Source organism: Stenotrophomonas sp. TWI273 (assembly GCF_039674765.1).
Taxonomy (GTDB): Bacteria; Pseudomonadota; Gammaproteobacteria; order Xanthomonadales; family Xanthomonadaceae; genus Stenotrophomonas.
In genome coordinates this window covers 342113-398904 of the sequence record NZ_JBDJOA010000002.1, presented here as the reverse complement: position 1 = coordinate 398904, position 56792 = coordinate 342113, and the positions used below count along the sequence as shown (strand labels likewise).

The window sequence follows — 56792 nt, the reverse complement described above, 5'->3', positions numbered from 1 at the left end:
ATGAGGTCGAGGAACTGCAGGCCGCGGTTGGTGTACTTCTTGGCGATCGAGATGACCAGGCGCAGGTTGGCTTCGACCATTTCCTTCTTGGCCTTGCGCGCACGCGCTTCACCGTAGGCCATGGCGCGGCTGATTTCCTTCAGCTCGTCCAGTTCCAGCCAGGTGGTCTTCTCGATGTCGATCGTCGCCTGCTGTTCGGCGATGATCTGATCCTTCACGTCACGCAGGGCCGAGGACCACTTCTGCTTGCGCTTCAGTGCGTCTTCCACCCACTCCAGGTTGGTCTGGTTGCCTTCCCACGAGCGGATGAAGTCCTTGCGCGGCATGCGCGCGGTCACGGTCGCCAGGTTCAGCACGCGGCGTTCGTGGGACTTGATCGAGGCCATGACGTCGCGCAGCTGCTTGACCAGCACATCGGTCAGCGGCAACGGCAGCTTCAGGGTCACGAACACGGCGGCCATGTCGTCGCGCAGCTTGGCCAGCGGCTTGCGGTCGCCCTTGGCAGCGGCCTTCTTGAACGCGGTGTACGCGTCGCTCAGGGCCTGCATGCGGCGTGCGACTTCTTCCGGATCCGGACCGGTCGGGCCGGCCTCTTCCTCGACGTCGTCGCCGTCATCTTCTTCATCGGCGTCATCGTCAGCGTCGTCGCTGGTGTCTTCGGCCACGGCCGGGGCCGGGACTTCTTCGACGAGGTCGTTGAAGCCGACGATCACTTCGGCCAGGCGCTTCTTGCCTTCCTTGTGCGCGTCGTAGTCGGCCAGCAGCGATTCCACCGACACCGGGAAGGTGCCGAGTGCGGCCTGGACCTGGCCCAGACCTTCTTCGATGCGCTTGGCGATGGCGATTTCGCCTTCGCGGGTCAGCAGCTCGACGGTACCCATTTCGCGCATATACATGCGCACCGGGTCGGTGGTGCGACCACCTTCGGTGTCGAGCGCGCTCAGCGCGGCGGCAGCTTCTTCGGCCGCGGTGTCATCGACTTCGCGGTTGCCGGTGTTGCCATCGTTGAGCAACAGGGTTTCTGCATCGGGAGCAACTTCATGGACATCGATGCCCATGCCGTTGATCATGCCGATGATGTCTTCAATCTGCTCCGGATCGACGATGTCGTCGGGCAGGTGATCATTGACTTCGGCGTAGGTCAGGTAGCCCTGTTCCAGGCCCTTGCTGATCAGAAGCTTGATGTCGTTTTGCTGGGCAGGACGTTCGTTGGCCATGTAGTGCTCGCGCCACCGGCTGGGAGAGGGAATAGAACCTAGCATTATACCAGCCCGGCGCCCCGCGTTCCCGGGCGGTGGTCCCGGGGCTAGGGTCTGAGCAGGAAGGTCACTGGACCATCGTTGACCAGGCTGACAACCATATGGGCACCAAACTGGCCGGTTTCCACCCCCGGGGCGTGTTTTTGTCTGCAGATCTCGACCAGTCGGTTGAATCCGCGTTCAGCCTCCGCCGGCGGCGCGGCGGTACTGAAGCCCGGCCGCATCCCGCTGGATGTGTCGGCCGCCAGGGTGAATTGGCTGACCAGCAGCAATCCGCCGCCGGTATCACGCAGCGACCGGTTCATTTTTCCGGCCTCATCGCCAAACACACGGTAACCAAGCAGGCGATCGGCCATGCGCCCGATCTGGGCCTCGGTGTCGCCCGGTTCCATGCCCACCAGGGCCAGCAGACCGTGCCCGATCTGGCCGATCACGGCCCCCTCGACACGGACGCTGGCCTCGCTGACGCGCTGGATCAGAACAAGCATGGGCAGGGCTCCGCAACTGAAGGCGGACTACCTTAACGCGCCCGCGCGCCGACAGGCTGGCCGCCAGCGGCTAGACTTTGCAGTGATGAAACCGCACACCACTGCCCGCCTGGCCTACCGCGCCGCTGCCCTGTTCACCCGCCTGCCCTGGTCCTGGCTGCGTGCCTTCGCCTCCCTGCTGGCCTGGCTGTGGATACGTCTCAATGCCCGTGAGAGCCGCGTCACCCGTCGCAACCTCGAGCTGGCCTACCCCGAGATGGGCGAGGCCGAGCGCACCGTGCTCCACCGCGAGGTGCTGCGCTCGACCGCGCTGCAGGCCATCGAGACCCTGCGCCTGTGGACCCAGCCACGTGATCGCAACCTGGCCCGCCTGACCGAGCGCCACGGCGAGGCGCTGTACGACGCAGCCCTGGCCGCCGGCAAGGGCGTGATCGTGGCGGCCCCGCATTACGGCAACTGGGAGCTGCTCAACCAGTGGCTGGCCTCGCGCGGGCCGATCGCGATCGTCTACAAGGCGCCGGATGAGGAAGTGGGCGATGCCTTCCTGCAGCTGGTCCGCGGCGGCGACAACGTGCAGCAGGTGCGCGCCGAAGGCCCGGCCGTGCGCCAGTTGTTCAAGGTGCTCAAGGACGGCGGCGCCACCGGCATCCTGCCCGACCAGCAGCCCAAGGCCGGCGACGGCGTGTTCGCGCCGTTCTTCGGGGTAGAGGCGCTGACCATGACCCTGGTCAACCGGCTGGCCGAGCGCACCGGGGCGACCGTGCTGTACGGCTGGTGCGAGCGGATCGGCCCGGGCATGGAGTTCGCCCTGCATATTGAAGCCACCTCGCCTGCCGTGGCCGATCCCGACCCGCGCACCGCCGCCACCGCCCTCAATGCCGGCATCGAGCGCATCGCCCGGCGCGATCCGGCGCAGTATCAGTGGACCTACAAGCGCTATACGCTGCGCCCACCGCAGAGCGGCGAGGACGATCCCTATGCCACCGAGGACCATCCGCACTGACTGCGACGCAGCGTCGCGCCCTTGGAGCGATTGAATCGCCGCGATCCGTCCCCACTGTGGAAACCACGATGTCCCCCACGGCCCCTGACATGTCCCCTGCTTCTTCCCTGTTCGGCGACCCGGCCGCGATCCGCTGCGAGCGCGCGGTGGCCGAACTGCGTGCCGGCCGCCCGGTGGTGATCGACGATGGCCACGGCCAGCGCCTGGCGTTCATCGCACTGGACAGCAGCACCCGCACCAGCTTCAGCGCCTTTGCGGCGGCCGCGGAAGATCGCCACTACCTGTTCCTCACCGCCACCCGCGCCCGCGTGCTCGGGGTAAGTGCCGAACGTGGCGCGCGCGTGCCGCTGGCCGGCATCGACTTCGATGCCCTGCCCTCGCTCAGCTACCTGCGCGACCCGGGTGCGATGCCGCCGGGCTGGACCGGTGGCGAAGCGCTGGACGATGGCGCGGTGGAGATCGCCCGCCTCGGCCTGCTGTTGCCGGCGATGGTCGGCGTGCTGCTGACCGCCGATGACCGCCGCTTCGACGACTGTGCGCAGGTCTCGCTGTGCGACCTGAGCCAGGGCGCCGAACAGGCCGCGCATGCGTATGAACTGGTGGCCCGCTCGCCGGTGCCGCTGCGCGAGGTCGGGATGACCGAATTCGCGGTGTTCCGCGGCGGCGTGGCCCAGCGTGACCAGGTCGCGATCATCGTGGGCACCCCGGATCTGTCCGCCGTGGTGCCGGTGCGCGTGCATTCCTCCTGCCTGACCGGCGATCTGTTCGGCTCGCTCAAGTGCGACTGCGGCGACCAGCTGCGGCGCGGCCTGCGCAAGCTCAAAGAGCTTGGCGGCGGCGTGCTGCTGTACCTGGACCAGGAAGGCCGTGGTACCGGCATCGCCGCGAAGATGCGCGCCTACGGGTACCAGCACGACGGCCTGGACACGATCGACGCCGATGCCCAGCTCGGCTTCGGTGCCGATGAGCGCCGCTACGGCAGTGCCGTGGCGATGCTGCAGGGCCTGGGCGTGAGCCGCGTGCAGCTGCTCAGCAACAACCCGACCAAGGCCCAGCGCCTGCGCAATGCCGGCATCGACGTCGTCGACTGCGTGCCGGTCACCGGCGACATCACCGCCGAGAACGAGCAGTACCTGCGCACCAAGGCCGAACGCGCTGGCCATCTGCTCGATGTCGACGCGCTGATCCAGGCCGCGCAATAGCCCACGGCAACCTGCTACCGTCTGCGCCACGGGCGGTTGCACCTGTATGCATGCGCCCGGCCCGTTCCCCAGCCGAGCGCCTTGCCTTGTCCGATCTCCTCGACACTCCCGTGCCGCCGCCCCTGCCGCCGTTGCCGCCTGCCCCCGACTGGCAGGCGATGCCGCTGCGTTCGGCCTCGCTGGCCGCGTTCGGTGGTGCGATCGCTGGCGCACTGATGCTCGGCGGCGTGCTCGGCACGCTCTGGGTGGTCTTTGATCTGCCGGGCCGCTGGTGGGGTGCGGCCGGCATGGTCGTACTCGGCGCGTTGATCGGTGCGGCCCTCGCGTTCCGCCGCCAGCGCCGCACGTATTGGCGGCTGGATGCCCAAGGCCTCGGCCTGCGCCGCGACCTGCTCTGGCAGAACGAAACCCGTGTACCGACCTCGCGCGTGCAGCACCTGGATCTGCGCCGTGGGCCGATCGAACGCAGCGCCGGGTTGAGCACGCTGGTCGTGCATACCGCCGGCAGCCGCTTCAGTGCGGTCACGCTCAGTGGGCTGGACAGCGCCGATGCCGAGCGCCTGCGCGACACCCTGGCGCACCAGCTGGACCAGGACGACGACGCGCTGTGAGTACCCCGCCGCCGCTTGATGCCGCGCCGGAGCAGCGGCTGCATCCCTGGTCGTGGCTGTTCGTGCTGCTGATGCAGTTGCGCCAGGGCTTGGTACCGCTGATCGCGCTGGTGGTGTTCGGCCAGCGTGGCGACCGCGATGAGCTGTGGCTGTCACTCGGCCCGGTGATCGCCGTGGTGGCGCTGGTCGCGTACTCGGTGCTGCAGTACCTCACCTATCGCTATCGGATCGGCGCGTCGGCCATCACCGTGCGCAGCGGGGTGTTCGCGCGCAATCGGCGCGAGATTCCCTTCGCCCGCATCCACAACGTGGTTGTCCACCAGAACCCGTTGCACCGCCTGTTCGGCGTGGCCGAGCTGAAGCTGGAATCGGCCGGTGGCCATCGCCCCGAAGCGGAAATGCGGGTGCTCAAACTCGATCAGGCGCTCGCACTGGAACGCCTGGTACGCCAGCGTGGCCAGGCAGTGCCGGCCACGGCCGAGGGCGAAGCCGCTGCGGCCGAACCGGCCGAGGATGTGCTGCTCGCCTTGAGCCCGGGCGAGGTGGTCCGTATCGGCCTGCTCTCCAACCGCGGCTGGGTCGTGGTGGTGGCAGTGCTGGGCGCGATGGTGCAGTTGTTCCCGCGTGGCAGCGTTTCCGATGTGATCGAAGCCGGCGGCCGCCAGGCCTTCGGGTATGCCAGCCACCTGCATCCCGGAATGTGGCTGTGGACCATGGCCGCGGTAGTCGCCGTGGTGGGCTTCTGGGTGATGCTGCGGGTGTTGTCGGTGGGGCTCGCGCTGCTGCGCTATTACGGCTTCCGGCTCAGTGAGCACGAGCGCCGGCTGACCGTGGCCAGTGGGCTTCTAACCCGCATGCGCACCAGCGTGGCGCGGCGCCGGATCCAGGCGTGGACATTGCGCGAGAGCGCGCTGCAGCGCTGGTTCCAGCGCCGGCAACTGCGTATCGATATTGCTGCAGGCAACCCCGGCGAAGGCGAGCGCCGCGACCTGCGTGAGCTGGCGCCGCTGGCGACGCCGGCCGTCTGCGATGGGCTGGTCCAGCATCTGCTGCCACACCTGCAGTGGCCGCCGGCGCGCTGGCAGCCGGTGCAGAGGCGCGGCTGGTGGCGGCTGTGCCTGGGCGCGCTGTGCCTGGTTCCGCTGCTGACGGCGGCGGCGATCTGGTACGGCGGGCCGTGGGGGGCGCTGGTGCTGCTATGGCTGCCGTGGTCGGCGTTCCGCGCGCACCGGCAGATGGCGCGCATCGGCTATCACCTGGATGACGACTACGTCGCCGTGCGCGGTGGCTGGTGGCAGCGCTGGTGGCGCTTTGCCGAACTGGACAAGCTGCAGGCGCTGCGCCTGACCCGCTCGCCGCTGGACCGCCGGCTGGGCACCGCCAGCGTATGGCTGGATACCGCGGGTGCAGGCATGGGCACGCCGCTGGTGCTGCAGTACCTGCCGGAAGCGGAGGCGCGTGCGGTGTACGAACAGTTGGGCCGCGCGTTGGCGAAGCGTCGCCTGCGCTGGTAGGAGCGCATCCACGCATGGCGTGGATCTACCTGGTGACGCTACCGCTTCGCCGGCCCCCAGTACCCGAGATCCTTGCGGATCTGCAGGCCGCGCGTCCACGCACCGAACGGTTTGCGCTTGAGCGTGCCGAGTTCACCGGACAGGAAATCCTCGGTGGCAGCGATCACCCGCTCGGAGGAATACCCATCGCGGAACGGATGGATGGTGTCCGCGTACCGGCGGATCTCGGCCATCAGGGCGGGCGCTGGATCCAACGCCTGGGCCAGCATCGCCGGCAGCTGGGTGGCGTCGTCGAAATCGATCATGTGCGGCTGCGGGACCCGGTTGCGGAAGGTCACCACCGGTTTGTGCTGCACGATGAACTCGGAGACGATCGAGGAGGTATCCGAGACCAGCACATCGGCGGCGCGCTGCGCGGCCATCACCTGTTCCGGCTCGATGAAGCGCGCATGTGCACCGGCCAGCGCGCGGAAGCGCTCAAACAGCTCCGGGGCGCACTTGGGGTGCAGGGTCAGCAGCCAGTAGTGCTCGCCGCGGCCGATATCGGCCGCGATCTGCTCGTACAGATGCGGCGCGGCGCTCAGCCGCTCGGTGAAGGTCGAGCCGAACAGGATCACCGGGCGGCCCTGTGCCGGCACGCGCAATCCGGCGCTCAAGCCACCGTCATCGCGGAACAGCGGATCGAGCTTGGGCCAGCCGGTCTCGGCCACGGCGAAGTGGCCCTCGCGCGCGGCCAGCTCGCGGAACGGGGTGGTCGTGGCCGGGCCCTGGGTGCAGTACAGATCGAACAGACCGCGCACCCGGAAGTGGCCGCGGGCACTGTCGCGCTTCTGCACGTTGAAGCCGTGGAAGACCTGCACCTTGGCCCCGGCGATGAACGGCGGCACCCAGTTGGCGGCGCTGAACACCGCGCGCGGGCGCAGTGTCAGCGCCTCGTTCAGGGCCACATTGGGCACGCCGGGCAGCGAGGCCCCGGCGGCGCCATCGGCGAACCAGGCCGACACCGATTGACCGGATGCGTGCAACGCCTGCGCCAGAGGGGCGAGAATGGGCAGCGCATAACGCTCCGTCGCAAACAGCAGGTACTCGGCCATCATGTCCTCCTCGACCGCTCCCACTGAACGGCCTCGCATTTCGGCCTGCATTATCGCGTTCAATGAAGCCGACCGCATCGGCGATTGCCTGGCCTCGCTGGCCTTCTGCGACGAGATCGTCGTCGTGGACTCGCAATCCACCGATGCCACCGTGGCGATCGCGACGGCCGCCGGGGCGCGGGTGCTGCAACGCCGGTTCGATGGCTTCCGCAGCCAGAAGGCGTTCTGCGTCGAGCAGGCCGCGCATGACTGGGTGCTGTGTCTGGACGCCGACGAGCGCATCAGCGACACCCTGCGCGAGGCGATCCTGTCCGCCCAGGCCAACGGCTTCGCCGGCCACCATGGCTACCGGTTCGCACGGCTCTCCGCGTACTTCGGCAAGTTCCTGAAGCATGGCAATGCCTACCCGGACCGGGTCCTGCGCCTGTTCGACCGCCGCCATGGCGGCTGGCGCGGCAAGCGTGAGATCCATGAGGCGGCCAGCGTCGATGGTTCGGTGGGTACCCTGCGCGGCGACCTGATCCATTACCCCTACCGCTCGCTGGAGCAGCAGCTGCTCAAGACCCAGCGCTACGCGCGGATGATGGCCGAGCACGAGTTCGCGCGCGGCAAGCGCGCCACCCTGCCCAAACTGATCCTGGCGCCGGCGTGGCGGTTCTGGCGCGGGCTGCTGCTGCGTGGCGGCTTCCGCGATGGCTGGCACGGCCTGGTCTACGCCTACGTACGCGCCAATTACGTGCGCCAGAAGACCATCATGCTGTGGATGCTGCAGAACGGGCAGCCAGTCACCGACCCGCCGCGGGATCAGCCCGGCGCCTGAGCCCCGGCCGACGCCAGCGCCAGGCGCCGCGTGTACCCCTGGACGATCGACAGCCCGGCCAGCAGGCCGACAATGGTGACGTAGAAGCTGGCCGTGATCTGATGCGCGAACATCGACTGGGTGATCCCGCACAGCACATAGGTCACCACCACCATGATCCCGGCGGCCGCCGGACCACGGAAGGTCTGCTCGCCGCTGCGCCGGTGCAGGCCGGTGAACACCCATAGCGGCACGCCGTAGATGGCCAGCAGCAACAGCAGGCCCGGCGCGCCCTGGGTCGCGGCCCACTCGGCCAGATCGTTGTGCGCGTGACCCAGATGGCAACGCTGCTCACTCGGATCATCCCGGCACACCGGCAGGCGCTGCATGGCGCTGTCGAAATGGCCGATCCCCACGCCGGTCAGCGGGTGATCGAGGAAGGTTTCATAGGCCACCTGCAGCCGCTCCACGCGCGCGCCGGCGGAGGAGTCGCTGTCACCGCGCTCCATCCGCACCACGTCGTGCTTGAGCTCGGTCAGGCGGACCTGCTCGCGCAGGCTCGGGATGGTGAGGGTCAAGGTGCCGGCGATCGCCACCAGCGCCAACAGCACGCCCAGGCGCGCACGACCGGTGCGCCAGCGCAGGCTCATCGCCATCACCACCAGCAGTGCCAACAGCGCCAGCCAGACGCCGCGGCTGCCGCTGAGCACGATGGTCACGCAACCGGCGACCATGCCCACGATCACCCAGGTCCAGCGCTGGTGCGGCCGGCAGAACACCAGCAGCACCATCAGCACCAGCACGATGTCGGCCAGCACGATCGCGTTGGTGCTCAGATCAGCGCGTGGTGCGCCGCCGGCCACCTGCAGGATCGACAGCACCATGGTGCCGAGCAGGCCGGCCAGCGCCCCGCCCCACAGCCAGCGGATGTCCGGCCGCAGTGCACACACCCACAGGGCGATCCACGGGATCACCACGAACCGCGAGCGGTTGTCGATGTCGCGCAGGCCCTGCTCGAACAGATAGATCGAGAGCAGCGCAAAGGCAATCGCGGCCACCACCAGCCAGGTCAGGGCCTTCACCGGCTGCCCGGCCAGGCCACGCGCGCGCCACAGGTAATCCGGCGCCAGCAGCGTGCTCAGCAGCAACAGGATGCCGTAGGGCAACAGGTTCTGGGGCAGGGTCAGCACCAGCGCGGGCATGCAGAACAGGCCCACGGTGGCGATCCAATGGGCCACACCGGCACGCCCCTGCAGCGGCGGCAGGGAAACGGGCGTGGCCGGCTCGGATGCAGCGGAGAACGTCATTGCCAACCTCGATTGCCACACGCAGGCATGCACGCCCGTGATTGCACTGGACGCGACCGGCGCCCACGGACCTGCGGTATCCGCCCGAGGAGGCGGCCAGCATTACAGAATTCACTCATCGCCGTCGATCCGGTGCAGCGCGCGTTCGCGCGCCTGTTCTTCGGCACTGGCCACACACGGGCCGTGGATGTCGCCCGGCCTTACCAACCACCAACGGCGACGGTTGGCGACCCCGGCCAGTTCGGCGCTGGTGCGGTCCACGCAGGCCAGCAGCGCGTCCTCCTGGACCAGCAGCCAACGCTGCTGCGGCTGTGCGGCCTGCCAGGCGACTCCGTCGGCGAGTTGCCGGTCCCAACGCCGGTTGAACCCGAAGGTGGCGGCCTCACGGTCGGCCATCAGCAGGTTCTGTTCTTTCCAGGCGACCAGACCCAGTTCGGCCTCCGGGCCGATGCGTTGACCGACCTGCAGCATCAGGCCGCGGGCGGAACTGGAGTCATTGAACAGCGGGTAGCCGATCAGCCCGAACGCTACCCAGGCCATGGTCAGCGTCGCCACCACGGCCAGATGGAAGCGGCGCACGCCGGCGATGCACAGGGTGAGCACCGCCCAGCAGCCCAACGCGACCGCGACCCAGCCCAGGCCGGAGGTCACCGCGGTGTCGATGCCGCGATCCAGAATCAGTTTGCGCTCGAAGCCCGGCTGCCCCAGCAGCATCGAGATGCCGATGCCGAGCAGGCCGGCAGCCAGCAGCGCCACGAAGCCGCCCAGCAGCCACTGGAAGGTGCGCTTGCGCAGCAGCCCCGGCAGCAGGGGTGCCAACGCCAGGCAGAACATGGGCAGCGCCGGCAGGATGTAGACGTCACGCTTGCCGTTGGGGATCGAGAAGAACAGCACGATCAACAACCACCACACCAGCGGCAGCAGGTAGCGCGCATCGCGGCGCTGCAGGCGTCGGCGCCAGGCGGGGATGGCCCAGGGAATCGCCAGGAAGGCCGGGATCCACATCGACGGCATCGTGCCCAGGAAATACCACCATGGCTGATGATGATCCCAGGATTGCGCGTAGCGCTTGGCGGTCTGCCGGAACAGGATGTCGTCCAGATAGGCGCGGTACTCGGCCGACCCACTGCCCAGTGCGGTCACCACCATCGGCACCAGCCACAGCGCGATCGCCAGCACGAAGGCCAGCGGCCCGACCCAGAACCGCCAGTCGCGGACATGCAGCTTGACCCGCGGCCAACCCAGCACGGAGGCCACGGCGGCCGGCACGATCATCAGCAATGCGATGACGCCCACGCCCTTGGTGATCACCCCCAGCCCGGCGGCGAACCAGCCCAGCCACCACCAGCGCCACGCAGGGCCACTGAGCAGATGCCGCAGCAGGCCGTAGTTGGCCAGGGTGATGAAGACCACCACCAGCGGATCGATCTGGGCTTTCTTGGACTGGAAGGTGAAGTGCAGCGCGAACAGCAGCGCCCAGGCGGCGTACAGCCCGACCCGCCGCGTCCACAGGCGGCGGCCCAGGTCATAGACGCAGGCCAGTGTGCCCAGCGCGGCCAGCAGCGAGGGCAGCAGGAAGGCCACCCGCCAGTCGCCGATCAGCGAGTACAGCGCGGCCTGCGACCACATCAGCATCGGCGGCTTGTCCGAGTACAACTCGGTGCCCCGATGCGGGAACAGCCAGTCCCCGCTCTCCACCATCTGCTTGGCGACCAGCGCGAACCGGGGCTCGTCGGAGGGCCACGGATCACGCATGCCCAGGCCGGCCCCCAGAACGAGCAGGGCCATCAGGGCAAGCAGCCAGAACTCTCGGGATGCGCGGTTTTTAAGCATGGGGCGGGATTCTAGCCGGGTTCGGTTCAACCCTTCTTTAGCAGACGTGCATAGAAGAAGCCGTCAGCACCGTCCTCACCGGGCAGGCGCTGGCGCCCGGCCCAGGAATCGTGGCCATACGCCTCTCCCAGCGGCAGGAAGCCCGCATCCCGGGTGCGCTGCAGGAAGGCTTCGACCTGGAACTGGTTTTCATCGCGCAGGATCGAGCATGTCGCATACAGCAGGGTTCCGCCCGGGGTAAGCATCGTCCAGCAGGCATCCAGCAGGCGCGCCTGCAAGGCCATCAGCGCCTCGATGTCGGTCGCGCGGCGATGCGCCAGCACATCCGGCTGGCGGCGGATGATGCCGGTGGCCGAACAGGGCGCATCCAGCAGGATGGTGTCGAACAGCTGCCCGTCCCACCAGCTGGCCGGATCGGTTGCATCGCCCGCCAGCACCTTCGCGTTCTGGCCCACGCCGGTGCGTGCGAACGTTTCGCTGATGCGCTTGAGCCGGCGCGCATCGATGTCCAACGCCAGCAGTTGCAGGGTCGGATCGCGCTCCAGCAGATGGGCAGCCTTGCCGCCCGGCGCGGCGCAGGCATCGAGCACCCGCGAACCCGGGCGCGGCGCCAGCGCATCGGCCACCTGCTGGGCAGACAGATCCTGCACCGACAGCGCGCCATCGGCGAACCCGGGCAGCGCGGAGACCGCGATCGGCACTGGCAGGCGGATCGCATCGGCACCCACGCGCGATGCTTCAGCCTCGATACCGGCTGCCGCCAACTGCTGCAGCATCGCCTCACGAGTGCTGTGCTGGCGGTTGACCCGCAGCCACAGCGGCGCGGCCTGCAGGCTCGCGGTGAACACCGCGTCGGCCTCGTCCGGCCAATCCTGTTCGATCTTCTCGGCCATCCACAGCGGGAAGGCATCGCGCGCCGGCAGCGGCGGAATGCCTTCGCGCTGGGCGCGGCGCAGCAGCGCATTGACCATGCCGGCCTGGCGATCACGGCCCATCGCACGCGCAGCGTCGACCGTGGCCGAGAGCGCGGCGTGCGCCGGCAGCTCCAGTGCGTCCAGCTGGGCGAAGCCGACCAGCAGCAGCGCGCGCAGTTCGTCTTCGCGCACGCCCAGCGGCCGCGGCATCCATTGCGCCAGTGCGGCGTCATACGCGGCACGGCGACGCAGCACGGCAAAGCACAGCGCCTCCAGCAGCGCGCGGTCGCGGCTGTCGTCCAGGGTCGGCAAGGCGGTGGCCAGTTCGGCCTTGAGCGAACGGCCGCGGCCGATCACCTGGGCCAGCACGCGCGCGGCCAGCACGCGGGTGGGCACGCCGGGGGCGGTATGGGCGGTGTAGGGGCCTGCAGGCTTGCCGGAACGCGCGTTGGTCATGTCAGGCACCCATGCCGAGATCGCGACGGGCATTGAGGTAGTCGGCGGCGGTGATCGCCTTGCCGCCCTCACGCTGCAGCACACGAAGGCGCAGCGCACCCTGGCCACAGGCGATGTCGATGCCGTCGCGCGAGGCGGCCAGCAGCGTGCCCGGGGCCTTGCCCTGGTTGTCATCCAGCGCGATCGCGCCATGGATGCGGACGCGTTCGCCGGCCAGCATCGCCTCGGCGATCGGCCACGGATTGAACGCACGTACGGTGCGTGCCAGCGCGTGGGCGTCCTGCGCCCAGTCCAGACGGGCTTCGGCCTTGTCCAGCTTGTGCGCATAGGTCACGCCGGCCTCGGGCTGCGGCTGCGCGATCGGCTTGATGCCGGCCCGCAGCAGGCCCAGGCCATCGGACAGCACCTGCTCACCCAAGGCGGCCAAACGATCGTGCAGCTGACCGCCGGTGTCGTTGGCGCCGATCGCGATGTGCTGCTTGAGCAGCACCGGGCCGGTATCCAGCCCGGCGTCCATCTGCATCAGGCAGACACCGGTTTCGGTATCGCCGGCCTGGATCGCACGCTGGATCGGCGCGGCACCGCGCCAACGCGGCAGCAGCGAGGCGTGCACGTTCCAGCAGCCGTGGGTTGGAATGGTCAGCACCGCCTTGGGCAGGATCAGCCCATAGGCCACTACCACCATCAGGTCCGGCGCCAGGTCGCGCAGCTGCTGCTGGGCTTCGGGGGTCTTGAGGCTCTCCGGCTGGAACACCGGGATGCCACGTGCGATCGCTTCCAGCTTGACCGGCGACGGGGCCAGGCCACGACCACGGCCAGCGGGGCGATCGGGCTGCGTGTACACCGCGACCACTTCATGGTGGCGGGCTGCGGCACGCAGCGAGGACACGGCGAACGCCGGCGTACCGGCAAAGACAATCTTCATGGCGACCCCACTAACAGAACGTAAAACGGCGCCGATGTGCGGCGCCGCGCGACAGGACACGTCGCGCGGTCATCCCGCGCGGCGGTCGCTGCAATCACCTCAGGCAACGTGCTTGCGCTGCTTGGCCAGCTTCTTGCGCACCATCTCGCGCTTGAGCGGCGAGAGGTAATCAATGAACAGCTTGCCGTCCAGGTGGTCCATCTCGTGCTGCACGCAGACAGCGAGCACGCCGTCGGTGGTCAGTTCCTGGGCCACGCCGTGGCGATCCAGGTAACGCACGGTGATCTGGTTGGCGCGGGTGACGTCGGCAAAGATGCCCGGCACCGACAGGCAGCCTTCCTGATAGACCTGGCCGCCTTCGTTGGCGACGATCTCAGGATTGATGAACACCATCGGGGTGTCTTTCTCTTCACTGACGTCGATCACCATGAAACGCTTGTGCACGTCCACCTGGCTGGCGGCCAGGCCGATGCCCGGGGCGTCGTACATGGTGTGGAACATGTCATCGATCAGGGTCTGGAACGCCGGCGTGGTCACGTCGGCAGCATCGATCAACGCAGCCTTGGTACGCAGGCGCGGATCGGGAAATTCGAGAATGGGCAGGAGGGCCATGGCAAATACCGGTAGGGGGCGCCGGTCGAAGCGGCGTACAGCGAGATTCTATCGCCAACGCTTGCCCCGCGCCCCGGTTTCTGGACTATAGTGCGCGAACCTGTTGGGGAATCAGGCACCACATCTATGTTTGAACGAACTCGTACGGTCGTCGCCGTGGCGATGCTGACCGTCGCTACCTATGCTACCGCCGTGGAAATGAATGGCGGGCACCCGGATACCTATGTCGTGCGCAAAGGGGACACGCTATGGGACATCTCGGCGCGTTTCCTGCAGAAGCCCTGGCTGTGGCCGGAGATCTGGCAGGCCAACCCGCAGGTCAAGAATCCGCACCTGATCTACCCGGGTGACGTGCTCAGCCTGGCCTATCTGGACCGCGTCGTGGCCCAGCCCGGCCCGCGCCAGGAGGCCCCGATCAACGGCGTCCCGCTGGAGCAGGTCGAGCCCTTCCTGAAGCAGCTGAGCGTGGTCGACGAGGTCAAGTCGCTGCCCTACGTGGTCAATCTGGAAGAAAACCGCCTGCGCGCCACCACCGGCCAGACTGCCTATGTGCGCGGCCTGGAGAACGCCCAGGTCGGCCAGCGCTACGCGGTGGTCCGCCCGACGGTGCAGTACGCCCTGCCCAAGCCGACCGAAGACCTCAATGCCCGCGGCGATACCACGCCCGGCAGCGGCAACCTCTGGAAGACGTTCATCGTGCCGAGCAAGCGGCACCAGACGCTGGGCTACGAACTGGCCCAGATCAACGTCGGCACGGTGAGCCGGGTACAGAACGGCAGTGTCGAGGTGACCTCGCTGGTGCTGCAGGGCCAGGTGGACGGCCGTGAAGTCCGCGCCGGTGACCGCCTGGTTCCGGTCGAGGCCCGCCCGTACGACCTGCAGTTCGTACCGCATGTGCCCGCGCCGCAGGCCGTCGATCTGGACGTGCGCGTGCTGGCCGTCGCCGACACCTTCACCTCCGGCGGCCCGCGCGATGTGATCGCGATCTCCGCCGGCAGTGCCAACGGGGTCGACAACGGCACCGTGTTCTCGCTGTGGCGCCAGGGCCGCCATGTGGCCCACCGCATGGATTACCCGAACTCGTCGCGGATGGACGATTCGCTGACCAGCGGTGCCGGCCGGGTCACCCTGCCGGACGAGTACGCCGCCCATGCGATGGTCTTCCGCACGTTCGAGAACGTCAGCTACGCGCTGGTGATGGAAGGCGTGAAGCCGGTCAGGGTCGGCTATTCGGCACTGCATCCGGATAAGCAGTAAGCGCGGCGGAGTCCTACCCTGCGATCCGACGGCGCCCTAGGGCGCCGTCGTCATTTCCGGGCCAGGGTATCGGGATGCCCATTCCCTGCCTTGCCGCCTCCACCGCCCTGCTCACCCTGGTCCTGGCCGGGGGCGCGCTGCCGCCTCGCCTGCGCCTGCTGCGCCAGTTCTCCGATGCGGCGGCCGCCCTGCGGGCCGGCCCGACCGCCTGGCGGGCCGCCGGCTGTACTCCAGCGCAACGCGCCCGGCTCGCGTTGCCGGACGAACGCTACCTGGCACAGGCCCTGGCATGGCTGGCCGAGGAGCACCATCACCTGCTCGGCGTGACCGATCCGGACTACCCGGCGCTGCTCAACCAGATCGAGGAACCGCCCGTGGCGTTGTTCGTGGACGGTGACCCGGCGCGGCTCTGGCACCCGGCGGTGGCGGTGGTCGGCAGCCGCTCGCCCACTGCCGGCGGCCGCGAGCACGCGCATGCCTTCGCCACCGCGCTGGCCGGCGAGGGCTGGTCGGTCATCAGTGGGCTGGCGGCCGGGGTCGATGCCCACGCCCATGACGGCGCATTGCAGGTGACCGGGGGCATGACCGTGGCCGTGGTCGCCACCGGCCTGGACCAGACCTATCCGCCCCGGCATGCCGCGCTGCATGAACGGATTGCCGCCACCGGCGCGGTGGTCAGCGAGTACGCCCCAGGCATGCCGGCAACCCAGGCGCACTTCCCCGCACGCAACCGGATCATCGCCGGGCTCAGCCTGGGCACCCTGGTGATCGAGGCCGCCGAGCGCTCCGGCGCCCTGATCACCGCGCGCTGCGCGGCCGAGGCGGGCCGCGAGGTGTTCGCCCTGCCCGGCTCGATCCGCAATCCCCGCGCCCGCGGCTGCCATCGGCTGATCCGGCAGGGCGCAGCGCTGGTGGAGACGCCGGCCGAGGTGACCGCCGGGTTGGCCGCGCTCGCCCAGACCCTGGCCGGGGCCTTGCGAACCCGCTTGGACGCCCCCACTGAACAGGCACGACCGGCGCCCGAGCGCGCCCCTTCCTACACCGACCCGGACTACCAGTGCTTGTGGAAAGCCCTGGATCATGACCCAACGGGTATGGATTCATTGATCCAGCGCAGCGGATTGACGGCGGCCCAGCTGTCGGCCATGCTGCTGGTCATGGAACTGGATGGAAAGGTAATGGCCGCCTATGGTCGCTACTGTCGAAAACCCTAGTTTCTTCACCTCCACAGCGTCGTTGACGCAGGCCGAGGGGCAATGAAAGAGAGCATTCTGGATGTCCTGCTGTACCTGTTCGAACACTATTTCAGCGAAGACGCGGACCTCATCCGCGACCGCGACTCCCTCCAGAACGGCCTGATCCAGGCCGGCTTCAGCCCCACCGAGATCAACAAAGCCTTTGACTGGCTGGACGCGCTCGCCGAGCAGCGCCCGGCCGTGGTGCTGGGCCGCGTCAATGGCCCGGTGCGCATTTTCCATGGGCCCGAGCTGGACAAGCTCGACGTGGAAGGCCGTGGCTTTTTGATGTTCCTGGAGCAGCACGGCATCCTCGATGCCAGCCAGCGTGAGCTGGTGCTCGACCGTGCGATGGCGCTGGACCAGGACGAACTGGACCTGGACGACCTCAAGTGGGTCGTGCTGATGGTGCTGTTCAACCAGCCCGGGGCCGAGGCCGCGTACGCCTGGATGGAAACCCAGATGTTCGTGGACGAGCCGGAACCGCTTCACTGACCTTACACTGAGCGCCTTGCGCATTCAGGAGCGGGCCGGTGGACCAGTGGTTCTTTGCAGAAGGAAACAGTCAGCAGCGCGGTCCGCTGCCTGCTGACGAGTTGATCGCGCTCTACCATTCCAGCCGCATCGCACTGGATACGCTGGTCTGGCGCGACGGCATGGCCCAGTGGCAGCCGCTGGAAACCGTGGCGGCCGAGATCGGCCTGGACATCGCCCCCGCCGTCGAGGTGGTGGCAGAGCCGGTTCCCGGCCCCGCCGTGCCACCGGCGCTGCCCGCCGCGCCCGGCGTTCCCGTCACCCCTGTCTCCCCCGCCAACCCCGCCGCCGTTCCCCCACCCCGCAAGGGATTGAGCGGGTGCGCGATCGTGGGCATCGTTGCGGCCGTGATCGTGGTGCTGGTGCTGATCGTCGGCGCGGTCCTCGCCTCGTTCGCGCTGCCCGCCTATCGGGACTATGTGGCGCGGGCCAAAACCAGTGAAGCACTGGTGACGCTGGCCCCGGTCAAGCTCGCGGTGGCCGGGTTCCACAGCACACATGGCCGCTGCCCGGTCAACGATGACGAGGGCTTCCAGCCGGCCGAAGCCTACGCCGACGGCGCGATCAACGCCGTGCGGATCGGCCGCTTCAACAATGGCCACTGCGGCGTGGAAGCCGAGCTCACCGTGCCCGGCAATGCCGCGCTGGACGGCAAGCTGTTGTGGCTGGACTACAACGGTGCCGGGCAGTGGGAATGCAGCGGCGAGCCCGACGATACGTACCTGCCGCTGGAATGCCGCGGCTGATAACGGACACATGTCCATGGATGCACCCAACAGGGGATTGAAGCAATGACTGAGTGGTATTTCGCCGATGGCCAGGAACGTCAGGGGCCGCTGAGCGCAGAGGAGATGCGCCAGCGCTTCCAGCGCGGTGACATCACCCTGGCCACGCTGGTGTGGCGCGAAGGGTTCGCGCAGTGGGCGCCACTGTCCGAGGCCGTCGATGAGCTGCAGCTGCAGCATCTCGCCGCGGCCGCCAGCAATCTCGGCAGCGGCATCGACCTGCGCGGGGATTACACCGCCATCGACAATGGCACCGCGCCACTGCCGGGCACCGGTGGCGGCACCTACTCGCCGTACACCGCGCCTGCCGCGGCCACCGGCTACGCCAACACGGCCGTGGTCCATGGCCAGGACGTGGTCTATGCCGGTTTCTGGAAGCGCTACGCCGCCTACTTCATCGATTACATCCTGCTCACCGTGGTCACCCTGCCGCTGAGCATGATCATCAACGTGATGGGCGCCGGCTCGGGCAACGAAGGCGTACAGGTCGCGCTGACGCTGGTGGTGATGCTGCTCAGCATGGTGATCAGCATCGGCTACTACGCCGGCTTCCACGCCTCGCGCGGTGGCGCCACGCTGGGCAAGATGGCCGTCGGCATCAAGGTCGTGCGCGGCAATGGCGAGCGGATCAGCTTCCTGCGGGCCTTCTGCCGCTACCTAGCAACCATCGTCAGCAGCCTGATCCTGATGATCGGCTTCATCATGGCCGCCTTCACCGAGCGCAAGCAGGCATTGCACGACATGATGTGCGACACCCTGGTGGTGGACAAGTGGGCCTTCACCGAGCACCCCGAGCTGCAGCAGCGCGGCCTGGGTACGGTCACCATCGTGATCCTGGTGATCGCCGCACTGGCCGTGGTCGCCCTGTTCGGCGTGATGATCGCGATGATCGGCGTGATCGCCTCGATGTCCTGATCCGAGCCATCCTCACACCGGGCCGCTTGACATGAGCGGGCCCGGCGTGATTCCACTAATAGGCAGAAAGCTGAACGCCCGGCCCACCCCCGGGCGTTCGGTTTATGTATATCGCCCGCGCCGCTTCACTAATGCGGCCATTTGCTCCACCCTAGCGGCCCTCCCCGGGGCCCTGCCCATAGAATCCTGACGCCATGCCCAAGCACCTGCTCATCGTCGAATCGCCCGCCAAGGCCAAGACGATCAACAAATACCTCGGCAAGGACTTCACTGTCCTGGCCTCGTATGGGCATGTGCGTGACCTGGTGCCCAAGGAAGGCGCGGTCGACCCCGACAACAACTTCGCGATGCGGTACGACCTCATCGAGAAGAACGAAAAGCACGTCGATGCCATCGTCAAGGCCGCCAAGGGCGCCGACGACATCTTCCTGGCGACCGATCCGGATCGCGAGGGTGAAGCGATCAGCTGGCACATCGCCGAGATCCTGAAGGAGCGCGGGCTGGTCAAGGACAAGCCGATGCAGCGCGTGGTCTTCACCGAGATCACCCCGCGCGCCATCAAGGAAGCGATGGGCCACCCGCGCGAAATCGCCGGTGACCTGGTCGATGCCCAGCAGGCGCGCCGCGCGCTGGATTACCTGGTCGGCTTCAACCTGTCCCCGGTGCTGTGGCGCAAGGTGCAGCGCGGCCTGTCCGCCGGCCGTGTGCAGAGCCCGGCACTGCGCATGATCGTCGAGCGCGAAGAAGAGATCGAAGCCTTCATCGCCCGCGAGTACTGGAGCATCGATGCGCTGTGCGCGCATCCCTCGCAGCACTTCAATGCGCGCCTGATCAAGCTGGACGGGCAGAAGTTCGAACAGTTCACCGTGACCGACGGCGATACCGCCGAGGCCGCGCGCCTGCGCATCCAGCAGGCCGCCCAGGGCGCCCTGCACGTCACCGACGTGGTCAGCAAGGAGCGCAAGCGCCGCCCGGCGCCGCCGTTCACCACCTCCACGCTGCAGCAGGAAGCCTCGCGCAAGCTCGGTTTCACCACGCGCAAGACCATGCAGGTCGCGCAGAAGCTGTATGAAGGCATGGCGATCGGTGAGGAAGAAGGCACTGTCGGCCTGATCTCGTACATGCGTACCGACTCGGTGAACCTCTCGCAGGACGCGCTGGCCGAAATCCGCGATGTGATCGCACGCGATTACGGCATCGGCTCGCTGCCGGACCAGCCCAACACCTACCAGACCAAATCCAAGAACGCCCAGGAAGCGCACGAAGCCGTGCGTCCGACCTCGGCGCTGCGCACCCCGGCCCAGGTGGCGCGCTTCCTCACCGATGACGAGCGCAAGCTGTACGAGCTGATCTGGAAGCGCGCCGTCGCCTGCCAGATGATCCCGGCCACGCTCAACACCGTCAGCGTGGACCTGTCGGCCGGCAGCGAGCATGTGTTCCGCGCCAGCGGCACCACCGTGGTCGTGCCCGGCTTCCTGGCCGTGTACGAGGAAGGCAAGGACAACAAGAGTGCCGACGATGACGATGAAGGCCGCAAGCTGCCGGCGATGAAGCCCGGCGACCGCGTGCCGCTCGATCGCATCCTGGCCGAACAGCACTTCACCCAGCCGCCGCCGCGCTTCACCGAAGCGGCGCTGGTCAAGGCGCTCGAGGAGTACGGCATCGGCCGCCCCTCGACCTATGCCTCGATCATCCAGACCCTGCTGTTCCGCAAGTACGTGGAGATGGAAGGCCGCAGCTTCCGCCCGTCCGACGTCGGCCGCGCGGTCTCCAAGTTCCTGTCCAGCCACTTCACCCAGTACGTGGATTACGACTTCACCGCCAAGCTCGAAGACGAGCTCGATGCGGTGTCGCGTGGCGAGGAAGACTGGATTCCGCTGATGGCGCGGTTCTGGGAACCGTTCCACAAGCTGGTCGGCGAAAAGAACGAATCGGTCGATCGCGCCGAGGCCAGTGGCGCGCGCGAGCTCGGCACCGACCCCAAGACCGGCAAGCCGGTCAGCGTGCGCCTGGGCCGCTTCGGGCCGTACGCGGCAATCGGCAGCACCGCCGAGGACGCCGAGGACAAGCCCAAGTTCGCCTCGCTGCGCCCCGGCCAGTCGATGCACACCATCTCCCTGGAAGACGCGCTGGAGCTGTTCCTGATGCCGCGTGCACTCGGCCAGGACAAGGACGAGGACGTCAGCGTCGGCATCGGCCGGTTCGGTCCGTTCGCCAAGCGTGGCAGCACCTATGCCTCGCTGAAGAAGGAAGACGACCCCTATACCATCGACCTGGCCCGCGCCGTGTTCCTGATCGAAGAGAAGGAAGAGATCGCGCGCAACCGGATCATCAAGGAGTTCGAGGGCAGCGAGATCCAGGTCCTCAATGGTCGCTTCGGCCCGTACATCAGCGATGGCAAGATGAACGGCAAGATCCCGAAGGATCGCGAGCCCGCCTCGCTGACCCTGGCCGAAGTGCAGACGCTGATGGAAGAAACCGGCAAGCCGGTGCGCAAGGGCTTCGGCAAGAAGGCCGCCAAGAAGGTGGTGGCCAAGAAGGCACCGGCCAAGAAAGCCGCCGCTGGCGAAGCGACCAAGAAGACCGCCACCAAGAAGGCTGCGGTGAAGAAGGTTGCCAAGAAGGCCACGGCGAAGAAGGCCACCAAGAAGGTGGCCAAGAAAGCCGTGAAGAAGGCCGTCAAAAAGGCCTCCTGACCGCCCTGGTTGACCCCTCCCGCCACGGCGGGAGGATAATGCGGGCCATGCACCCGGGTCGCCTGTCATGAACGAACTCACTGTGGACACTGCCCTGCCTGCGCTGCGCGCCGGCAGGGTGATCGCCTATCCCACCGAAGCGGTCTGGGGGCTGGGCTGCGATCCCGCGCACGAAGCGGCGGTGATGAAGCTGCTGCAGCTCAAGCAGCGCCCGGTCGAGAAGGGGATGATCCTGGTCGCCGCCGATCCGGCCCAACTGGATGGCTGGGTGCGGATGGATGCCCTGCCGCTGGATCGCCAAGGCGCGGTCCTGGCCAGCTGGCCCGGTGCCAACACCTGGATCCTGCCCGCTGGCGAACGTGCGCCGCGCTGGATCACCGGCGAACACAGCGGCATCGCGGTGCGCATCAGTGCGCACCCCCTGGTCGCCGCGCTGTGCCGCGCCTGGGGCGGCCCACTGGTCTCCACCAGTGCCAACCTCGCCGGCGAGCCGCCAGCACGCACACGCGCCGAACTGGACCCGCGCCTGCTGGCGTTGCTGGATGGCCTGATCGATGGCCAGACCGGTGGCCTTGCGCAGCCCACGCCGATCCGCGATGCGCTCAGCGGCCAGGTATTGCGCAGCTGAGCCGCCTTTTGCGCGCGGGCGGGCAAAGCCGCACACTGGCCGCATGACCCTGCGCCCTGCTCTGTGGTTGTCCCTGCTCACGTTGCTGAGCCCTGCCGTGCCCGCCGCCGCGCAGAGCGACAACGTGCGCGTCTACCGCTGCGTGGGCAGCAACGGCGCCGTCTCGCTGCAGGACGCGCCATGCCGCGAGGGCCGGCAGGAAGTCCGCGACCTGCGGCGCCCACGTGACCCGGCCCCGCAGGTAGTGCGCAGCGACCGCGCGCCCGACCCGATGCCTGCCCCGCGCGCACCCGAGCGCGAGGTGCGCTACGTGCACGTGCAGCCGCCGCAGCCGATGTACGAGTGCACCACCAGCGAGGGCGACAGCTACGTCAGCGACAGCAACGAGGGCAATCCACGCTGGGTGCCGATCTGGACCGAGGCCTATCTGCCGTATCCACCTGGCCCGAGGCCGCCGTCGGGTGGCTATCGGCCGTCGCGTCCGCTGCCACCGATCGCACCGATGGGCAGCGGTTCGGTGGGCAGCAGTGGCGGTGCGGTCTCGGTGACCGGCAACGGCTCGCGGGTGGGCGGCAGCATCAGCATCGGCGGCGGCAGCTCGCACTGGCAGGGCGGTGGGTATCCGCATCCGGGATTGGGCAACAGCGTGGTGGTACCGGCCGGCAACGTGCTGGTGCGCGACGAATGCCATGCGCTGCCCGCACAGGAAGTCTGCGCGCGGCTGAAAGACCGGCGCTGGGCGCTGATCCGCCGCTACAACAGTGCGCTGCAGAGCGAACGCGACGCGCTGACCCGCGAGCAGCGCGGGATCGATGCGCGCCTGGACCAGGACTGCGGCGGGGCATGACACGCTGCCTGCTGCTTCTGTTGCTTGTGAGCCTGCCCGCTGCGGCGGACGAGGCGGTGTTCTTCCGCTGCACCGATGCGGGCGGCCAGTTGACCATCCAGAGCGTCGCCTGCCCCGCTGGCAGCGAGCAGCGCATCCAGCGGATCAGCGCGCCGGTGCGTGGCCCGGCAGCCGTGGAGAATGCGCCGGCTGCGCCCACCCCTGACTACCGCATGCCACCGTTGCCGCAGGACGGCGACGAGGACAGCGGCCTGCTCGACAGCGCAGCGCTGCGCCCGGCAGCCGCGGCGGAGGAGCCCGACGACGCCCGCCCACCCAAACCGCCGCTGCCGGAGATCTACCAGTGCGTTTCTGCCGATGGCGGCCGCTACCTGCATGAGCGCGAGCCGGCCCCGTCACGCTGCGAATCGCTGGCCCTTACCGGCCTGGGGGGCAGCCATGCGCCGAGCAATGCAGCCAGCTGCGAAGTGGTGCGCGATGCCTGCGAGCCGGTAGCGGAGCAACAGCGCTGCAGCAGCTGGCAGCAGCGCTTGCGCGATGCGCGCGGGCGCGAGCGCTTCGCTGCGCCGGAGAACCAGGCCGCGGCGACCGCCGAACGTACGCGGCTGGAAGCCGTGTTGGCCGAGAGCGATTGCCCCGTGCCATGACCGGGTTTAACCCCGCGTCGTGACTGGATTCACCGTGCGTCATGACCGCGTTCTGCCGCGCACCCTGTGACCGGCAGTGCCGGCCGCTGGCCGGCTCAGAACCCGTAGCGCAGGAACCCACCGTCCACCGCGATGCACTCGCCGGTGACATAGCTGGAGGCTGGCAGGCACAGGAAACCGACCGCCGCCGCCACCTCTTCGGGCTCGCCGATACGGCGCATCGGCGTGCGGTCGATCACCTGCTCGTAGTAGTCCGGATCGGACAACGGCCCGGAGGTCCGCCGGGTGCGGATGTACCACGGCGCCACGGCGTTGACGCGGATGCCGTCCTCTGCCCACTCCACGGCCAGATTGCGGGTCATCTGGTGCATCGCGGCCTTGGTCATGCCGTACACCGCGCCGCTGCGCACGTGGGTCAGGCCGGACACGCTGCCGACGTTGACGATCGCCGAGGCCGCGTGCCGCGCCAGCAGCGGGTGCGCGTAGCGCGACAGCTCGAACGCCGAAAACAGGTTGGTCTCGAAGATCCCGCGCCACTCGTCTTCGGTGTATTCGGTGGCCGGCTTGCTGATGTTGCCACCGGCGTTGTTGACCAGGATGTGCAGCCCATCGCTGTGGTCCTCCACCCAGTCCAGGATTTCGCGGCGGTCCTCGTCGTCGGAGACGTCGGCAGCCAGCCCGTGGATCTCACGATCCGGGTAGGCATCAGCCAGTTCATCGCGGGCCATCTCCAGCGCATCCGCATCGCGGCCGACGATCAGCAGGTCCGCACCGAAGCCCAGCAGTTCGCGCGCGATCGCCAAGCCGATGCCGGCACTCGCACCGGTGATCAATGCGGTCTGTCCATCCAGTCGCCAACGTTGCGCGCTCACGTGCTTCTCCTGCGGTGATCCATGGGATGCAGCACCCACGGTGCGGCCCGGATAGGATAACGCGCGATGGCCGGCCTACCGGACGCCATCACGCGCAAGGCGCGAGGCGGTGGGACACTGATGCTCCGCTACCGGCTCACCGAGGGAGGTCGCCATGACGATCCGTATTGCCCTGCCGCTGCTCGCGATGATCGCGCTGAGCGCCTGCAACCGGCCAGTGCCGCCGGCACCGGACACACCACCGGAACCGCAGGCCACTGAACTGCGCGATGCGATCCAGGCACCGATCGACCGCGCCAAGGCGGTCAGTGACACCCTGCAGCAGTCCGCCGATGCCCGCGCTGCCGAAGCCGACCGCGCCAGCGGTGACACGCCACCGCCCAGCCCCTGACACCCATCGGCCGGATGGCAGAACGCCCGGCACAGGCCGGGCGTTCGGGTGTCACACAGTACCGCTGAGGCCGCTTACAGACCGCAGAAGCAGTACACCAGCGTCTTGACCGGCGCGGCGTTGTTGCGCGGGTCGCGTGCGGCGTCTTCGACGAAGCGCAGCTGGGTGTCCAGCTCCGGCATCGAACGGGCCAGCATCAGACGGGCCATGCCCGACTCGCCCAGCATCCAGGCACCGGCATGGCTGCCGGCGAAGCCGCTGAGGAACTGCGCGAACGGCGTGGCCGCCTTCTCGATGTAACGCACGCGGAACTTGCCGGCCTCACCAAGCTTGGCGCGGCTGGCGGCATCCGCCACCGCGGCCTTCAGGCCACCGAAGTCATCGACCAGGCCACGTTCCTTGGCCTGCGCACCGCTCCACACACGACCGCGGGCGACTTCATCAACCGCTTCCACCGGCTTGTTGCGCGCGGCGGCGACCTTGCCGGTGAAATCGGCGTAGCCCTTGTTGATCACCGACTGGATGACCTGGCCCACGGCCGGGTCCATCGGGCGGGTGATGTCGAACGCACCGGCGAAGCGGGTGGTGCCCACGCCATCGGTATGCACGCCGATCTTGTCCAGCGAGCGGGCCACGTTCGGGATCATCCCGAAGATGCCGATCGAACCGGTGATCGTGGAGGGGTCAGCGTAGATGCGATCGGCATTCATGCTGATCCAGTAACCGCCCGAGGCGGCCAGATCGCCCATCGAGACCACCACCGGCTTGCCGGCTTCCTTCAGCGCGACCACTTCACGGCGGATCTGCTCGGAGGCGAACACTTCACCGCCCGGCGAGCTCACGCGCAGCACCACGGCCTTCACGTCCTTGTCGTCGCGCGCTTCGCGCAGCAGGGCCGAGGTCGACTCGCCACCGATGCGGCCGGCCGGCAGATCGCCACCGGAGATTTCACCGGACGCCACGATCACCGCCACCTGCGGACGCGAATCCACCGGCGAACGGCGGCCATCGAGCACGCTCAGGTAGGCATCCAGATTGACGTTGCGGTAGCCACCGTCCGCGTCGTCGTCGGCGATGCCGCGCTCGGTGAGCAGGGTGTCCACTTCCTCGCGCGTCTTCAGGCCGTCCACCAGCTTCTGCTGCAGGGCGAACTTGGCCAGGTCGCCACCAGCGGCGGCGATGCCTTCGGGCATGGTATCGATGCCGGCGGCCAGCTGGGCCGGGTCGAGCTTGCGTGCCTTGGCGATGTCGGCCAGGTAGCGCTGCCACACATCGTTCATCCAGAACAGGTCGGCTTCCTTGGCCTGCGGCGATGCGGCGTCCAGCACGTACGGCTCGGCGGCCGACTTGTACTCACCCACCTTGAACAGGTGCACGTCCACGCCCAGCTTGTCCTGCAGGCCGGTGCGGAAGTACTGGCGATAGCGGCCCAGGCCCTCGAGCACCACGCCGCCCATCGGGTCCAGGTAGACCTCATCGGCCTGCGAGGCCAGCAGGTACTGCGACTGGCTCATGTTCTCGCTGAAGGCCACGACCTGCTTGCCAGCGGCACGCAGTTCCTGCAGCGCTACGGTCACTTCGCGCATCGAGGCGAAGCCGCTCGGCTGCAGCTTGTCCAGCTCCAGCACCACACGCTCGATCTTCTTGTCGGTCTTGGCCGCCTCCAGCGCGCGGATCAGATCACGCAGCTGGATTTCTTCGGCGCCCTTGTCACCGACGGCCTTGCCCAGCGCGCGGCTGACCGGATCGGCGCTGAACTGCTCGACCAGCCGACCTTCCGGCGCGATGACCAGCGTGGTGCGGTCCTGCAGCGACGCCTTCGAGGTCGCGCTCTTGCCCATCGCGACGATGAACAGGATCAGGATCAGGAACAGCAGGCCGAAGAACACCAGGTTGAGGATGAGCCGGCGGGTAAAGTTCATCACATCCCACAGCCCGATGAAGAAGCTGGCGACGGGATTGCGACGCGCGGGTTGGTTCATGGGGGTAACTCCAGAGTGGCTTCTTGCCGTGGTGCCAGAATAGCCGTTGCCGGGCGCGCCGGCATCGGACACAAGTCAGGGGGTCGATGGGAGGCCGGCACGGGCGCTGCTCACGCGCAGGCGCCAGGCCATGAGGATCGCGGCGGCGGTCAGGCCCAGGATCAGGCCCAGCCACATGCCCTGCGGGCCCATGCCCAAGCCCAGTCCCAGCCCGGCGCCGAGCGGCATGCCCAGGCCCCAGTACGAGAACATGGCGATGAACATCGGCACGCGGGTGTCCTTCAGGCCGCGCAACGCACCGGCCGAAAGCACCTGGATGCCATCCGGGAACTGGAACGCGGCTGCATACAGCAGCAGGGTCGAGGCCAGTGCAGCCACGCCCAGATCGTTCGTGTAGACGCCGACGATGGCGTCATGGCCAAGCAGCAGCACCAGCGCCGACAGCGTCTGGGTGCCCAGGATGATCAGCAGCCCGGCGATCGCCGCGCGGCGCACACCCAGCCCGTTGCCGCTGCCGACCGCATGGCCGACCCGCACCGTGGTGGCTTCGGCCACGCCCATCGGGATCATGAAGCACAGCTGCGCCACATTGATCGCGATCTGGTGCGAGGCCGCTTCGGTGGCGCCGAGGCGGCCGATCAGCAGCGCGGTGACGATGAACAGGCCGCCTTCCATCAGCACGGTGATGCCGATCGGCAGGCCGGTGCGCAGCAGCTCCCAGATCGCGCTCCAGCGCGGCGCGTCGAAGTGCGAGAACAACTGCAGGTGGGCGAAGCGCTTGGTCTTCCACAGGTAACCGGCAAAGCACAGCGCCTGCAGCCACATCATGATCGCCGAGGCCATGCCCAGGCCTTCGGCGCCCAGCTCGGGGAAGCCGAGCTTGCCGTAGCAGAGCACGTAGCCCAGCGGCGCCAGCACCAACAGGCCACCAAAGCCGAGCAGCATGGTCGGCAGCGTCCAGTGCATCCCTTCGCTGAGGTAGCGCATGCAGAAGTACAGCGTCAGCGCTGGGCCGCCCCAGCGCACCGCATGCAGGAACGCGGTCGCGCCGGGCACGATATCCGGCGCGATGCCGAACGCCGGCAGCAGCGGCGGCACCACCGTGAGGAAGGTGAACATGATCAGCCCCAGCCCCAGCGCCAGCCACAGCGCCTGGCGGAACAGCGGACCGATCTCGCGCTCGCGGCCCGCACCGTGCAGCTGCGACACCGAGGCGGTCAGCGAGATCAGGGTGCCGATCGGGATCAGCATCGGCAGCCACAGCAGCGCCGTGCCGATGGTGACGGCCGCGAGGGTGTGGGTGCCGTGGTGACCGGCGATCACGTTGTCGACGAAAGAGATCAGGCCGGTGGAGACATGGCCCAGAACCAACGGCAGCGCGAGCAGACCGGTGGCGCGCACTTCCCGGGAGAGGCGCGGCGTGGAGGAAGCGGTAGACATGGGAGTCACAGACGGCAACTACGGTCGCGCGCGGAGGGCACAGGCACCGGGTTGCGGCCCGCCATCTTACGCGCGCGGCCGGGGAAAAGCCGCGCTTTCAGGTAAACGGGCCGAAGCCGTCAGTGGCCCACGTTCTCGCGCAGCCAGCTGTCCCGTGCGGCCGGCGCCACGCCAAGGAATTCGGCGCGCACGCGGTCGCGGTCCTGCGGTGGAGTGCGCTGGGCGACCAGGGTCAGCTGGGTGAGCTGGGAGGGCGTGAGCTGGCGCAGCACCGCCAGCGCGGTGGGGCGCTGCTCGGCCGGCAGATACCCGAACAGGCCCTGCAGCTTGGTGAACTCATGCCCGAGCTGTGGGCCAAGCAGCCAGCCGTCGCGGAAGCGCTGGTCCTGTTCGGCGAAGCGCTGGCGAAGCGCCTGCTGCTGGGCCGGCGGCAGCGCCGCCACGCGCGCCGCCGCGGCGCGGACACGGGCACGCTCGCTTTCGGTCATGGCCTGCCAGGCGGCATAGCGGCTGCGCAGCTCGCGCAGCTGGGCCGGATCCAGCGCTGCGGGGGTGGTCGGGATCGCCGGTGCAGTGGCACTGGCCGGCGCCGGCACCGCGAGCGGCACCTCCACCCGGTTGGGGGCGGCGATGGCCGCACTGGAAAGCCCGAGGGCGATCAGCAGGAAGACAGGCTTACTCATCGGCGGCAGCCGTCTCCAGGCCGGCGGTAGCGGGTTCGGGGCGGCTCGGCTGGGCCTGGGATTCATCCACGGGCACGGGGCCACCCGCAGCAAACCAGGCGTACAGATCGGCATCGCGGGCGGTCGGCAGATCCGGATCGGCCAGCATCGCCGCGTCCGTGGCCGCGTAGGGCGAGGCGGTCGGCGCCACGGTCGGCAGGTCGGCCGCCGGCAACGCTTCGACCGTGACCGGGCCGGCATCGGCGACGGCACCTTCGGGGGTATCGGCCATGGGCTCGCCACCCTGACGGGCGTGTTTCCACCACGCCGCGCCGCCGAGCAGCACGCCGGCAGTGACGGCCACGATCAGCACGCCCTTCCACGGGAAACGACGGCCGCGCTGGCGCTTGAGCGGACGGCGCTGGGTGGGGGCATCGGACTTGACCGGCGTGCGCCAGGAGGCGGTATCGGGTTGCTGGCTGGCCGGGGCCGCCACCGGTTGCTGCAGGCGCTGCAGCCGGCTGGCGGGCAGATCGCGGATACGCAGCTGGACCTGCTCGGCCAGCGCGCGCCAGCCGGCGGCATCCGGGTTGCCATGGGCATCGCGCGGGCAGGCATCGGCCAGTGCGTGCTGGTAGTCGGCCATCGGCAGATCCAGGATCTGCGCAGCCGCGGCTTCATCCAGCCCGCCACCGATCCGCAGCACAAAGGCCAACCGCGCCGGCGGGGTCAGCCCGGCCAGGTGCTCCAAGGGGGCAGGCCAACGGCCTGCGGCCGGCTCGCGCAACGGCGCGCGGTGCACCAGCAGCGACCAGAACCGCTCCGGCCACTGGGCCATGGGCAGATCGCTGGCGATGCCGGCGAAGGCACGCATGACGGCGACCAGCGCCTGTTCGGCGACGGTCGGGTCGCCGCACTGCAGCTCGGCCACGACCAGGGCGCGGCGTTCAACGCCACGGAGAAACGCCGACAGCGCGCCGGCTGCGGTAGAAGAAACGGGGGCGGGCGCAGCCGTCATAGCAACTCCATCATTGTGTGGAAATGATAGCGATTGCGTCACTCCAGCGGCGCGCGGATGTTCATTTCCTGTGAGCGGCCACGCTCCGCAAAGCCTTCCGGCGCAAAAGGTTGTGCACAGCACCACGCAAAACCGGGGTAGAACCACACGTGAGCCCCACGTCAAGTCTGTTTCAACTTTGTTTCACAGCTATGTTGTTGTTTTTATTGCTTATTGTTGCTTGGCTATTTTTTGACCAACCTGAGCAGAACGTCGGAAGTTCCTGACGCAAGGCGGTCACATACGCAGTGGCACACAGACTTATCCACAGAAGATGTGGATAAGCCTGAATCTCCAATCAAGTCGGATATTTAGGTGGGATTTATGATTGGGCGCGCACCCGGTTGAGACGGTGAATGGGCGTGATCCGCTCCGCCCCTGCCCGCTACACTGGCCCGATGACCTCCTCGTCTTCGACCCTGCGCGTCGCCCTGCCGGTGCCGCTGCCGCACTTGTTCGACTATGCCCCGCCGCCCGGGCCAGCCCCGGACCCGGGGATGACCGGGCAGCGGGTCCGGGTGCCGTTCGGCTCGCGGGAGCTGATCGGCGTGGTGGCCGGGATCGGCCAGGTCGAGGACCCGGGCAGCCTGCGTGCCGCGATCGAGTGGATCGACACCACGCCGCTGGTGACCGGTGAGCTGTGGCGCTCGCTGCAGTGGCTGGCGCGCTACACCCATGCCCCGCTGGGCGAGGTGATCAGCACGGCCCTGCCCGGTCCGCTGCGGCGGGGTGAGGCCGTGCCGGACACCCATCAGTGGGGCTGGCAGCTGACGGCGGCCGGCCGCGACCCGCAGCCCAAGCTGCGCAGCGGTACCCGCCCGCAACGTCTGGCCGAGTGCCTGGCCGAGGGCGTGGTGAGCGAAGACCGCCTGGATACCTTGATGGACGACTGGCGCAGCGCGGCCCGGTCGCTGGCCAAGCGCGAGCTGGTCGAACGGATCGCGCTGGCGCATTCACCGGCCATCGCCTCGCCGGCAAGCGGCCCCGCGCCCAACGCCGAACAGGCCGAGGCGATCGCCGCGATCACCGCCGCCGACGGTTTTGGTGCCTTCCTGCTCGATGGCGTGACCGGCAGCGGCAAGACCGAGGTCTACCTGCAGGCGATCGTCGCCTGTCTCGCACGCGGCAAGCAGGCGCTGGTGCTGGTGCCGGAGATCGGGCTGACCCCGCAGACGCTGTCGCGCTTCCGCAACCGCCTGGGCATTCCGGTGCATGTGCTGCACTCGGGCTTGAACGACAACGAGCGCGCCCGCGTGTGGGCCGCCGCCGCGCGGGGCGAAGCACAGGTCATCGTCGGCACGCGCTCGGCGGTGTTCACGCCACTGCCGCATGCGGGCCTGATCGTGATCGACGAAGAGCACGACGGCAGTTACAAACAGCAGGACGGCATCCGCTATCACGCGCGCGATTTCGCGCTGGTACGCGCCAAGGCACTGGACGTCGCCGTCGTGCTCGGCAGCGCCACGCCGTCGCTGGAATCGCTGCACAACGCGCATGCCGGCCGTTATACCCACCTGCGCCTGAAGCAGCGCGCCGGCGCCGCGCGCCCGCCGGTGGTGCGCGTGCTCGATGTGCGCAAACGACCGTTGCGCGATGGGCTCTCGCCGGAAGTACTGGCCGGCATCACCCAGCATCTGCAGGCCGGGCACCAGGTGCTGGTGTTCAAGAACCGCCGCGGTTATGCGCCCGTGCTGCTCTGCCATGACTGTGGCTGGACCGCGCCGTGCCAGCGCTGCGATGCGCCGATGACCGTGCATGCCGGTGGCCGGCGCCTGCAATGCCACCATTGTGGTGCGCGCCAGTCCGCGCCGCTGGCGTGCCCGGACTGCGGCAGCCTGGCGCTGCAGCCGCAGGGCATCGGTACCGAACGGCTGGAAGAACATCTGGTCGAGGCCTTCCCGGAGTTCCCGGTGATCCGCATCGACCGCGGCACCACCGGCAAGCGCGATGCGCTGGAAACCCAGCTGGCCTTGCTGGGCGATCGCGCGGGGATTCTGGTCGGCACGCAGATCCTGGCCAAGGGTCACGACCTGCCGAAGCTGACCCTGGTGGTAGTGGTCGGCATCGATGAAGGTCTGTTCTCGGCCGACTTCCGCGCCAGTGAAAAGCTCGCCCAGCAGCTGATCCAGGTCGCCGGCCGCGCCGGGCGTGCGGTGGATGCCGGCGAGGTCTGGCTGCAGACCCACCACCCGGGGCATCCCCTGCTGGAGACGCTGGTCAACGGCGGCTACCACGCCTTTGCCGATGCGGAGCTTCAGCAGCGCGAGGCGGCCGGTTTCCCGCCGTTCGCGCACCTGGCGCTGCTGCGTGCCGAAGCGCAGCAGGTGGAGCATGCCAACGCGATGCTCAGTGCGGTGCGCGCGTTGATTCCCGACGATGCCGCGGTGGAACGCTACGGCCCGATGCCGGCACCGATGCCCCGCCGCGCCGGCTACCAGCGCACCCAGCTGCTGCTGTCCTCACCCGCGCGACGCCCACTGCATGGCGTGCTGGACCAGGTGACGCCGCAGATCTCCGCGCTGCCGCAGGCACGCAGGGTGCGCTGGTCGCTGGATGTGGATCCGATGGATCTGTACTAGGCCGGCAGGTGCCGACCGTTTGTCGGCACGAGGTAGTGCCGGCCGCTGGCCGGCACCCCGATCAGGTCAACGCCGTCATGACCCCACGCTGGTACGCCGGCCGCTGCTTCAGCCGTTCGTACCAGGCGGCCAGATGCGGCAGGTCCGGCCGCTGGATCGGCATCTCGAACCAGGCATAGATGAAGGCGCCCAGCGGGATATCGCCCATCGCGAACTGCTCACCGGACAGATACGGCTGCCGCGACAAGGCCTCATCGGCCATGGCCAGCAACTCGCCCGAGCGCACCAGTGCGGCAGCGATGCGCGCCTCATCCCGATCAGCGGGCGCGGTCCGCAACGTGCCCCAGAACAGATCGCGGAACACGCCGGCGAAGGTCGAGGTGGTCCAGTCCATCCACTTCTCCGACTGCGCGCGCGCCACCACGTCCTCCGGGTACAGCGTGCCCAGCGCGTAGCGCGCGCAGAGATAGCGCACGATCGTGTTGGATTCCCACAGCGGCAGGCCCTGGTCCTCGATCACCGGCACCAGCCCGTTCGGATTCATCGCGCGGTACGCCGGCGACTGCGTGCCACCGAATGCACCGCCGACTTCGATCGACTCGTAGGGCGCACCGATCTCCTCGGCACACCACAGCACTTTGCGCACGTTGCTGGAATTGCGACGGCCCCAGATTTTCAGCATGATCGGACTCTCGTATCGGGCGATGCGCGGCACGGGTCGCGCGGTGCGGATACGATACGCCCAACGGCGGGCTGTTACTTCGTCGCCTTCGCCGCACTCTTCTTCGGCAGCGCGCGCACATACGTCGATTTGCCGTCCTTCTTCATCTCGAACAGGCCGGTCGCGGCCAGCAGATCGCTGAGTTTGCCGTACCCGTAATTGCGCGAATCGAAGGAGGCCTGGTTGCCGATCTGGCTGCCGACCGGGCCCAGGTGTGACCAGCCATCCTCGGCTTCGGCCGAGGTCACCGCGCGGCGCAGCATCTGCACCAGGCGGGTGTCGTTGCGCAGCTCCGGGCCGCTCTTGCGCGGGCGGGTTTCCTCGTTGTCCTGCTCCACTTCCTGATCGGCCGCATGCGGCTGACCCAGGGCTTCGATGTAGGTGAACTTCGAGCAGGCGTTGACGAACGGCTCGGGCGTTTTCTTTTCGCCGAAGCCGTACACCTTCACCCCGTCGGTCAGCAGGCGCATCACCAGCGGGGTGAAATCCGCGTCGCTGGAGACGATCGCAAAACCGTCCAGATTGCGGGCGTACAGCATGTCCATCGCGTCGATCACCATGGCCATGTCCGAGGCGTTCTTGCCGCGGCTGTAGGCGAACTGCTGGATCGGGCGGATCGCGTATTCGTGCAGCACCGATTCCCACCCTTTCAAGCGCGGACTCTTCCAGTTGCCGTAGGCGCGGCGGACATTGGCCACGCCATAGCGGGCGACTTCGGCCAGCACCGCATCGATCTTGGACGAGGGCGCGTTGTCGGCATCGATCAACAGGGCGATGCGCTTTTCCGGTTCGGACATCTCGGTCTCCTGGGCGGGATCGGATCGGCCATCGGGCAAGTGCGATGGCCCCTGAACCCAGTATCGGCCATCGACGTGAACATCGCGCTTCACGTGCGACCATGGGCCGCATCACGAGACGACCTGCGCCGCCCCCCGCCGGCGCCCGCCAAGGAGTGAAGCATGACCAGCGATCCCACGCCCCACCTGCTCATCATCGGTGGCGGTTTTGCCGGCCTCTGGGCCACCCGTGCCCTCGCCTCGGCGCACGTGCGCATCACCCTGGTGGACCGTCGCAACCACCATCTGTTCCAGCCGCTGCTCTACCAGGTGGCCACCGCCGGCCTGTCCGCGCCGGATATCGCCGCACCGCTGCGCCACATCCTCGGCGACCAGCGCAACGTTGAAGTGCGGCTGGGCGAAGTGACCGACATCGACAAGGCGGCGCGCACCGCGACGCTGGCCGATGGCACGCAGATCGCCTACGACACCCTGATGCTGTGCACCGGTGCCACCCATGCCTACTTCGGCCACGACGAATGGGCAGCTGATGCGCCGGGCCTGAAGACGCTGGACGATGCCATCGCGCTGCGCCGCAAGCTGCTGCTCGCCTTCGAGCGCGCCGAGGCCGAACCCGATCCCGCGCGCAAAGCGGCCTGGCTGAGTTTCGCCGTGGTCGGCGGTGGCCCCACCGGCGTGGAACTGGCCGGTACCCTGGCCGAGATCGCACGGCATACGCTGCGCAATGAGTTCCGCCATATCGATCCCGCCTCGGCCAAGGTCCGCCTGGTCGAGGCCGGCCCGCGCGTGCTGTCGACCTTCCCCGAGGTGCTCTCGCTCAAGGCACGGCGGCAGCTGGAAAAGCTGGGCGTGGAAGTGCTCACGGGCACCCCCGTCAGCGACATCAATGCCGAAGGCTTCCAGCTCGGCGAGCGCTTCGTCGAGGCCCGCACCGTGGTCTGGGCCGCCGGTGTCGCCGCCTCACCGCTGGCGCGCACGCTGGACGTGCCACTGGATCGCGCCGGCCGCGTGCCGGTGCAGCCCGATCTCACCCTGGACGGCCACCCGGAGATCTTCGTCGCTGGTGACCTGGCCGCACTGACCCAGGCTGACGGCAAGCCGGTGCCCGGCGTCGCGCCGGCGGCCAAGCAGATGGGCAAGCACGTGGCCACCACGATCCAGGCGCGCCTGGCCGGCAGGCCCGCACCCGGGCCGTTCAAGTATCAGGACTTTGGCAACCTGGCGACCATCGGCCGCATGGCCGCCATCGTCCACCTCGGCCGGCTGCAGCTCTCCGGGGTGCTGGCCTGGTGGTTCTGGCTGGCCGCGCACGTGTTCTTCCTGATCGGCTTCCGCAACCGCGTGGTGGTGCTGTTGAACTGGGCGGTGGCGTACTGGAGCTACCAGCGCAGCGCCCGGATCATCTTCGGTGATGCACAGGACGATCGCCGACCGAAACGACCGCCCACGCCCTGATCAGCCCTGCGACAGACATCCCCAGCCATCGACCTGGCCGCTGTAGGAGACCGCCTCGCTGGCGAGCAGACCTTCGAAGCCCGAGATGTTCTGGTGGGTCGGCAGCATCAGCGGATGCACCACCACCTGCCACGGGTAGTCGTCGTTGCCCTCGTACGCCGCGAAGGACACCTTCTGGTCGTTCTTGAGCAGGTGCACGGCGAAGGCGATCGCCACGTCCTGGGTCGGGAAGATCAGCGCGAAATCCACCTCGCGCGGAATCGACAGGTCGTCGCCATCCTGCAGCATGTTCCAGAGCACATCGCCATTCTCATCTTCCGGGTACAACGACAGATCGCGGGACATGGCACTCCAGGGCTTGGGCAAGCGGATCAACGAACGAGGGGCGATGGTATGCCGCCAACGAAGGCCCGAACAACCCGCACGCGGGGCTACGTGGGATCGGGCAGCGCCAGCCACGCCAGCTTGCGCTCGCGCGGTTGCCGCTTGAGCTGCCACTCGGCCTTCGACGCCGTCGCGCGGTCCGGGTAGGCGCGCATCGCCAGCACCTTCACCGGGGGGTTGGCCCGGGTGTACTTCGCCCCTTTGCCGGCGAGATGGGCCTGGAAGCGCGCGTCCACGTCGTTGCTGATGCCGGCGTAATAGCTGCCGTTGCGGCATTCAAGCAGGTACAGGTACCAGAGGGCGGGTTCAGCGGGCATACCGGGATTATCCCCCGGCACGGGCCCGGCGGCTGCTAGAATCCGCCCCGGATGCAGGAGAGAGGCGCCGCGCTGGCGCCCGCCGAAGGCGCAGGCTCCCATAATCGCTCAGGCCGGTGGCTGCACAGCCACCAACCATGCATCCGACACGCCGATCTGGAGAGAGGTCTTCAATGACCCGCCGAAGGGGCACGTGGCCTTGGCCACCGAACTCTCAGGCAAAAGGACAGCGGGAGCGGCAACGGAATCCCACCCCACGACAGTGCAGCGGCGCTGGCGTGATGCGTGTGCGTTTCCGTCCCCGCCTGACGTGCTTCCCGGAGCCACCCCCATGCTGCTCTCCCTGATCTACCTCATCGCCATCTCGGCCGAAGCCATGACCGGCGCGCTGTCGGCCGGCCGCCGCCGCATGGACCTGTTCGGCGTGGTCATCATCGCCTGCGTCACCGCGCTCGGTGGCGGCTCGCTGCGCGACATCGTGCTCGGCCATTACCCACTGGGCTGGGTGAAGCACCCGGAGTACCTGGGCTTCACCATCTGCGCGGCGCTGATCGCGACCTGGGTGGCGCGCTGGATGCACCACTTCCGGCGCACCTTCCTGGTCCTCGATGGCCTGGGCCTGATCGCGTTCACCCTGATCGGCTGCGCAGTCGCGCGCGAAGGCGGGCACACCGTGCCGATCATCCTGATCGCCGGCATGCTGACCGGTGCGTTCGGCGGCGTGCTGCGCGATGTGCTGTGCAACGAGGTGCCGCTGATCTTCCAGAAAGAACTGTATGCCGTGATCACCCTGCTCACCGGCGCGGCCTACCTGACCCTGCTGGAACTCGGTGTATCGCTCAACGCGGCCACGCTGTGGTGCCTGGGCGGTGGCTTCCTGTTCCGCCTGCTGGCCATCCACTTCAACTGGGAAATGCCGAAGTTCGTATACCGCGACGAGGTGCATTGAACGGAACGTTCAATGCACCGGTAGCACCCGACCGTTGGTCGGGTGGCCTGACACACGTTCAATGCACCGGTAGCACCCGACCGTTGGTCGGGTGGCCTGACACACGTTCAATGCACCGGTAGCACCCGACCGTTGGTCGGGTGGCCTGACATACGTTCAATGCACCGGTAGCACCCGACCGTTGGTCGGGTGGCGGCGTGTACCGACGGTATGCATGCGCCGCCTCGTGACCGCGTTGGTCGGATGACGCAATGCACCCATCCGCCCCGGCCCTGCCCCGCCCCATGACCAAGGGCATGTGAGTGCAGGCATCCACACGAGGTACCATGACGCCCCCGCCCCTCCCGGGTCGGTATCCAGCCACGCTGCGGCATTCGACCAGCGGCCCCGCCAGACAACCCCACTTCGCCCCGCCTGCCCCCACGGGCCGGTAAACCATGGACGCGTTCGCCGTGTGGCGTGCGCGCAGGATGCCCCATGTCTGCCCCGCTCCCCTCGCGTTCCCGTCGTCTGTTCAAACCGCTGTTGGTCGTGGCCGTACTGGCCGCCGCCGTGATCGCCTGGCGGGTGTTGTCGCCCGCGCCGACCGCCGAGGCCGCGCCTGCGAGCACCGCCACCCCGGTGCGTGTGGCCACCGCGACGCGGGAAGATCTGGTGGTGCGCCTGAAAGCGCTCGGCACGGTGACCCCGTTGCATACGGTGAGCATCCGCAGCCGCGTGGATGGCGAACTGCTGCGGTTGGCATTCTCCGAGGGCCAGCACGTCACCGCCGGCGAGCTGCTGGCCGAGATCGATCCGCGCCCGTTCCAGGTGCAGCTGTCGCGTGCGCTGGGCACCCAGCAGCAGAACCTGGCCGAGCTGGACAATGCCGAAAGCCAACTCAAGCGCTTCGCCGAACTGCAGACGAAGCACTTCGTCTCCGCGCAGGACCTGAGTGATCAGCAGAGCAAGGTCCGCCAGCTGCAGGGCCGCCGCCAGACCGATCAGGCGGCGGTGGATGAAGCACGCCTGCAGCTGCAGTACACCCGCATCACCGCACCGGTGGCCGGGCGCATGGGCCTGCGCAACGTCGATGTCGGCAACCTGGTGCGCAGTGGCGATACCGAGCCGCTGGCCACGATCACCCAGACCACCCCGATCAGCGTGCTGTTCACCGTGCCCGAGCCGGACCTGCCGGCGGTGGTGGCTGCGGCACGCGCCAATCCGCAGTTGACCGTGGAAGCCTGGGACCGCGAGGAGCGCACCGCGCTCGGCGACGGCGTGCTCTCCAGCCTGGACAACCGCATCGATACCGCCACCGGCACGCTCAAATTGCGCGCGCAGTTCGCCAACGCCGATGAGTCGTTGTTCCCCAACCAGTTCGTCAACGTGCGCCTGCAGGTCAGCAGCAGCGATGCGGTGGTGATTCCCAACGCGGCCGTGCAGTTCGGCAGCAAGGGCAGCTACGTCTACGTGATCGCGGCCGATGACACCTCGTCGCTGCGCACCGTGGTGCTCGGCCCGGCCGATGGCGAGCGCGTCTCGGTGCGCGAAGGCCTCAAGCCTGGCGAGCGCGTGGTGGTGGAAGGCATCGACGGCCTGCGCGAAGGCGCCAAGGTCGAGGTGGTGGAGCAGGACCCGCCGCGGACCGGCGCATGAACCTCTCGCGCCCCTTCATCGAGCGCCCGGTCGCGACCACGCTGCTGATGGTGGCGCTGCTGCTGTCCGGCGTGATGGCCTACCGCCTGCTGCCGGTCGCGGCACTGCCGCAGGTCGATTACCCGATCATCCAGATCACCACGCTGTATCCCGGCGCCAGCCCGGATGTCACTACCAGCGCGGTCACCGCGCCGCTGGAACGGCAGCTGGGGCAGATCCCGGGGTTGAAGCAGATGTCCTCGACCAGCTCCGGCGGCGCGTCGGTGATCACCCTGCAGTTCTCGCTGGAGGTCGCGCTCGGCGTGGCCGAGCAGGAAGTGCAGGCCGCGATCAACGCCGCCGACAGCTTCCTGCCCGATGACCTGCCGGTGCCGCCGGTGTACCGCAAGGTCAACCCGGCCGATACCCCGATCCTGACCTTGGCGGTGACCTCGCAGGGGCTGTCGCTGCCGCAGGTGCACGACCTGGTCGATACGCGCATGGCGCAGCGGATCTCGCAGCTGCCCGGCGTCGGCCTGGTCAGCCTGGCCGGCGGGCAGCGCCCGGCAGTCCGCATCCAGGTCAATCCCTCCGCGCTGGCCGCCAACGGCCTGAGCATGGCCAGCATCCGCACCGCGATCGGCACGGCCAACGTCAACCTGCCCAAGGGCAGCTTCGACGGCCCGACCCGCGCGATCATGCTCGATGCCAACGACCAGATGCGCTCGGTGGCCGAGTACCGCGCCCTGATCCTGGCCTGGAAGGACGGCGCACCGCTGCGCCTGGGCGATGTCGCCACCATCGAAGATGGCGCCGAGAACCGCCAGCTGGCCGCGTGGTCGGGCACCACCCCGGCGGTGCTGATCAACATCCAGCGCCAGCCCGGCGCGAACGTGATCGCCGTGGTCGACCAGGTGCGTGCGCTGCTGCCGCAGCTGCAATCCTCGCTGCCGGCCGGTGTGGATGTGGCCATCCTCAGCGATCGCACCGAGTCGATCCGCGCGTCCATCCGCGGCGTGCAGCACGAGCTGCTGATCGCGATCGCACTGGTGGTGATGGTCACCTTCCTGTTCCTGCGCAACATCCCGGCCACGATCATTCCCAGCATCGCGGTCCCGCTGTCGCTGGTCGGCACGTTCGGGGTGATGCTGCTGGCCGGCTTCTCGCTCAACAATCTCACCCTGATGGCGCTGACCATCGCCACCGGCTTCGTGGTGGACGATGCGATCGTGATGCTGGAGAACATCGCCCGTCATCTGGAACGCGGTGCCACGCCGATGCAGGCAGCGCTGAAGGGCGCCCGGCAGATCGGCTTCACCCTGATCTCGCTGACCCTGTCGCTGATCGCGGTGCTGATCCCGCTGCTGTTCATGGCCGACGTGGTCGGCAAGCTGTTCCACGAGTTCGCGATCACCCTGGCGGTGGCGATCGGCATCTCGCTGCTGGTCTCGCTGACGCTGACGCCGATGATGTGCGCGCGCCTGCTCAAGGCCGGTCATGCCACCCGCCGCGATGCGGATGGGCAGGAATCGGCGCAGCAGGGTGACCCGTTCGATCGCGTCGTGGCGGTCTACGATCGCCAGCTGCACTGGGTGCTGCAGCGCCAGCCGCTGATGCTGGCCGCCACCGTCGCCACGCTGGTGCTGACGGCGCTGCTGTACGTGTGGGTGCCCAAGGGCTTCTTCCCGGTGCAGGATGCCGGGCTGATCCAGGGCATCAGCGAGGCGCCGCAGTCGATCTCCTTCCAGGCGATGGCGCAGCGCCAGCAGGCGCTGGCCGCAGCGTTGCTGGAGGATGAGGACGTGGCCAGCCTGTCCTCGTTCATCGGCGTGGACGGCAACAATGCCACGCTCAACAGTGGGCGTCTTCTGATCGAATTGAAACCGCACGCGCAGCGCACTGCCGATGCGCAGGCGATCATCGCGCGGCTGCAGCAGCGCGTGGCGCATGTTCCGGGCATCAGGCTGTATCTGCAGCCGGTGCAGGAACTGGGTATCGAAGACCGGATCAGCCGGACCCAGTACCAGTTCACCCTGACCAGCCCGGACATCGCGCAGCTGGAAACGTGGACGCCGCGCCTGCTCGAGCATCTGCAGCAGGCACCGGCGCTGGCCGACGTCGCCAGCGATCTGCAGAACCAAGGGCTGCAGGCACACGTGGTGATCGACCGGGTCGCCGCCGCGCGCCTGGGGATCAGCGTGGAGACCATCGCCGATGCGCTGTACGACGCGTTCGGGCAGCGCCAGATCTCGACCATCTTCACCCAGGCCAACCAGTACCGCGTGGTGCTGGAAGCGCGCCCGGACGTGGCCTTCGGCCCGGATGCGATCGCACGCCTGCACGTCACCGGTCCGGACGGACGGCAGGTGCCGCTGGGCGGCATCGCACGGATCGAACAGCGCCCCGCGCAGCTGCTGATCAACCATGTCGGCCAGTTCCCGGCGGTGACGTTCTCCTTCAACCTCGCCCCGGAGGCATCGCTGGGCGAAGCGGTGGAGGCCATCGAAGGCGCCCGCGCCGCGATCGGCCTGCCGGCCAGCGTCGAACTGCGCCTGCAGGGGGCGGCCGATGCGTTCCGCGCCTCGCTGTCGAGCACGTTGTGGCTGGTGCTGGCGGCGGTGGTGGTGATGTACCTGGTGCTGGGCGTGCTCTATGAGAGCTTCATCCATCCGATCACCATCCTCTCCACCCTGCCCTCGGCCACCGTGGGTGCGTTGCTGGCGTTGCTGGTCAGCGGGCGCAGCCTGGACCTGATCGCGGTGATCGGCATCGTGCTGCTGATCGGGCTGGTCAAGAAGAACGCGATCATGATGATCGACTTCGCGCTGGAGGCCGAGCGCGAGCACGGCATGGCGCCGCGTCAGGCGATCCATCAGGCCGCATTGCTGCGCTTCCGCCCGATCCTGATGACCACGCTGGCCGCGCTGTTCGGCGCGATCCCGCTGATGTTCGCCAGTGGCTCGGGCGCGGAGCTGCGCCAGCCGCTGGGCCTGGTGATGGTCGGTGGGCTGATCGTCAGCCAGGTGCTGACCCTGTTCACCACGCCGGTGATCTACCTGTTCTTCGACCGCTTCCGCCAGCGCCCGGCGCCGGTGACCGACGGGGCTGACGAGGCGCTGGCGTGAGTCCGCTGTCGCGGGCGATCGGCTGGTTCGTGCAGCATCCCGTCGCCACCGTGCTGCTGGCGGTGGCGGTGGTGCTGGCCGGCCTGCTCGGGCTGCGCCTGCTGCCGGTCGCGCCATTGCCGCAGGTTGATTACCCGGCGATCAACGTCAGTGCCAGCCTGCCGGGCGCGAGTCCGGAATCGATGGCGGCCAACGTCGCCACGCCGCTGGAGCGTGCCCTGGGCACCATCCCGGGATTGACCGGGATCGACTCGGCCAGCACCCAGGGCTCGACCCAGGTCGAGCTCAAGTTCGCGCTCGGCCGCAACGTGGACGATGCCGCGCGCGACGTGCAGGCGGCGATCAATGCCGCGCGCGCGCAGCTGCCCAGCGGCATGCCGGGCATGCCCCAGTACCGCAAGGTGAATCCCTCGCAGGCGCCGATCATGGCGCTGGCGCTGAGCTCGGACAGCCTCGCGCCGGGCCAGATCTACGACGTGGCCTCCACCGTGATCGCACAGAAGCTGGCGCAGATTCCCGGCGTCGGCGAGGTGCAGGTGGGCGGCAGCTCACTGCCCGCGGTGCGCGTCTCGCTCGATCCCAATGCCCTGAACCATCACCGCATCGCGCTGGACGACATCGCTGCGGCGATCCGCAACGCCAACGCGCTCAAGCCACTGGGCACGGTGGCCAGCCAGGCCCAGCAGTGGCAGCTGGAGGCCACGCTGCAGCTGCGCACCGCCGCTGAGTACCGCCGCCTGATCGTGGCGATGCGCGACGGCCGCCCGGTGTACCTGGAGGATGTGGCCGGGATCAGCGAAGGCGTGGAGGATCGCTATGCCAGCGGCTTCCACAACGAGCGCCCGGCGGTGCTGCTGATCGTCAGCCGCCAGCCGGACGCGAACATCATCGAGACCGTCGATGCCATCCAGGCGCAGATGGACACGCTGCAGGCACTGCTGCCGGCCGCCATCGACATGCAGGTGGTGATGGACCGCTCGCCGGTGATCCGCGCCACCCTGCGCGAGGCCGAGCTGACGCTGCTGCTGGCGATCGCGCTGGTGGTGCTGGTGGTGTTGGCCTTCCTCGGCCACTGGCGCGCGGCGCTGGTGCCGACCGTGGCGATTCCGGTCTCGCTGCTGGGCGCGCTGGCGATCATCGCCCTGCTCGGGTTCTCGCTCAACACGCTTTCGCTGATGGCGCTGATCGTGGCAGCGGTGCTGGTGGTCGACGATGCGATCGTGGTGCTGGAGAACATCGCCCGCCACCGCGAAGAAGGCGCTTCGCCGATGACCGCCGCGCTGCGGGGCGCGGGGGAAGTCGGTGCCACGCTGCTGTCGATGAACATCGCGCTGGCCGTGGTGTTCATCTCGATCCTGTTCCTGGATGACTTCGTCGAGAAGCTGTTCCGCGAGTTCTCGCTGACCCTGGTGGCGGCGATGGGCGTCTCGCTGCTGGTCTCGCTCAGCCTGACCCCGATGCTGTGCGCACGCCTGCTCGGGCAGCCGCGACCCGGCCCGGCCAATGGGCTGCAGCGCGCCGGTACCGCGCTGTTCGAACGCCTGCGCGGCGCCTATGTGGGCAGCCTGCAGACGATGCTGCGCTGGCTGGCGGTGCCGTTGCTGCTGTTCGCCGGCGTGATCGCGTTGAACGTGTGGCTGTTCCAGCAGGTGCCCAAGGGCATCGTGCCCAAGCAGGACACCGCCCAGCTGCGTGGCTTCGCGCGTGGCGACGACGGCCTCTCGTTCCAGGTCATGCAGCCCAAGATCGAGGCGTACCGCAAACTGCTGCTGGCCGACCCGGCGATCAGCGACATCATCGGGTACATCGGCGGGCGCAGCGGGGTCAACAACGCCTTCATCATGATCAAGATGACGCCGCTGGCCGAGCGCAAGGTCTCCAGCCAGCAGGTGATCGACCGCCTGCGCAGCAACATGCCGAAGATTCCCGGCGGCGGCATGTTCCTGTGGGTGGACCAGGACATCAAGCTGGAAGGCAGCGGCGACAGTGGCCAGTATGAGTTCCAGCTGCTCTCCGGCGAGCTGGAACCCCTGCGGCAATGGGCCCCCAAGGTGGCCGACGCACTGCGCGCCCTGCCCGAACTGGTGGACGTGGAATCCAAGGGCGATGAAGGCATGCGCCAGGTGGTGCTGGACATCGACCGCGACGCCGCCGCACGGCTGGGCGTGGACATGCGCATGATCGCGTCGGTGCTCAACAACGCCTTCAGCCAGCGCCAGGTCGCCACGCTGTACGACACCCTCAACCAGTACCGCGTGGTGATGGAACTGGACCCGCGCTATACCCAGGATCCCTCCACGCTGGAGCAGATCCACGTGATCGGCAAGGACGGCCAGCGCCTGCCACTGTCCTCGATTGCCAGCTGGTCCTACGGCATGGCACCGGACCGCATTTACCACAGCCAGCAGTTTGCCTCGGTCTGGATCGAGTTCGCCCTCGCACCCGGCGTCACCCTGGACCAGGCGGTGAAAGCCGTGGACCGCACGATGGCCGGCATCATGCTGCCCACCCATGTGCAGGCCAGGCTGAGTGGCGAGGCCGGTGGCTTCGAGAAACTGCGTGAGCGCCAGCTGTGGCTGATCCTCGGCGCGATGCTGGCGGTGTATCTGGTGCTGGGCGTGTTGTACGAAAGCTTCGTGCAGCCGCTGGCGATCCTCTCCACGCTGCCCTCGGCGGGCGTGGGCGCACTGCTGGCGCTGATGGCGTTCGGCAACGAGTTGAACCTGATCTCGCTGCTCGGCCTGTTCCTGCTGGTGGGCGTGGTGATGAAGAACACCATCCTGATCATCGATTTCGCGCTGTCGGCCGAACGCGAGCGCGGGCTGTCGCCGTACGACGCGATCTGCGAGGCGGCACGGCTGCGGTTCCGTCCGATCCTGATGACCAGCGTGGCCGCGTTGCTGGGCACGTTGCCGCTGATGCTGGCCACCGGCGAAGGCTGGGAGATGCGCCAGCCGCTGGGGATCGCGATTGTCGGCGGCCTGCTGGTCAGCCAGTGGCTGACCCTGTACACCACGCCGGCGATCTATCTGGCGTTGGCGAAGCTGCGGCGGGTGGCGTGATCAGCGGACGCGCGACACCCCAGGGGTAGAGCCACGCCATGCGTGGCTGCTCCTGCATGATCTGCATGAAGCTCCGCGGCGCTGTGCGCAGCCACCCATGGGGTGGCTCTACCCCGGATCAACGCACGCTTATGCCGCCTTGCTGATCCGCACCGCCCGCCGCGCCCGCACCGCTTCGGCGAGGCTTTCCAGCACCGCCAGCGAGCTGTCCCAGCCGATGCAGCCATCGGTGATGCTCTGGCCGTAGGTCAGCGGCTGGCCGTCGACCAGGTCCTGGCGACCGGCCACGAGGTGGCTTTCCACCATCACCCCGACGATGCGCTCTTCGCCATTGGCCAGCTGGGCGTTGATGTCGGCGATGACCTTGGGCTGGTTTTCCGGGTTCTTGCTGCTGTTGGCGTGGCTCGCATCAATCATGATGCGCGCGGCCAGGTGCGACTTGGCCAGGGTCTGGCTGGTCGCTTCCACGTGGTCGGCATCGTAGTTCGGCGTCTTGCCGCCACGCAGGATCACGTGGCAATCCGGGTTGCCGGCGGTGGCGACGATGGCGGTGCCGCCTTCCTTGGTCACCGACAGGAAGTGATGCGGGTTGGAGGCCGCACCGATCGCATCGGCGGCGATCTTGATGTTGCCGTCGGTACCGTTCTTGAACCCGACCGGGCACGACAGCCCCGAGGCCAGTTCGCGATGCACCTGGCTTTCGGTGGTGCGCGCGCCAATGGCGCCCCAGGCCACCAGGTCGGCGATGTACTGCGGCGAGATCACATCGAGGAACTCGACGCCGGCCGGCAGGCCGAGCTTGTTGATGTCGCGCAGCAGACCACGCGCCACGCGCAGGCCCTTGTTGATGTTGAAGCTGCCATCCAGGTCCGGATCGTTGATCAGGCCCTTCCAGCCCACCGTGGTGCGCGGCTTTTCGAAGTACACGCGCATGACGATTTCCAGCTCGTTGGCGTAAGCGTCACGCAGCGGCTTGAGGCGCTGGGCGTATTCGATGGCGGCCACCGGGTCGTGGATCGAGCACGGGCCGATCACCACCGCCAGGCGGTCGTCGCGGCCGTGCAGGATCTCGTGCAGGGCCGCGCGCGAGGCGCTGACCGTATCGGAGGCTTCATCGTCGCAGGGCAGCATCGCCAGCAGCTGCGCCGGCGGGGTCAACGGTTCAATCTTGCGGATGCGCAGGTCGTCGGTATGGGGGGGCATGGGGTAACTCCTTGGCAGTGGGGGTCCCCAGCGCGGCGGCAACAAAAAAGCCGCCAGGTGCGCTGGCGGCTTTCGGGAATGCGTCTGAAGGTTTCTTCAGGGTGAGCGCATGCCTTCCTCCGCCGGTGGCTTCGGAAAGTAATACCAAAAGTAGGAATTGGCGGGGCGTGCGTTCATTGGGGAGTATTGATAACACAGGGGTTTGGAGGTGCCAACTGTTTCATTCGCAACTGCGAAGAGCATTCAGCCGCCACGCACCCGCCGTATACGATCAGCCCCGCGGCAGCGCCGCCAGCTCAGCCAGATGCTGCTGCAGGTTCCCCGCTGCACCTACCGCGTGCGTGGTGGTGAAGTACTCATGCCAGCCGGTGGCCCCGATCGCGGCCAGCAAGGCATCGGCATCCAGCCGTTCGGCGCACTGCCACACCGCATAGAACTGCTCGGCCGTGGTGTGCGGCACGTCCTGCTCGATACGGCCCATCGCTACCGGTGTGACGCGTGCGGGGTCCACGTTTTGCATACCCGCTCCGATGCGGGCGAAGAGCGCCCCGCGCGATACCGGGTCCAGCGCGGTCCAGGCAGGGGTGGCGGTATACAGCTCGATCAACATGTGCGACATGGCATTCCTTGAGGTCAGAGCGAGCGCAGTGCGCGCTTGCGGATATAGGTGTTGGCCGGATCATCGGCATGCCGCTGCTGCCATTCGCTGCAGAGCGCGCGGACCCAGTCGGGCTGGCTTTTGCCGGCGTCGTTGAGCCAGTTGCCGACCGAATCCTGCACGTAGCGCGAGGCATCGCAGCACAGCGCCTGCAGCAGCGGCAGGGCGTGCTGTGGTTCCTGCTTGAACAGCGCGATGTGGGCTGCCCAAACACCCCGCGGTCGCAGCGCTTCGCAGGCGAAGCGGCGCACGTTGGGCGAGGCGTCGGTGGTCCAGCCGTGCAGGTGCGTGAGCACCCGCAGCGGTTCGGACACGATATGCGGACGCACGGCCAGCCACGCCCACTCGCGCACGCCGAAGTGTGCGTCATCGGCCAGCGCGCGCAGCGCAACCAGCTTGTGCTCCAGTGACAACCCCGGGTCGCTACCAATCAGATAGCAGGCCCAGCCACGTACCGTGTCACTGGCATGGCGCGACCACCGCGCGTGATCGCCGTGTCCGTGCACGCGCAGCAGCGTGGCGGCGCCCTGCATGCGCAGGGTGATGCCGCGCTTGGCAGCGTTGCGCATCGGGGTGATCGCCGACGCGGGCAAATCAGGGGCGACATTGGCCATCAGCTTGGCGAAATCGACGGCCAGCACTTCGGTCAGATGCGTGGCTTCGGCTTCACCGCGATCCAGCTGTCCGCGTCGCTCGCGGGTGACGGGCGGTTTCATGCGGCACGTCCTGCGTCAGTGCGCGACCACACGCGTTGCAACAGCGTGCTAAGCGTGCGCCGTTCCCTGGGGCTGATGTCGGCGAACAGCGAGGCGATCCAGTCGGTCTGCTGGTCGAACAGTTGCGCAGCGAGTGCCTGACCCGCCGGGGTCAGCCGTACATGGATGCGGCGTTTGTCATCCGGATCACTGTGGCGGCTCACCAGGTGTTCGCGCTCCAGGCCATCCAGCAGGCCGGTAACGGTGGCACGGGTGACGCCGGCGCGCTCGGCCAATTGGTGGGGCGACAAGGCCGTATCCGCACCGCGCAGCAGGAACAGGAGCACGAAACGCCCTTCGCTCAGGCCCAGCGGTGCCAGACGACTCGCGCAGTCCTGGTCGATCGCGCTGGCCAGCGACAGCACCTGGAAACACAGCGCCAATTCCCCCGTATCCGGCTGGCCACGTCGCGCCAGTTCGGTCAGGAAAGCCTGGTGTTTGATTTCCAGCATGCAGGCCGATCCGGAATAGTACGGCGGCTAATTATACCGCTCCTGCGACTTGTCTGACACCCCGCCGCGCTTTACCTCGCCCCGGTGACAGGCGAAGATCCGGGCCAGGATCAACCACAAGGATGCGTAGATGACCCCTTCCCAAGCTGACGCGATCGCCGAGGCCATCCTGCGGCCGGACGACAAGCGCGAGGCCGTCCAGCAACGTCAGCGTGCGCAGGCGCAGCACCTGGCGCGGCAACGCGTTGCCGCCGCCGTCAGCCTGGTCGGCATGGCGCTCGGCGCGGCGGCAGCGATATGGCTGCCCATGGCGTACGCGCAGGGAATGTTGGTGGGCGGCGCACTGTCCTTCCTGCTTGCGCATCTCGGCCTCGCTTGGCGCGAGCGTAGGCGCGCGGTGCGTTCTCCGGCCTGACACATGCCGCGCCGCCCCGCATGGCGGAGCGGAGGGCATGCCTACCAGCGCGTGCCGGCCGGCAGCGCCCCGTCATGCGAAGGAAACAACGGCAGTACGTACTCGGCCAGTTCCTGCAGCACCTCGGCCGCCGGGCGCTGCGAGAACTGGATGCCCAGCGCAGCATGGTTCACGCCGGCACGCTGCCACTCGCCCAGCAGATCGATCAATCCGTTGCGGCCGGTTCTCAGCGTGTAGCCGCCATTGAGCGGCGTGCGGGGATGGTTCGGGTCCTCGACCAGATCCAGCCATTCGTTGGTGACATGCGGGCGGAAGCCACCGTCGGGGATGAGACGGCGCCATGCCTGGATCTTGTCGGCCAGGCGCCGCGGTCCGCCCGCGTGATGGGTTGCCTCGGGATAGGTCAGCCAGCCATCGGCATGCTGCCCGACCCAGTCCAGTGTCTGGCGCGAGGTGCCGGTCACCAGCAGGGGAATCGCCCCGGCCACCGGCTTGGGCAACAGCTCTACGCCCTGCAGCGCGCCCAGTGGCGAGTCGATATGCAAGGGACCGTGCTGCATCAGCTGCCTGACGTACAGCACCGAATCGGCGAAGCGCTGGCCGCGGTCGGCATGCTCCAGACCGTACGCGGGGAACTCGACCGGACGATCGCCGGAGGCGATGCCCAGCACCAGGCGCCCACCGGACAGCTGGTCGATGGTGGTGGCCGACTTGGCCAGATCGATCGGGTGGCGCAGCGAGAAGATCGCACTGCCCGTGGCCAGCGCCAGCCGCTTCGTGCGTGCCGCCAGGAAGGCCAGATAGGTAAACGGATCGAACACCTGCCCGGCATCGCCGAACAGCGGATCGAACAGCGGCACATCGCGCACCCAGGCCGCAGCGAAGCCGTCACGGTCGAGCTGGCTCACCAGATCCGCCTGCCCGGCCAGCACCTGCATGTCGCCTTGATAGAAGCGCAGGGGCAGGAACACACCCAGCGTCAGCGCCCCCTCGCGGAACATGCGCTGGTAACCGGCATGGCGGGCGAACGTCGGTGCGGATGCGCCGGTCAGTGGCGCCTGCGTCGGGGTGATATCAGTCAACAGGGTCATCGTGGTCGTTCCTGGGTCAGGGGCCGGTGGCCGGTTCGGGGAGCAGCACCCCACGCTGTACGGCGGGCCGCTGTGACATGCGCAGGTGCCATGCAGTCACGTGCGGGTAAGCGCTGAAATCGAAGCCGATGAGCCGGGCGATATGGGTCCAGCCATAGCCGGCGATATCGGCGATGGAGTACGCCTCGCCTGCCAGCCATGAGCGGCCTGTGAGGCGCTGGTCCAGGGTGGCGAAGAACTCGGCGCTCAGGCGCCGGTAGCGTTCGATGGCGGGTGCGTAGGGTGCGTCGGCGAACATCTCGAAGTGCACGCGCTGCCCCAGGATCGGCCCGACGCTGGCCGAGTGGAACATCAACCAGGTGATGGCCTCCCAGCGCGCGCGTGGCGCGTCGGGCAACAGCCGTCCGCTCTGCTCGGCCAGATACAGCAGGATGGCGGCGGATTCGAACACGGTGATACCCGTCGCCTCGTCGACCAGCACCGGAATGCGGCCATGCGGATGCCGTTGCAGGAAATCGGGATGGCAGTGCTCACCTTCGTCGATGCGCACGTGATGCAGTACGTAAGGGAGGCCGAGTTCTTCCAGCGCGATGGTGATCTTGAAGCCGTTGGGCGAGCTGTCGGTGTACAGGTGCAGCGAAACGGGGGACACAGCGGTCTCCTTGGCAGGCGGAACAGCGGGCGGGGGTCGCGTAGCAGGGCTGGATCAATGCAGCTGGACTAAACGACATCGATTCAACATGATCACGATGCTACGCAGGCCAACGCGCTCTGTAGAACGATTCTTCCTGCACTGCCAAGAGAGAAAATCTAAGGTCATGAGCGCCGTCCTTCCCCTGCTCGCACTGCGCGCCTTCGTCGAAACCGGTCGTCATGGCAGCCTCAAGGCCGCTGCTGCGGTCATGGGGGTCACCCCGGGGGCGATCAGCCAGCAGCTCAAACTGCTGCAGGCACGCACCGGCGTTGTGCTGTTCACCCGCACCCCTCACGGGGTCGCACTGACCCCGGCCGGCACACAGGTCCACCCTGCCCTGCTGCGCGCGTTCGATCAGATCCAGGACAGCATGGCTACGCTGGAGGCCATCCATGCCCGGCAGACGCTCACCCTCAGCACCGTGCCCAGCTTCGCCGCGTCCTGGCTGGTGCCGCGGCTGGGGCGTTTCACCGAACGCCACCCGGCGATCGAAGTCCGCGTGGAGGCCTCGTCGGCGCTGGCGGATCTGCGTCGCGACCGCATCGACATCGCCATCCGCCACGGTCTCGGCGAGTATCCCGGCCTGGTCTCACGCCCGCTCGCGGCGCCGGTACTGTTGCCGGTGGCCTGCCCGGCATTGCTTGCCGATGGCCCACCGATCCGGTCGACCGCGGACTGCCTGCAGTACCCGCTACTGCAGGACTCGGACCGCAGCGACTGGTCGCTGTGGTTCAGCGCGCTCGGCCTGCCGCCCGATCCACGCATCGAGCGTGGTCCGGCCTTCGATGATGACGTGCTGCTGATCCGCGCCGCGGAAGCGGGCCAGGGCATCGCACTGGTGCGTGACCTGTATGTGGAAGCCGAAGTGGCCAGCGGGCGGCTGGCCGTCGTACTGGATCAGCCGTGGCCGACGCGGTTTGCGTACTACGCCGTCACCCTGCCCGGCGCCGAGGAGAACCCGGCCATCGCGGCATTCCTGCGCTGGCTGGAGGATGAGATCCAGGCGCCGACCAGCGCGCTGTGAGCCCGTGATGCGCGCACAAAAAAACCCCGCCTTCCGGCGGGGTTTTTCGTACTGCGTTGGCGCATGGCGGGTACCGACCAACGGTGGGTACCTACCGCTCCGATGCGTGCCGACCGATGGCCGGCATCTACATCAGAAGTCCATGCCGCCCATGCCACCCATACCGCCCATGCCGCCGCCAGCTGCGCCAGCGCCGTCATCCTTCTTCGGGGCTTCGGCAACCATCGCTTCGGTGGTGATCATCAGGCCAGCGATCGAGGCAGCGTTCTGCAGCGCCGAACGGGTGACCTTGGTCGGGTCCAGGATGCCGAATTCCAGCATGTCGCCGAACTCGCCGGTGGCGGCGTTGTAGCCGAAGCTGCCGGTGCCTTCCTTGACCTTGTTGACGATCACGGACGGCTCTTCGCCAGCATTGGCCACGATTTCGCGCAGCGGGGCTTCCATCGCGCGCAGGGCGATCTGGATGCCGTGGTTCTGGTCTTCGTTGGCACCCTTCAGGCCGCTCAGCGCGGTGACCGCACGGACCAGGGCAACGCCGCCGCCCGGGACCACGCCTTCTTCAACGGCTGCACGGGTCGCGTGCAGGGCGTCGTCGACGCGATCCTTCTTTTCCTTCATTTCGATTTCGGTCGAGGCACCGACCTTGATCACGGCAACGCCGCCGGCCAGCTTGGCCACGCGTTCCTGCAGCTTTTCACGGTCGTAATCGGACGAGGTGTCTTCGATCTGGGTCTTGATCTGGGTGACACGCGCTTCGATGTTGGCCTTCTCGCCGGCGCCATCGATGATCGTGGTGTTTTCCTTGGAGACCTGCACCTTCTTGGCGCGGCCCAGGTCCTTGATCGTCGCCTTTTCCAGCGACAGACCGATTTCCTCGGAGATCACGGTGCCGCCGGTCAGCACGGCCATGTCTTCCAGCATCGCCTTGCGACGATCGCCGAAGCCCGGTGCCTTGACGGCCACGACCTTGACGATGCCACGGATGGTGTTGACCACCAGGGTCGCCAGCGCTTCGCCTTCGATGTCTTCGGCGATGATCAGCAGCGGCTTGCCGGCCTTGGCGACGCCTTCCAGCACGGGCAGCAGGTCGCGCACGTTGGAGATCTTCTTGTCGTGCAGCAGCACGTACGGATCATCCAGGTCAGCGGTCTGCGACTGCTGGTTGTTGATGAAGTACGGGGACAGGTAGCCACGGTCGAACTGCATGCCTTCGACGACGTCCAGCTCGTTGTCCAGGCCCGAGCCTTCTTCAACGGTGATGACGCCTTCCTTGGTCACGCGGCGCATCGCTTCGGCGATGATGTTGCCGATCGACTCGTCCGAGTTGGCCGAGATCGTGCCGACCTGGGCAATGGCCTTGTCGTCAGCGGTCGGCTTGGAGATGTTCTTCAGCTCGGCGACGGCGGCGATCACGGCCTTGTCGATACCGCGCTTGAGGTCCATCGGGTTCATGCCGGCAGCAACGGCCTTGGCGCCTTCGCGGATCAGGGCCTGGGCCAGCACGGTGGCAGTGGTGGTGCCGTCGCCGGCGTCATCGTTGGTGCGCGACGCGACTTCCTTCACCATCTGCGCGCCCATGTTCTCGAACTTGTCAGCCAGTTCGATTTCCTTGGCGACAGAGACGCCGTCCTTGGTGATGGTCGGCGCGCCGAAGCTCTTTTCGAGCACGACGTTGCGGCCCTTCGGGCCCAGGGTAGCCTTGACGGCATTGGCGAGAACGTTGACGCCGCGAACCATGCGGGCGCGGGCGTCTTCACCGAAACGAATATCTTTGGCAGCCATTGCGATTACCTTTTTATGTAGAGCCGGGCCATGCCCGGCTGCTTGAACGGGAGGAAGTGCGGAAGCGCCGGCACGGGGCCGGCCGCATCACTCAGCCGACGATGGCGAGGATGTCGTCTTCGCGCAGGACCTTGAACTCGACGCCTTCGGACTTGTAGCTGCTGCCGGCGTACTGGCCGTAGATGACCTTGTCACCGACCTTCAGCGACGGCGCGCGCACGCTGCCGTTGTCCAGGGGCTTGCCCGGGCCGACGGCCACGACTTCACCCTTGGTCGACTTTTCCTTGGCGGAATCCGGAATCACGATGCCGCCGGACGAGATTTCGTCGGCTTCGATCGGCTTGACTACGACGCGGTCATGAAGCGGCTTGATGCTCATGTGAGACCCTTTTAAGTTGTTGATTGGTCTAGGAAAGTCTGGCGATGTTAGCACTCGCACAGGGCGACTGCCAGCCACGCTCACGAAAAAACCCGACGGTGCGGGACAGAGCAGAGATGGTGCTGGCCCCATCCCTTTCAAGGGCAGGCGACCGGTTTTTTTTGTCGATCCGGGCCCACGCGTGAATGTTTGACGCAGTTCTCAATGCGAAAGGTCGAATCCGACAGACCAATCGATGTGTCATCTGGATTGCGTAGATTCGAGCGGCACTGACCAATCACAAGGAGCCGTAGATGAGGTTGCTGACGCCGCTGTCCCTGGCCTGCCTGCTGGTGCTGGCCACCAGCCCGGCCCGGGCCGATGTATTCATCAATGAACTGCATTACGACGACAGCACCCCGGCCGGAGACGTCGGCGAGGCGATCGAAGTGGTCGCCACCGCCGGTGAAGACCTGTCCGGCTACCGGCTCTATCTCTACAACGGCAGCAACCCTTCGGCCGCTGCGGTCTACGCCAGCAACGCGGTCCCGGCCGGCACCGCCAGCTGCGGCAGCGCCCGGCTGGCCACGGTCAGCTACCCGACCAACGGGATCCAGAACGGTCCCAACGACGGCATCGCCCTGGTCGATCCCAGTGGCAAGGTGGTCCAGTTCCTCAGCTACGAGGGCACCATCACCGCCGCCGGGGGTCCTGCGGCGGGCCTGACCAGCCAGAACCTCCCGGTCAGCGAGACCAACAGCACCGCCCCGGGCACCTCCCTGCAGCTGACCGGCACCGGCAGCCAGTACGCGCATTTCACCTGGGCCGAATCGGCCCCACAGAGCTTCGGCGCCTGCAACCACGGCCAGACCTTCAGCGGCGGCGGCCCGACCGGCCCGAATACCGCGCCCTCGGTCACCGCCACCACCCCCGAGCAGGGCGCCAGCACCTTCCCGGCCGCCGCCGACCTGAGCGTCACCTTCAGTGAGCCGGTCACCCTCGCCAGCGGCGCCTTCGCGCTGAGCTGCGGCCAGTCCGGCACGGTCCTCCTGAGCCACCCGACCACCGGTACCCGCTTCACCCTGGCCACCAACACCGCGCTGGTGGCCGGTGAAGCCTGCCGCTTCGATATCCGCGCCACCCGCGTGAAGGATGCCCAAGGCGCCCGCCCGGCCGCCGATACCCGCATCGCCTTTATCGTGGCCACCGCCACCACGCCCGATCCGGGCAACCCCGGCACGCCCGGGGAGTACTACGCCCGGGTCAACACCTCCACCCCCAGCCAGTTGCGCTGCTCGCTGCACGAGACCATCAAGGGCCACACCGCTTACCCGTACAGCGGCTCGGGCACCAGCACCTGGACCATCCTGGAAATCGCCGACGAAGATCCCAACAACAGCGGCAAGATCCTCGATGCCTACCGCAACCGCAGCTACACCAAGGTCAGCGGGCGCGCAGGCACCGGCAGCGGGCTGACCTACAACCGCGAGCACACCTGGCCCAACTCGCTGGGCTTTGCCAGCACCACCGGCGACAAGGGCCTGCCGTACGCGCCGTATACCGACACCCACATGCTGTACCTGACCGATGCGCAGTGGAATGCGGACCGCGGCAACAAGCCGTTTGCCAAATGCGACAGCAACTGCGGTGAACGCGCGACCGAGGCCAACAATGGTTTCGGCGGCGGCAGCGGCGGCTACCCGGGCACCTCCAACTGGGTGCGCACGCCGGATGGCAATGGCGGCTCGTTCGAAGTGTGGGGCCACCGCAAGGGCGATATGGCGCGTGCGGTGATGTACATGGCGATCCGTTATGAAGGCGGTAAAGATGCCAAAACCGGGCAGTCCGAGCCGGACCTGGAGTTGACCGACGACCGCAGCAAGATCGTCAAAACGTCGGCCTCGCCGGCTTACATGGGCCTGCTCTCGACCCTGATCGACTGGCACCTGTCCGACCCGCCGGACGCGGCAGAACGCGCTCGCAACGAGGTGATCTTCAGTTTCCAGGGCAACCGCAATCCGTTCATCGACCACCCGGAGTGGGCCACCCCGACGCTGTTCACCTCGGCCAAGCCGACCACCTGCCAGCTGGCCAACTGAGCCCGGCCGACCGGCGCCCCCTCGCGGCGCCGGTCGGACCATTGACCTCTGGCGGTCCTATACTCGGCGGTCATGTCGATTGCCGATCCCGTCTTCCTGCTGTTCACCACCTGCCCCGACGTGGCCTGCGCCACGCGGCTGGCACACGCGCTGGTGGACGAACGCCTGGCAGCCTGCGTGACGCGCCTGGACGGGGCGCATTCGACCTACCGCTGGCAGGGCGAGGTCACCGAGGACCACGAGGTCCAGTTGCTGATCAAGACCACCGGCAGCCGCCTGGACGCCGCGATCGCGCGCGTGCAGGCCCTGCATCCGTATGAACTCCCCGAGTGCATCGCGGTCGAAACCCGCGCCGGCCTACCGGCGTACCTGGATTGGATTCGGGCGCAGACCCGTGAGGAAAGTGATTGATGACGCTGTTTCGTCGTGTTGCCGCGCTGTGCGCGTTGCTCGTGGTCTCCCTGCCGGTCTGGGCGGTCAGCGAAAAGGACCTGCTCCCGGTCGATGAAGCCTTCGGGCTGACTGCGCAGGCGCGTGACCGCGATCGCGTGGAGATCAGCTGGAAGATCGCCCCGGGCTATTACCTGTATCGCCACCGCACCACGGTCAAGGTCGATGCCGGTTTCGACGCCGAGGCATTGCAGCTGCCGGCCGGCAAGAAGCATCACGACGATTTCTTCGGCGAGGTGGAGACCTACCGCGAACGCCTGACCGGCGTGCTGCCGGGCAAGGCTGCCGACGGCACCGACACCGTGACGCTGGAAGTGCGTTACCAGGGCTGCGCCGATGCCGGCGTGTGCTACCCGCCGCAGAAGCGCACGCTGCAGGTGAAGCTGCCGGCCGGTGGCAGCGGCGCTGGCACCGCCCCGACCGCCGCCAGCGCTGCCGCGTCCCCGTTCAACACCCCGTTGGCCGGCAACACCGGCAGTGGCCTGCGCCTGCCCGGCACCAGCAACACCCAGGCGCTGCCGCTGCCGTCCGAGCGCGCCTTCGGCTTCGATGCGATCGTCGGCGATGGCAACACCGTGCTGCTGCGTTTCACCCCGGCACCCGGTTACTACCTGTATCGCGACCGCACTTCGCTGGCACTGGAAGGCGCGCCGGGCATCCGCGCGGACAAGCCGACGTGGCCGGCCGCCAAGTCGCATCGCGATGAGCATTTCGGCGATGTGGCGGTGTATTTCGACCAGATCGACGTGCCGCTGCCACTGCGCCGCAGCACGGCCAACGCCACCGATGCCACGCTGGTGATCACCTTCCAGGGCTGCCAGACCGATGGCATCTGCTACC

Annotated in this window: 51 protein-coding genes and 2 riboswitches (2 of these 53 running past the window's edge); of the genes, 26 read left to right on the top strand and 25 right to left on the bottom strand. The window is 67.9% G+C overall.

Annotated features, from left to right (window positions below; all coding sequences use genetic code 11):
* Both rpoD and dtd read right to left on the bottom strand, forming a co-directional pair.
* A protein-coding gene (rpoD, locus tag ABE571_RS04180; RefSeq protein WP_121040252.1) for an RNA polymerase sigma factor RpoD crosses the window boundary here: on the bottom strand, positions 1-1217 show its 5' portion. It extends 631 nt beyond the left edge of the window; only the first 1217 of its 1848 coding nucleotides appear in the window; the start codon lies at positions 1215-1217; its stop codon lies off the left edge, out of view.
* Positions 1218-1306: 89 nt separating this feature from the next.
* Complete coding sequence (dtd, locus tag ABE571_RS04175; protein ID WP_313219505.1) at positions 1307-1747, bottom strand: D-aminoacyl-tRNA deacylase; 441 nt, start codon at positions 1745-1747, stop codon at positions 1307-1309.
* Between the two features lie 85 nt (positions 1748-1832).
* Here dtd and ABE571_RS04170 point away from each other — a divergent pair, with 85 nt between their 5' ends.
* From ABE571_RS04170 to ABE571_RS04155, 4 genes are all read left to right on the top strand, one after another.
* Positions 1833-2750, top strand: a complete 918-nt coding sequence (locus tag ABE571_RS04170) for a lauroyl acyltransferase (protein WP_313219504.1) — start codon at positions 1833-1835, stop codon at positions 2748-2750.
* A 68-nt stretch (positions 2751-2818) separates the two neighbouring features.
* Positions 2819-3952, top strand: a complete 1134-nt coding sequence (gene ribA / locus ABE571_RS04165; protein ID WP_313209062.1) for a GTP cyclohydrolase II RibA — start codon at positions 2819-2821, stop codon at positions 3950-3952.
* Positions 3953-4110: 158 nt separating this feature from the next.
* On the top strand, positions 4111-4563 hold the full coding sequence (locus ABE571_RS04160) for a PH domain-containing protein (RefSeq protein WP_313209113.1): 453 nt from the start codon (positions 4111-4113) through the stop codon (positions 4561-4563).
* On the top strand, positions 4560-6077 hold the full coding sequence (locus ABE571_RS04155; RefSeq protein WP_313209061.1) for a PH domain-containing protein: 1518 nt from the start codon (positions 4560-4562) through the stop codon (positions 6075-6077). Before ABE571_RS04160 ends, ABE571_RS04155 begins: the two co-directional genes overlap by 4 nt.
* A 38-nt stretch (positions 6078-6115) precedes the next feature.
* On the opposite strand, the gene ABE571_RS04150 is transcribed toward ABE571_RS04155, so the two are convergent.
* Entirely contained in the window at positions 6116-7174 is a 1059-nt protein-coding gene (locus ABE571_RS04150) for a CDP-glycerol glycerophosphotransferase family protein (RefSeq protein WP_313209112.1), read from the bottom strand.
* Here ABE571_RS04150 and ABE571_RS04145 point away from each other — a divergent pair.
* Positions 7173-7991 (top strand): glycosyltransferase family 2 protein, encoded by an 819-nt coding sequence (locus ABE571_RS04145; RefSeq protein WP_346493234.1) that lies wholly within the window; start codon positions 7173-7175, stop codon positions 7989-7991. The genes ABE571_RS04150 and ABE571_RS04145 overlap by 2 nt on opposite strands.
* Here ABE571_RS04145 and ABE571_RS04140 read toward each other — a convergent pair.
* The 5 genes from ABE571_RS04140 to def all read right to left on the bottom strand — a co-directional run bounded on the left by ABE571_RS04140 (position 7976) and on the right by def (position 14017).
* Positions 7976-9277, bottom strand: coding sequence for an O-antigen ligase (locus tag ABE571_RS04140; protein ID WP_313209059.1), 1302 nt, complete (start codon positions 9275-9277; stop codon positions 7976-7978). The genes ABE571_RS04145 and ABE571_RS04140 overlap by 16 nt on opposite strands.
* A gap of 111 nt (positions 9278-9388) precedes the next feature.
* A complete protein-coding gene (locus ABE571_RS04135; protein ID WP_346462931.1) occupies positions 9389-11110 on the bottom strand; it encodes a glycosyltransferase family 39 protein in 1722 nt (573 codons plus the stop codon).
* A 26-nt stretch (positions 11111-11136) separates the two neighbouring features.
* The gene (gene rsmB / locus ABE571_RS04130; RefSeq protein WP_346493233.1) at positions 11137-12480 is read right to left on the bottom strand and encodes a 16S rRNA (cytosine(967)-C(5))-methyltransferase RsmB; all 1344 of its coding nucleotides are present in this window, start codon (positions 12478-12480) and stop codon (positions 11137-11139) included.
* A 1-nt stretch (position 12481) separates the two neighbouring features.
* The gene (gene fmt / locus ABE571_RS04125) at positions 12482-13405 is read right to left on the bottom strand and encodes a methionyl-tRNA formyltransferase (protein WP_313219500.1); all 924 of its coding nucleotides are present in this window, start codon (positions 13403-13405) and stop codon (positions 12482-12484) included.
* 99 nt (positions 13406-13504) lie between these two features.
* Positions 13505-14017, bottom strand: a complete 513-nt coding sequence (gene def / locus ABE571_RS04120; RefSeq protein ID WP_121040274.1) for a peptide deformylase — start codon at positions 14015-14017, stop codon at positions 13505-13507.
* Positions 14018-14143: 126 nt separating this feature from the next.
* Here def and ABE571_RS04115 point away from each other — a divergent pair, with 126 nt between their 5' ends.
* The 9 genes from ABE571_RS04115 (at position 14144) to ABE571_RS04075 (ending at position 23561) form a co-directional block, all read left to right on the top strand.
* Complete coding sequence (locus tag ABE571_RS04115; protein WP_346462933.1) at positions 14144-15274, top strand: LysM peptidoglycan-binding domain-containing protein; 1131 nt, start codon at positions 14144-14146, stop codon at positions 15272-15274.
* A gap of 74 nt (positions 15275-15348) precedes the next feature.
* Entirely contained in the window at positions 15349-16488 is a 1140-nt protein-coding gene (dprA, locus tag ABE571_RS04110) for a DNA-processing protein DprA (protein WP_346462934.1), read from the top strand.
* Between the two features lie 42 nt (positions 16489-16530).
* A complete protein-coding gene (locus ABE571_RS04105; protein WP_088433666.1) occupies positions 16531-17004 on the top strand; it encodes a DUF494 family protein in 474 nt (157 codons plus the stop codon).
* 38 nt (positions 17005-17042) lie between these two features.
* Positions 17043-17789 (top strand): pilin, encoded by a 747-nt coding sequence (locus ABE571_RS04100; protein WP_346493232.1) that lies wholly within the window; start codon positions 17043-17045, stop codon positions 17787-17789.
* A 45-nt stretch (positions 17790-17834) separates the two neighbouring features.
* Positions 17835-18743 (top strand): RDD family protein, encoded by a 909-nt coding sequence (locus tag ABE571_RS04095; protein ID WP_313209051.1) that lies wholly within the window; start codon positions 17835-17837, stop codon positions 18741-18743.
* A gap of 194 nt (positions 18744-18937) precedes the next feature.
* Entirely contained in the window at positions 18938-21439 is a 2502-nt protein-coding gene (locus ABE571_RS04090; protein ID WP_346462936.1) for a DNA topoisomerase I, read from the top strand.
* Between the two features lie 67 nt (positions 21440-21506).
* The gene (locus tag ABE571_RS04085; RefSeq protein ID WP_313209049.1) at positions 21507-22067 is read left to right on the top strand and encodes a Sua5/YciO/YrdC/YwlC family protein; all 561 of its coding nucleotides are present in this window, start codon (positions 21507-21509) and stop codon (positions 22065-22067) included.
* Positions 22068-22110: 43 nt separating this feature from the next.
* Positions 22111-22914, top strand: a complete 804-nt coding sequence (locus ABE571_RS04080; RefSeq protein ID WP_346493231.1) for a DUF4124 domain-containing protein — start codon at positions 22111-22113, stop codon at positions 22912-22914.
* Positions 22911-23561 carry a DUF4124 domain-containing protein gene (locus ABE571_RS04075; protein ID WP_313209047.1) on the top strand — a complete coding sequence of 217 codons (651 nt, stop codon included), beginning with the start codon at positions 22911-22913 and terminating at the stop codon, positions 23559-23561. Before ABE571_RS04080 ends, ABE571_RS04075 begins: the two co-directional genes overlap by 4 nt.
* Before the next feature lie 95 nt (positions 23562-23656).
* Here the strand turns inward: ABE571_RS04075 and ABE571_RS04070 are convergent, their stop codons facing one another.
* A complete protein-coding gene (locus ABE571_RS04070) occupies positions 23657-24433 on the bottom strand; it encodes an SDR family oxidoreductase (protein WP_046274143.1) in 777 nt (258 codons plus the stop codon).
* Positions 24434-24587: 154 nt separating this feature from the next.
* Here ABE571_RS04070 and ABE571_RS04065 point away from each other — a divergent pair, with 154 nt between their 5' ends.
* Positions 24588-24824 carry a hypothetical protein gene (locus ABE571_RS04065; protein ID WP_313219494.1) on the top strand — a complete coding sequence of 79 codons (237 nt, stop codon included), beginning with the start codon at positions 24588-24590 and terminating at the stop codon, positions 24822-24824.
* Between the two features lie 74 nt (positions 24825-24898).
* Here the strand turns inward: ABE571_RS04065 and sppA are convergent, their stop codons facing one another.
* The 4 genes from sppA to ABE571_RS04045 form a co-directional block, all read right to left on the bottom strand.
* Positions 24899-26806, bottom strand: coding sequence for a signal peptide peptidase SppA (sppA, locus tag ABE571_RS04060; RefSeq protein ID WP_313219493.1), 1908 nt, complete (start codon positions 26804-26806; stop codon positions 24899-24901).
* A gap of 75 nt (positions 26807-26881) precedes the next feature.
* Positions 26882-28246: an MATE family efflux transporter gene (locus ABE571_RS04055; protein ID WP_313219492.1), complete on the bottom strand. Its 1365-nt coding sequence runs from the start codon at positions 28244-28246 to the stop codon at positions 26882-26884.
* A 119-nt stretch (positions 28247-28365) separates the two neighbouring features.
* Positions 28366-28929, bottom strand: coding sequence for a DUF3106 domain-containing protein (locus ABE571_RS04050; RefSeq protein ID WP_313209043.1), 564 nt, complete (start codon positions 28927-28929; stop codon positions 28366-28368).
* Entirely contained in the window at positions 28922-29926 is a 1005-nt protein-coding gene (locus ABE571_RS04045; RefSeq protein ID WP_313209042.1) for a hypothetical protein, read from the bottom strand. The genes ABE571_RS04050 and ABE571_RS04045 overlap by 8 nt, the downstream gene beginning before the upstream one ends.
* A gap of 437 nt (positions 29927-30363) precedes the next feature.
* On the opposite strand from ABE571_RS04045, the gene ABE571_RS04040 reads away from it, so the two are divergent.
* Positions 30364-32544 carry a primosomal protein N' gene (locus ABE571_RS04040; protein ID WP_313219491.1) on the top strand — a complete coding sequence of 727 codons (2181 nt, stop codon included), beginning with the start codon at positions 30364-30366 and terminating at the stop codon, positions 32542-32544.
* 61 nt (positions 32545-32605) lie between these two features.
* On the opposite strand, the gene ABE571_RS04035 is transcribed toward ABE571_RS04040, so the two are convergent.
* A complete protein-coding gene (locus tag ABE571_RS04035) occupies positions 32606-33226 on the bottom strand; it encodes a glutathione S-transferase (protein ID WP_070472123.1) in 621 nt (206 codons plus the stop codon).
* Positions 33227-33300: 74 nt separating this feature from the next.
* Complete coding sequence (locus ABE571_RS04030) at positions 33301-34062, bottom strand: NYN domain-containing protein (protein WP_102788585.1); 762 nt, start codon at positions 34060-34062, stop codon at positions 33301-33303.
* A gap of 162 nt (positions 34063-34224) precedes the next feature.
* Here ABE571_RS04030 and ABE571_RS04025 point away from each other — a divergent pair, with 162 nt between their 5' ends.
* Entirely contained in the window at positions 34225-35517 is a 1293-nt protein-coding gene (locus ABE571_RS04025; RefSeq protein WP_346493230.1) for an NAD(P)/FAD-dependent oxidoreductase, read from the top strand.
* Here ABE571_RS04025 and ABE571_RS04020 read toward each other — a convergent pair whose 3' ends face one another.
* A complete protein-coding gene (locus ABE571_RS04020) occupies positions 35518-35862 on the bottom strand; it encodes a ribonuclease E inhibitor RraB (protein ID WP_313209039.1) in 345 nt (114 codons plus the stop codon).
* 86 nt (positions 35863-35948) lie between these two features.
* Positions 35949-36218 (bottom strand): GIY-YIG nuclease family protein, encoded by a 270-nt coding sequence (locus tag ABE571_RS04015; RefSeq protein WP_313209038.1) that lies wholly within the window; start codon positions 36216-36218, stop codon positions 35949-35951.
* Between the two features lie 44 nt (positions 36219-36262).
* Positions 36263-36356: riboswitch (glycine riboswitch) on the top strand.
* A gap of 8 nt (positions 36357-36364) precedes the next feature.
* A riboswitch (glycine riboswitch) is annotated at positions 36365-36456 on the top strand.
* Positions 36457-36549: 93 nt separating this feature from the next.
* Between ABE571_RS04015 and ABE571_RS04010 the strand changes: the two genes are divergently transcribed.
* The 4 genes from ABE571_RS04010 (at position 36550) to ABE571_RS03995 (ending at position 44971) form a co-directional block, all read left to right on the top strand.
* Positions 36550-37167, top strand: coding sequence for a trimeric intracellular cation channel family protein (locus ABE571_RS04010; RefSeq protein ID WP_313209037.1), 618 nt, complete (start codon positions 36550-36552; stop codon positions 37165-37167).
* 477 nt (positions 37168-37644) lie between these two features.
* Positions 37645-38805 (top strand): MdtA/MuxA family multidrug efflux RND transporter periplasmic adaptor subunit, encoded by a 1161-nt coding sequence (locus tag ABE571_RS04005; RefSeq protein ID WP_313209036.1) that lies wholly within the window; start codon positions 37645-37647, stop codon positions 38803-38805.
* On the top strand, positions 38802-41909 hold the full coding sequence (locus tag ABE571_RS04000; RefSeq protein WP_346493229.1) for an MdtB/MuxB family multidrug efflux RND transporter permease subunit: 3108 nt from the start codon (positions 38802-38804) through the stop codon (positions 41907-41909). The genes ABE571_RS04005 and ABE571_RS04000 overlap by 4 nt, the downstream gene beginning before the upstream one ends.
* A complete protein-coding gene (locus ABE571_RS03995; protein WP_346493228.1) occupies positions 41906-44971 on the top strand; it encodes an efflux RND transporter permease subunit in 3066 nt (1021 codons plus the stop codon). The genes ABE571_RS04000 and ABE571_RS03995 overlap by 4 nt, the downstream gene beginning before the upstream one ends.
* 129 nt (positions 44972-45100) lie before the next feature.
* Here ABE571_RS03995 and aroG read toward each other — a convergent pair whose 3' ends face one another.
* The 4 genes from aroG to ABE571_RS03975 form a co-directional block, all read right to left on the bottom strand.
* Positions 45101-46174 carry a 3-deoxy-7-phosphoheptulonate synthase AroG gene (gene aroG / locus ABE571_RS03990; RefSeq protein WP_346481540.1) on the bottom strand — a complete coding sequence of 358 codons (1074 nt, stop codon included), beginning with the start codon at positions 46172-46174 and terminating at the stop codon, positions 45101-45103.
* Between the two features lie 271 nt (positions 46175-46445).
* Positions 46446-46793: a DUF6616 family protein gene (locus tag ABE571_RS03985; RefSeq protein ID WP_265308789.1), complete on the bottom strand. Its 348-nt coding sequence runs from the start codon at positions 46791-46793 to the stop codon at positions 46446-46448.
* Positions 46794-46807: 14 nt separating this feature from the next.
* Positions 46808-47548 (bottom strand): DNA alkylation repair protein, encoded by a 741-nt coding sequence (locus ABE571_RS03980; protein ID WP_346493227.1) that lies wholly within the window; start codon positions 47546-47548, stop codon positions 46808-46810.
* A complete protein-coding gene (locus ABE571_RS03975; protein ID WP_070472158.1) occupies positions 47545-48039 on the bottom strand; it encodes a MarR family transcriptional regulator in 495 nt (164 codons plus the stop codon). The genes ABE571_RS03980 and ABE571_RS03975 overlap by 4 nt, the downstream gene beginning before the upstream one ends.
* A 130-nt stretch (positions 48040-48169) precedes the next feature.
* On the opposite strand from ABE571_RS03975, the gene ABE571_RS03970 reads away from it, so the two are divergent.
* On the top strand, positions 48170-48454 hold the full coding sequence (locus ABE571_RS03970; protein ID WP_346493226.1) for a hypothetical protein: 285 nt from the start codon (positions 48170-48172) through the stop codon (positions 48452-48454).
* Positions 48455-48495: 41 nt separating this feature from the next.
* Here the strand turns inward: ABE571_RS03970 and ABE571_RS03965 are convergent, their stop codons facing one another.
* Together ABE571_RS03965 and ABE571_RS03960 are read right to left on the bottom strand one after the other, a co-directional pair.
* Positions 48496-49545, bottom strand: a complete 1050-nt coding sequence (locus ABE571_RS03965; RefSeq protein ID WP_346493225.1) for an LLM class oxidoreductase — start codon at positions 49543-49545, stop codon at positions 48496-48498.
* 16 nt (positions 49546-49561) lie between these two features.
* Positions 49562-50197 carry a glutathione S-transferase family protein gene (locus tag ABE571_RS03960; RefSeq protein ID WP_346493224.1) on the bottom strand — a complete coding sequence of 212 codons (636 nt, stop codon included), beginning with the start codon at positions 50195-50197 and terminating at the stop codon, positions 49562-49564.
* A 166-nt stretch (positions 50198-50363) separates the two neighbouring features.
* Between ABE571_RS03960 and ABE571_RS03955 the strand changes: the two genes are divergently transcribed.
* Positions 50364-51263, top strand: coding sequence for a LysR substrate-binding domain-containing protein (locus tag ABE571_RS03955; RefSeq protein WP_346493223.1), 900 nt, complete (start codon positions 50364-50366; stop codon positions 51261-51263).
* A gap of 132 nt (positions 51264-51395) precedes the next feature.
* On the opposite strand, the gene groL is transcribed toward ABE571_RS03955, so the two are convergent.
* Positions 51396-53045, bottom strand: coding sequence for a chaperonin GroEL (gene groL / locus ABE571_RS03950; RefSeq protein WP_019183552.1), 1650 nt, complete (start codon positions 53043-53045; stop codon positions 51396-51398).
* Between the two features lie 91 nt (positions 53046-53136).
* A complete protein-coding gene (locus ABE571_RS03945; protein ID WP_019183551.1) occupies positions 53137-53424 on the bottom strand; it encodes a co-chaperone GroES in 288 nt (95 codons plus the stop codon).
* A 293-nt stretch (positions 53425-53717) separates the two neighbouring features.
* Between ABE571_RS03945 and ABE571_RS03940 the strand changes: the two genes are divergently transcribed.
* The 3 genes from ABE571_RS03940 to ABE571_RS03930 all read left to right on the top strand — a co-directional run.
* The gene (locus ABE571_RS03940) at positions 53718-55502 is read left to right on the top strand and encodes an endonuclease (RefSeq protein WP_346493222.1); all 1785 of its coding nucleotides are present in this window, start codon (positions 53718-53720) and stop codon (positions 55500-55502) included.
* A gap of 72 nt (positions 55503-55574) precedes the next feature.
* Positions 55575-55913 (top strand): divalent-cation tolerance protein CutA, encoded by a 339-nt coding sequence (cutA, locus tag ABE571_RS03935; protein ID WP_019183549.1) that lies wholly within the window; start codon positions 55575-55577, stop codon positions 55911-55913.
* A protein-coding gene (locus tag ABE571_RS03930; protein WP_346493221.1) for a protein-disulfide reductase DsbD domain-containing protein crosses the window boundary here: on the top strand, positions 55913-56792 show its beginning. It continues 1484 nt past the right edge of the window; only the first 880 of its 2364 coding nucleotides appear in the window; the start codon lies at positions 55913-55915; the stop codon falls past the right edge of the window. The genes cutA and ABE571_RS03930 overlap by 1 nt, the downstream gene beginning before the upstream one ends.

Excerpts from the sequence above, each read along its gene's own strand:
- ABE571_RS04080 (WP_346493231.1), top strand. The coding sequence starts at position 22,111 with ATGACCCTGCGCCCTGCTCTGTGGTTGTCCCTGCTCACGTTGCTGAGC.
- cutA (WP_019183549.1), top strand. The coding sequence starts at position 55,575 with ATGTCGATTGCCGATCCCGTCTTCCTGCTGTTCACCACCTGCCCCGAC.
- ribA (WP_313209062.1), top strand. The coding sequence starts at position 2,819 with ATGTCCCCCACGGCCCCTGACATGTCCCCTGCTTCTTCCCTGTTCGGC.
- ABE571_RS04115 (WP_346462933.1), top strand. The coding sequence starts at position 14,144 with ATGTTTGAACGAACTCGTACGGTCGTCGCCGTGGCGATGCTGACCGTC.
- ABE571_RS04075 (WP_313209047.1), top strand. The coding sequence starts at position 22,911 with ATGACACGCTGCCTGCTGCTTCTGTTGCTTGTGAGCCTGCCCGCTGCG.
- ABE571_RS04055 (WP_313219492.1), bottom strand. The coding sequence starts at position 28,246 with ATGTCTACCGCTTCCTCCACGCCGCGCCTCTCCCGGGAAGTGCGCGCC.
- ABE571_RS03975 (WP_070472158.1), bottom strand. The coding sequence starts at position 48,039 with ATGCTGGAAATCAAACACCAGGCTTTCCTGACCGAACTGGCGCGACGT.
- ABE571_RS03945 (WP_019183551.1), bottom strand. The coding sequence starts at position 53,424 with ATGAGCATCAAGCCGCTTCATGACCGCGTCGTAGTCAAGCCGATCGAA.
- ABE571_RS04090 (WP_346462936.1), top strand. The coding sequence starts at position 18,938 with ATGCCCAAGCACCTGCTCATCGTCGAATCGCCCGCCAAGGCCAAGACG.
- ABE571_RS04150 (WP_313209112.1), bottom strand. The coding sequence starts at position 7,174 with ATGATGGCCGAGTACCTGCTGTTTGCGACGGAGCGTTATGCGCTGCCC.
- sppA (WP_313219493.1), bottom strand. The coding sequence starts at position 26,806 with ATGAACCAACCCGCGCGTCGCAATCCCGTCGCCAGCTTCTTCATCGGG.
- ABE571_RS04015 (WP_313209038.1), bottom strand. The coding sequence starts at position 36,218 with ATGCCCGCTGAACCCGCCCTCTGGTACCTGTACCTGCTTGAATGCCGC.
- ABE571_RS03940 (WP_346493222.1), top strand. The coding sequence starts at position 53,718 with ATGAGGTTGCTGACGCCGCTGTCCCTGGCCTGCCTGCTGGTGCTGGCC.
- ABE571_RS04020 (WP_313209039.1), bottom strand. The coding sequence starts at position 35,862 with ATGTCCCGCGATCTGTCGTTGTACCCGGAAGATGAGAATGGCGATGTG.
- ABE571_RS04040 (WP_313219491.1), top strand. The coding sequence starts at position 30,364 with ATGACCTCCTCGTCTTCGACCCTGCGCGTCGCCCTGCCGGTGCCGCTG.
- ABE571_RS04085 (WP_313209049.1), top strand. The coding sequence starts at position 21,507 with ATGAACGAACTCACTGTGGACACTGCCCTGCCTGCGCTGCGCGCCGGC.
- ABE571_RS04145 (WP_346493234.1), top strand. The coding sequence starts at position 7,173 with ATGTCCTCCTCGACCGCTCCCACTGAACGGCCTCGCATTTCGGCCTGC.
- ABE571_RS04160 (WP_313209113.1), top strand. The coding sequence starts at position 4,111 with ATGCCGCTGCGTTCGGCCTCGCTGGCCGCGTTCGGTGGTGCGATCGCT.
- fmt (WP_313219500.1), bottom strand. The coding sequence starts at position 13,405 with ATGAAGATTGTCTTTGCCGGTACGCCGGCGTTCGCCGTGTCCTCGCTG.
- dtd (WP_313219505.1), bottom strand. The coding sequence starts at position 1,747 with ATGCTTGTTCTGATCCAGCGCGTCAGCGAGGCCAGCGTCCGTGTCGAG.
- ABE571_RS03965 (WP_346493225.1), bottom strand. The coding sequence starts at position 49,545 with ATGACCCTGTTGACTGATATCACCCCGACGCAGGCGCCACTGACCGGC.
- ABE571_RS04050 (WP_313209043.1), bottom strand. The coding sequence starts at position 28,929 with ATGAGTAAGCCTGTCTTCCTGCTGATCGCCCTCGGGCTTTCCAGTGCG.
- ABE571_RS03955 (WP_346493223.1), top strand. The coding sequence starts at position 50,364 with ATGAGCGCCGTCCTTCCCCTGCTCGCACTGCGCGCCTTCGTCGAAACC.
- ABE571_RS04105 (WP_088433666.1), top strand. The coding sequence starts at position 16,531 with ATGAAAGAGAGCATTCTGGATGTCCTGCTGTACCTGTTCGAACACTAT.
- rsmB (WP_346493233.1), bottom strand. The coding sequence starts at position 12,480 with ATGACCAACGCGCGTTCCGGCAAGCCTGCAGGCCCCTACACCGCCCAT.
- ABE571_RS03985 (WP_265308789.1), bottom strand. The coding sequence starts at position 46,793 with ATGTCGCACATGTTGATCGAGCTGTATACCGCCACCCCTGCCTGGACC.
- dprA (WP_346462934.1), top strand. The coding sequence starts at position 15,349 with ATGCCCATTCCCTGCCTTGCCGCCTCCACCGCCCTGCTCACCCTGGTC.
- ABE571_RS04000 (WP_346493229.1), top strand. The coding sequence starts at position 38,802 with ATGAACCTCTCGCGCCCCTTCATCGAGCGCCCGGTCGCGACCACGCTG.
- ABE571_RS04170 (WP_313219504.1), top strand. The coding sequence starts at position 1,833 with ATGAAACCGCACACCACTGCCCGCCTGGCCTACCGCGCCGCTGCCCTG.
- ABE571_RS04045 (WP_313209042.1), bottom strand. The coding sequence starts at position 29,926 with ATGACGGCTGCGCCCGCCCCCGTTTCTTCTACCGCAGCCGGCGCGCTG.
- ABE571_RS03970 (WP_346493226.1), top strand. The coding sequence starts at position 48,170 with ATGACCCCTTCCCAAGCTGACGCGATCGCCGAGGCCATCCTGCGGCCG.
- ABE571_RS04010 (WP_313209037.1), top strand. The coding sequence starts at position 36,550 with ATGCTGCTCTCCCTGATCTACCTCATCGCCATCTCGGCCGAAGCCATG.
- ABE571_RS04135 (WP_346462931.1), bottom strand. The coding sequence starts at position 11,110 with ATGCTTAAAAACCGCGCATCCCGAGAGTTCTGGCTGCTTGCCCTGATG.
- ABE571_RS04065 (WP_313219494.1), top strand. The coding sequence starts at position 24,588 with ATGACGATCCGTATTGCCCTGCCGCTGCTCGCGATGATCGCGCTGAGC.
- ABE571_RS04140 (WP_313209059.1), bottom strand. The coding sequence starts at position 9,277 with ATGACGTTCTCCGCTGCATCCGAGCCGGCCACGCCCGTTTCCCTGCCG.
- ABE571_RS04030 (WP_102788585.1), bottom strand. The coding sequence starts at position 34,062 with ATGTCCGAACCGGAAAAGCGCATCGCCCTGTTGATCGATGCCGACAAC.
- def (WP_121040274.1), bottom strand. The coding sequence starts at position 14,017 with ATGGCCCTCCTGCCCATTCTCGAATTTCCCGATCCGCGCCTGCGTACC.
- aroG (WP_346481540.1), bottom strand. The coding sequence starts at position 46,174 with ATGCCCCCCCATACCGACGACCTGCGCATCCGCAAGATTGAACCGTTG.
- ABE571_RS04005 (WP_313209036.1), top strand. The coding sequence starts at position 37,645 with ATGTCTGCCCCGCTCCCCTCGCGTTCCCGTCGTCTGTTCAAACCGCTG.
- ABE571_RS04025 (WP_346493230.1), top strand. The coding sequence starts at position 34,225 with ATGACCAGCGATCCCACGCCCCACCTGCTCATCATCGGTGGCGGTTTT.
- ABE571_RS04095 (WP_313209051.1), top strand. The coding sequence starts at position 17,835 with ATGACTGAGTGGTATTTCGCCGATGGCCAGGAACGTCAGGGGCCGCTG.
- groL (WP_019183552.1), bottom strand. The coding sequence starts at position 53,045 with ATGGCTGCCAAAGATATTCGTTTCGGTGAAGACGCCCGCGCCCGCATG.
- ABE571_RS04035 (WP_070472123.1), bottom strand. The coding sequence starts at position 33,226 with ATGCTGAAAATCTGGGGCCGTCGCAATTCCAGCAACGTGCGCAAAGTG.
- ABE571_RS03980 (WP_346493227.1), bottom strand. The coding sequence starts at position 47,548 with ATGAAACCGCCCGTCACCCGCGAGCGACGCGGACAGCTGGATCGCGGT.